The sequence below is a fragment of the Bradyrhizobium sp. SZCCHNRI20481 genome (genome assembly GCF_032485055.1).
In the GTDB taxonomy this organism is placed as follows: domain Bacteria; phylum Pseudomonadota; class Alphaproteobacteria; order Rhizobiales; family Xanthobacteraceae; genus Bradyrhizobium.
In genome coordinates this window covers 1-57,671 of the sequence record NZ_JAUEUE010000008.1, presented here as the reverse complement: position 1 = coordinate 57,671, position 57,671 = coordinate 1, and the positions used below count along the sequence as shown (strand labels likewise).

General features: G+C 65.6%; 45 protein-coding genes and 1 pseudogene (1 of these 46 running past the window's edge). 34 read left to right on the top strand and 12 right to left on the bottom strand.

Translation table 11 applies throughout. The features are described 5' to 3' along the window. On the top strand, positions 1 to 10 hold the final stretch of the coding sequence (locus tag QX132_RS14775) for a GNAT family N-acetyltransferase (protein WP_315739711.1). 548 nt of this gene lie to the left of the window's left edge; only the last 10 of its 558 coding nucleotides appear in the window; its start codon lies beyond the left edge, outside the window; it ends in the stop codon at positions 8 to 10. A gap of 224 nt (positions 11 to 234) precedes the next feature. Here QX132_RS14775 and QX132_RS14770 read toward each other — a convergent pair whose 3' ends face one another. After that, positions 235 to 798, bottom strand: a complete 564-nt coding sequence (locus QX132_RS14770; RefSeq protein WP_315739713.1) for a DinB family protein — start codon at positions 796 to 798, stop codon at positions 235 to 237. Positions 799 to 962: 164 nt separating this feature from the next. Between QX132_RS14770 and ybaL the strand changes: the two genes are divergently transcribed. Further along, positions 963 to 2,711 (top strand): YbaL family putative K(+) efflux transporter, encoded by a 1,749-nt coding sequence (gene ybaL, locus QX132_RS14765; protein WP_316161696.1) that lies wholly within the window; start codon positions 963 to 965, stop codon positions 2,709 to 2,711. Between the two features lie 656 nt (positions 2,712 to 3,367). Here the strand turns inward: ybaL and QX132_RS14760 are convergent. Beyond that, positions 3,368 to 3,793: a GFA family protein gene (locus tag QX132_RS14760; RefSeq protein ID WP_315739144.1), complete on the bottom strand. Its 426-nt coding sequence runs from the start codon at positions 3,791 to 3,793 to the stop codon at positions 3,368 to 3,370. Positions 3,794 to 4,051: 258 nt separating this feature from the next. Between QX132_RS14760 and QX132_RS14755 the strand changes: the two genes are divergently transcribed. The 4 genes from QX132_RS14755 (at position 4,052) to QX132_RS14740 (ending at position 8,183) form a co-directional block, all read left to right on the top strand. Beyond that, on the top strand, positions 4,052 to 5,257 hold the full coding sequence (locus QX132_RS14755; RefSeq protein ID WP_316161695.1) for a CoA transferase: 1,206 nt from the start codon (positions 4,052 to 4,054) through the stop codon (positions 5,255 to 5,257). Positions 5,258 to 5,261: 4 nt separating this feature from the next. Next, a complete protein-coding gene (locus QX132_RS14750; RefSeq protein ID WP_316161694.1) occupies positions 5,262 to 6,428 on the top strand; it encodes an acyl-CoA dehydrogenase family protein in 1,167 nt (388 codons plus the stop codon). Between the two features lie 265 nt (positions 6,429 to 6,693). Beyond that, positions 6,694 to 7,830 (top strand): thiolase family protein, encoded by a 1,137-nt coding sequence (locus tag QX132_RS14745; RefSeq protein ID WP_316161693.1) that lies wholly within the window; start codon positions 6,694 to 6,696, stop codon positions 7,828 to 7,830. After that, entirely contained in the window at positions 7,827 to 8,183 is a 357-nt protein-coding gene (locus QX132_RS14740; RefSeq protein ID WP_316161691.1) for a Zn-ribbon domain-containing OB-fold protein, read from the top strand. The genes QX132_RS14745 and QX132_RS14740 overlap by 4 nt, the downstream gene beginning before the upstream one ends. 674 nt (positions 8,184 to 8,857) lie before the next feature. Here the strand turns inward: QX132_RS14740 and glsA are convergent. After that, the gene (gene glsA / locus QX132_RS14735; protein WP_315776857.1) at positions 8,858 to 10,717 is read right to left on the bottom strand and encodes a glutaminase A; all 1,860 of its coding nucleotides are present in this window, start codon (positions 10,715 to 10,717) and stop codon (positions 8,858 to 8,860) included. A gap of 384 nt (positions 10,718 to 11,101) precedes the next feature. Here glsA and QX132_RS14730 point away from each other — a divergent pair, with 384 nt between their 5' ends. After that, positions 11,102 to 12,088, top strand: a complete 987-nt coding sequence (locus tag QX132_RS14730; protein WP_315739150.1) for an IclR family transcriptional regulator — start codon at positions 11,102 to 11,104, stop codon at positions 12,086 to 12,088. Then, positions 12,018 to 13,577, top strand: coding sequence for an acyl-CoA carboxylase subunit beta (locus tag QX132_RS14725; RefSeq protein WP_316161689.1), 1,560 nt, complete (start codon positions 12,018 to 12,020; stop codon positions 13,575 to 13,577). The genes QX132_RS14730 and QX132_RS14725 overlap by 71 nt, the downstream gene beginning before the upstream one ends. Positions 13,578 to 13,587: 10 nt before the next feature. Here the strand turns inward: QX132_RS14725 and QX132_RS14720 are convergent, their stop codons facing one another. The 3 genes from QX132_RS14720 to QX132_RS14710 form a co-directional block, all read right to left on the bottom strand. Next, positions 13,588 to 14,871 carry an MFS transporter gene (locus QX132_RS14720; RefSeq protein ID WP_315739152.1) on the bottom strand — a complete coding sequence of 428 codons (1,284 nt, stop codon included), beginning with the start codon at positions 14,869 to 14,871 and terminating at the stop codon, positions 13,588 to 13,590. 86 nt (positions 14,872 to 14,957) lie between these two features. Continuing rightward, positions 14,958 to 16,145, bottom strand: coding sequence for an acetyl-CoA C-acyltransferase (locus QX132_RS14715; protein ID WP_315812316.1), 1,188 nt, complete (start codon positions 16,143 to 16,145; stop codon positions 14,958 to 14,960). Positions 16,146 to 16,284: 139 nt separating this feature from the next. Then, entirely contained in the window at positions 16,285 to 17,055 is a 771-nt protein-coding gene (locus tag QX132_RS14710; RefSeq protein ID WP_315739154.1) for an enoyl-CoA hydratase, read from the bottom strand. Positions 17,056 to 17,210: 155 nt separating this feature from the next. Between QX132_RS14710 and QX132_RS14705 the strand changes: the two genes are divergently transcribed. The 9 genes and pseudogenes from QX132_RS14705 to QX132_RS14665 all read left to right on the top strand — a co-directional run bounded on the left by QX132_RS14705 (position 17,211) and on the right by QX132_RS14665 (position 27,505). Next, positions 17,211 to 17,867 (top strand): TetR/AcrR family transcriptional regulator, encoded by a 657-nt coding sequence (locus QX132_RS14705; RefSeq protein WP_315739155.1) that lies wholly within the window; start codon positions 17,211 to 17,213, stop codon positions 17,865 to 17,867. A gap of 184 nt (positions 17,868 to 18,051) precedes the next feature. After that, entirely contained in the window at positions 18,052 to 19,548 is a 1,497-nt protein-coding gene (locus QX132_RS14700; RefSeq protein ID WP_316161687.1) for a CoA-acylating methylmalonate-semialdehyde dehydrogenase, read from the top strand. A 170-nt stretch (positions 19,549 to 19,718) separates the two neighbouring features. Beyond that, the gene (locus QX132_RS14695) at positions 19,719 to 20,864 is read left to right on the top strand and encodes an isobutyryl-CoA dehydrogenase (protein ID WP_316161686.1); all 1,146 of its coding nucleotides are present in this window, start codon (positions 19,719 to 19,721) and stop codon (positions 20,862 to 20,864) included. After that, a complete protein-coding gene (locus QX132_RS14690; RefSeq protein WP_315776853.1) occupies positions 20,861 to 21,937 on the top strand; it encodes an enoyl-CoA hydratase/isomerase family protein in 1,077 nt (358 codons plus the stop codon). The genes QX132_RS14695 and QX132_RS14690 overlap by 4 nt, the downstream gene beginning before the upstream one ends. A 10-nt stretch (positions 21,938 to 21,947) precedes the next feature. Further along, positions 21,948 to 22,856: pseudogene (gene mmsB, locus QX132_RS14685) on the top strand (3-hydroxyisobutyrate dehydrogenase); the annotation flags it as partial. Then, positions 22,856 to 24,586: an AMP-binding protein gene (locus QX132_RS14680; protein WP_315797682.1), complete on the top strand. Its 1,731-nt coding sequence runs from the start codon at positions 22,856 to 22,858 to the stop codon at positions 24,584 to 24,586. The pseudogene mmsB and the gene QX132_RS14680, both read left to right, overlap by 1 nt. Before the next feature lie 6 nt (positions 24,587 to 24,592). Beyond that, positions 24,593 to 25,069, top strand: a complete 477-nt coding sequence (locus QX132_RS14675; protein WP_315739161.1) for a MaoC family dehydratase — start codon at positions 24,593 to 24,595, stop codon at positions 25,067 to 25,069. A gap of 136 nt (positions 25,070 to 25,205) precedes the next feature. Next, positions 25,206 to 26,123: an SDR family NAD(P)-dependent oxidoreductase gene (locus tag QX132_RS14670; protein ID WP_315797683.1), complete on the top strand. Its 918-nt coding sequence runs from the start codon at positions 25,206 to 25,208 to the stop codon at positions 26,121 to 26,123. 155 nt (positions 26,124 to 26,278) lie between these two features. Next, complete coding sequence (locus QX132_RS14665; protein WP_315797684.1) at positions 26,279 to 27,505, top strand: TIGR03862 family flavoprotein; 1,227 nt, start codon at positions 26,279 to 26,281, stop codon at positions 27,503 to 27,505. Between the two features lie 141 nt (positions 27,506 to 27,646). On the opposite strand, the gene QX132_RS14660 is transcribed toward QX132_RS14665, so the two are convergent. The 3 genes from QX132_RS14660 to QX132_RS14650 all read right to left on the bottom strand — a co-directional run bounded on the left by QX132_RS14660 (position 27,647) and on the right by QX132_RS14650 (position 31,189). Then, entirely contained in the window at positions 27,647 to 28,726 is a 1,080-nt protein-coding gene (locus tag QX132_RS14660) for a D-TA family PLP-dependent enzyme (protein ID WP_316161684.1), read from the bottom strand. A 152-nt stretch (positions 28,727 to 28,878) separates the two neighbouring features. Then, on the bottom strand, positions 28,879 to 30,690 hold the full coding sequence (locus QX132_RS14655) for an ABC-F family ATP-binding cassette domain-containing protein (protein WP_315739166.1): 1,812 nt from the start codon (positions 30,688 to 30,690) through the stop codon (positions 28,879 to 28,881). A 4-nt stretch (positions 30,691 to 30,694) separates the two neighbouring features. Beyond that, complete coding sequence (locus tag QX132_RS14650; RefSeq protein ID WP_316161682.1) at positions 30,695 to 31,189, bottom strand: YaiI/YqxD family protein; 495 nt, start codon at positions 31,187 to 31,189, stop codon at positions 30,695 to 30,697. 126 nt (positions 31,190 to 31,315) lie between these two features. On the opposite strand from QX132_RS14650, the gene QX132_RS14645 reads away from it, so the two are divergent. Further along, positions 31,316 to 32,116, top strand: coding sequence for a hypothetical protein (locus QX132_RS14645; protein WP_316161681.1), 801 nt, complete (start codon positions 31,316 to 31,318; stop codon positions 32,114 to 32,116). 455 nt (positions 32,117 to 32,571) lie between these two features. Here the strand turns inward: QX132_RS14645 and QX132_RS14640 are convergent, their stop codons facing one another. After that, positions 32,572 to 34,947 (bottom strand): xanthine dehydrogenase family protein molybdopterin-binding subunit, encoded by a 2,376-nt coding sequence (locus tag QX132_RS14640; protein ID WP_316161679.1) that lies wholly within the window; start codon positions 34,945 to 34,947, stop codon positions 32,572 to 32,574. A gap of 200 nt (positions 34,948 to 35,147) precedes the next feature. On the opposite strand from QX132_RS14640, the gene QX132_RS14635 reads away from it, so the two are divergent. From QX132_RS14635 to QX132_RS14600, 8 genes are all read left to right on the top strand, one after another. After that, positions 35,148 to 36,221, top strand: a complete 1,074-nt coding sequence (locus QX132_RS14635) for a Ppx/GppA phosphatase family protein (protein WP_316161677.1) — start codon at positions 35,148 to 35,150, stop codon at positions 36,219 to 36,221. A 236-nt stretch (positions 36,222 to 36,457) separates the two neighbouring features. Then, positions 36,458 to 37,153, top strand: coding sequence for an RlmE family RNA methyltransferase (locus QX132_RS14630; protein ID WP_315776842.1), 696 nt, complete (start codon positions 36,458 to 36,460; stop codon positions 37,151 to 37,153). Between the two features lie 100 nt (positions 37,154 to 37,253). Then, positions 37,254 to 37,532 (top strand): DUF3551 domain-containing protein, encoded by a 279-nt coding sequence (locus tag QX132_RS14625; RefSeq protein ID WP_315739173.1) that lies wholly within the window; start codon positions 37,254 to 37,256, stop codon positions 37,530 to 37,532. 81 nt (positions 37,533 to 37,613) lie between these two features. Beyond that, positions 37,614 to 37,973, top strand: coding sequence for a hypothetical protein (locus QX132_RS14620; protein ID WP_315757910.1), 360 nt, complete (start codon positions 37,614 to 37,616; stop codon positions 37,971 to 37,973). A 165-nt stretch (positions 37,974 to 38,138) separates the two neighbouring features. After that, a complete protein-coding gene (locus tag QX132_RS14615) occupies positions 38,139 to 39,107 on the top strand; it encodes a Bug family tripartite tricarboxylate transporter substrate binding protein (RefSeq protein ID WP_316161675.1) in 969 nt (322 codons plus the stop codon). Next, the gene (locus QX132_RS14610) at positions 39,104 to 39,598 is read left to right on the top strand and encodes a tripartite tricarboxylate transporter TctB family protein (protein WP_315739177.1); all 495 of its coding nucleotides are present in this window, start codon (positions 39,104 to 39,106) and stop codon (positions 39,596 to 39,598) included. The genes QX132_RS14615 and QX132_RS14610 overlap by 4 nt, the downstream gene beginning before the upstream one ends. Next, positions 39,598 to 41,097 (top strand): tripartite tricarboxylate transporter permease, encoded by a 1,500-nt coding sequence (locus tag QX132_RS14605; RefSeq protein WP_315739179.1) that lies wholly within the window; start codon positions 39,598 to 39,600, stop codon positions 41,095 to 41,097. The genes QX132_RS14610 and QX132_RS14605 overlap by 1 nt, the downstream gene beginning before the upstream one ends. A gap of 236 nt (positions 41,098 to 41,333) precedes the next feature. Beyond that, positions 41,334 to 42,392: an acyltransferase gene (locus QX132_RS14600; protein WP_315770926.1), complete on the top strand. Its 1,059-nt coding sequence runs from the start codon at positions 41,334 to 41,336 to the stop codon at positions 42,390 to 42,392. Here QX132_RS14600 and QX132_RS14595 read toward each other — a convergent pair. After that, a complete protein-coding gene (locus QX132_RS14595; RefSeq protein WP_316161673.1) occupies positions 42,377 to 43,801 on the bottom strand; it encodes an O-antigen ligase domain-containing protein in 1,425 nt (474 codons plus the stop codon). The genes QX132_RS14600 and QX132_RS14595 overlap by 16 nt on opposite strands. 348 nt (positions 43,802 to 44,149) lie before the next feature. On the opposite strand from QX132_RS14595, the gene QX132_RS14590 reads away from it, so the two are divergent. Further along, entirely contained in the window at positions 44,150 to 45,340 is a 1,191-nt protein-coding gene (locus QX132_RS14590; protein ID WP_316161671.1) for a sialate O-acetylesterase, read from the top strand. A gap of 14 nt (positions 45,341 to 45,354) precedes the next feature. On the opposite strand, the gene QX132_RS14585 is transcribed toward QX132_RS14590, so the two are convergent. Further along, positions 45,355 to 46,842 (bottom strand): MDR family MFS transporter, encoded by a 1,488-nt coding sequence (locus QX132_RS14585; RefSeq protein ID WP_316161669.1) that lies wholly within the window; start codon positions 46,840 to 46,842, stop codon positions 45,355 to 45,357. 137 nt (positions 46,843 to 46,979) lie between these two features. Between QX132_RS14585 and QX132_RS14580 the strand changes: the two genes are divergently transcribed. The 7 genes from QX132_RS14580 to QX132_RS14550 all read left to right on the top strand — a co-directional run bounded on the left by QX132_RS14580 (position 46,980) and on the right by QX132_RS14550 (position 56,337). Next, on the top strand, positions 46,980 to 47,228 hold the full coding sequence (locus QX132_RS14580; protein WP_315797695.1) for a hypothetical protein: 249 nt from the start codon (positions 46,980 to 46,982) through the stop codon (positions 47,226 to 47,228). A 277-nt stretch (positions 47,229 to 47,505) separates the two neighbouring features. Then, positions 47,506 to 48,993, top strand: coding sequence for an IMP dehydrogenase (gene guaB, locus QX132_RS14575; protein WP_316161668.1), 1,488 nt, complete (start codon positions 47,506 to 47,508; stop codon positions 48,991 to 48,993). Positions 48,994 to 49,202: 209 nt separating this feature from the next. Further along, positions 49,203 to 50,225, top strand: a complete 1,023-nt coding sequence (locus QX132_RS14570; protein ID WP_316161666.1) for an NADP-dependent oxidoreductase — start codon at positions 49,203 to 49,205, stop codon at positions 50,223 to 50,225. 139 nt (positions 50,226 to 50,364) lie between these two features. Further along, positions 50,365 to 50,706, top strand: coding sequence for an MAPEG family protein (locus tag QX132_RS14565; RefSeq protein WP_316161664.1), 342 nt, complete (start codon positions 50,365 to 50,367; stop codon positions 50,704 to 50,706). A gap of 13 nt (positions 50,707 to 50,719) precedes the next feature. Beyond that, positions 50,720 to 52,021, top strand: a complete 1,302-nt coding sequence (locus QX132_RS14560) for an RsmB/NOP family class I SAM-dependent RNA methyltransferase (protein WP_316161662.1) — start codon at positions 50,720 to 50,722, stop codon at positions 52,019 to 52,021. 472 nt (positions 52,022 to 52,493) lie between these two features. Beyond that, positions 52,494 to 54,098, top strand: coding sequence for a glutamine-hydrolyzing GMP synthase (guaA, locus tag QX132_RS14555; protein WP_316161660.1), 1,605 nt, complete (start codon positions 52,494 to 52,496; stop codon positions 54,096 to 54,098). A 103-nt stretch (positions 54,099 to 54,201) separates the two neighbouring features. After that, the gene (locus QX132_RS14550; protein ID WP_316161659.1) at positions 54,202 to 56,337 is read left to right on the top strand and encodes a hypothetical protein; all 2,136 of its coding nucleotides are present in this window, start codon (positions 54,202 to 54,204) and stop codon (positions 56,335 to 56,337) included. Positions 56,338 to 57,671: the final 1,334 nt, after the last annotated feature.

Sequence of the window (57,671 nt, the reverse complement as noted above, 5' to 3'; positions counted from 1 at the left end):
GATGCGGTAGGGTGGGCAAAGCGGCCGCCGAAGGCGGCAGCGTGCCCACCGTCGGGCGGCGTGCGCATCAGCAGGATGGTGGGCACGGCGCCATTGCGAGCGCATGCGTGGAGAGAGCGCGGCAGCGCCTTTGCCCACCCCAGGGTGCCATTCTGGTAGCCCGGATGAGCGCAGCGATATCCGGGTCCATCGCGACAGCTCGTGTGACCCCGGATGTCGCTGCGCTCATCCGGGCTACGGCTTCCAGACCTTTTCCTCGCTGAAGCCGAGCTCGGCAAAATCCTTCGTCCGGAACGAGGCGTCATCCGCCGGAAAGAACTCGTCCAGCTGCGGCGGCTTCACCGACGTGCTCGACAGCATGGCATGCGCCTGGCCGCGGTGGTGGATGTCGTGCTGGAACAGATGCAGCAGGAGGCGGTCGCAGCGCTCGTTCTGCACGCGGCTCTCGCGGTTGATGCGTACGTTCACGTCGAGCCGCGCCGGTGTCAGCGCCTCGCAGAACGCAATCAGCCGGCGGTCCATCGCGCTCTGCGCCTTCGCAAGATCGGCCAGGCGCGGGAACGGCACCTCGTTCTGCCACGCCATCGGGCCGAGCCAGCCGCCTTCCAGCGCATCGATGTAGAACAGATCGATGATGTAGATGTGGTTCAGCGTCCGCTGCAGGCTGGGGAAAAAGCCGGTGCGCTCGGCGGCGAAATCCTCGGCGCTGAGCTGGCCGCAGGCGGTCAGCAGCCGGTGATTGGCCCATGCATTGTTATAGGCGAAGGCGCGAAAGGTCTGGACGAGATCGGCGGGCATTGGGACAGGGCACCCCGTGATGGCTCGCTTCAGATCATACGGAACTGATCACGCCATTCACCACCGATTTCCGCAGCCATCCGTGCACCATCCCCATGCGCGTTGCGGAACTCTGCCACAATTGGTCGCGGTGCATCGCTGCGCCTCCTGTGCAACAAGTTGAGATGCCGCACGACACACCCCTCATCGCGACCATCGTCGCCGGCCTTGGACTGGCCTTCGTCTTCGGAGCGCTCGCGCAGCGGTTCCGGTTCCCGCCGCTGGTCGGCTACCTCCTCGCCGGCGTTGCCGTCGGTCCGTTCACGCCGGGCTTCGTCGCCGACCAGGCGCTGGCGACCGAACTGGCCGAGCTCGGCATCATTCTCCTGATGTTCGGCGTCGGCCTGCATTTCTCGCTCAAGGACCTGATGTCGGTGCGCGCCATCGCCGTGCCCGGCGCGATCGTGCAGATCACTGTGGCGACCCTGATGGGTATGGCCTTGAGCTGGGCGATGGGCTGGTCGATCGGCGGGGGGCTCGTGTTCGGTCTCGCGCTCTCGGTCGCCAGCACCGTGGTGCTGCTGCGCGCAATGCAGGAGCGGCGGCTGATGGACACCGAGCGTGGCCGCATCGCGGTCGGCTGGCTGATCGTCGAGGATCTCGCGATGGTGCTGGCGCTGGTGCTGATCCCGGCCTTTGCCAGCCTGCAGAACGGCAATGGCGACGTCGCCGCCGCCGATCCGCTCGCCGCCCGCTTCGGCCTCGGGCTAACCGGCGTGCTGCTGCTGACCTTCGTCAAGATCGGCGTGTTCATGGCGGTGATGCTGCTGGTCGGCCGCCGCTTGATCCCGTGGATCCTGCACTACATCGCCCACACCGGCTCGCGCGAGCTGTTCCGCCTCGCCGTGCTCGCGATCGCGCTCGGCGTCGCCTTCGGATCGACAAAACTGTTCGGCGTGTCGCTCGCGCTAGGCGCCTTCTTCGCCGGCATGATGCTCGGCGAGTCGCCGCTGAGCCAGCGCGCCGCGCAGGAGTCGCTGCCGCTGCGCGATGCCTTCGCGGTGCTGTTCTTCGTCTCCGCCGGCATGCTGTTCGATCCGGGAAGCGTCATCCGCGAGCCCTGGCCGCTGCTCGCCACCTTGTTCATCATCCTGTTCGGCAAGTCGGTTGCCGCGTTCCTGATCGTGATCGCATTCCGCCATCCCACGTCGACGGCGCTGACGATCTCCGCGAGCCTCGCCCAGATCGGCGAGTTCTCCTTCATCCTCGCCGAGATCGGCGGTGCCTCGAACCTGCTGCCGAAAGCGGGCCGCGACCTGATCCTGGCCGGTGCCATCATCTCGATCATGCTCAATCCGCTGATGTTCGCCGCGCTCGATTGGCTGCTGCCGCGGCTGGAGCGCCGCCGCGCCGATGCCTCAACGCCGGCCGCAACACCGCCGGCCGAGATCCCGGTGACGCAACTGACCGAGCACACGATCATCGTCGGCTATGGCCGCGTCGGACGCCTCGTCGGCGAGGCGCTGCAGCAGCGCGGGCATCCGTTCCTTGTGGTGGAGACGTCGGAGGACATCCCGAAGCAACTGAAAGGCGCCGGCGTTGAGACCATCACAGGCAACGCCGCCCGCAGCAACGTGCTGCGGGCGACAAACCCAACGGCTGCGCATGCGCTGGTCATTGCCATCCCCGAGGCGTTCGAGGCCGGACAGATCGTCGAGCAGGCGCGCGCCGCCAATCCGGCGCTGCACATCGTGGCGCGGGCGCATTCCGATGCCGAGGTCGATCATCTCAAGTCGCTGGGCGCCGACAAGGTCATCATGGGCGAGCGCGAGATCGCGCGCGGCATGATCGAGGAATTGGATACGAGGCCACCCGACGCCGCCCCCGAGCTGGCGCCGGAGCGGACGGCGGAGGGGGGGCAGGTCCAGGCGTAGAACGCGCAGCCCCGGGTGAGCGAAGCGACACCCGGGTTCATACGCACAGCTCGTGTGACCCCAGATATCGCTTCGCTCATCCGGGCTACGGGCCTGTGGCTGCGTCGAGCGGCGAATTTCGCTTGTGCCTTCAGGCTGATTTGCCCTGTCCAGTCCCCGCGCGAAAAATATTCGTGTTTCGTTTTTACAGAAAATATGTTTCACTCCCGCCATCCTGCTTCGCCACGAGGGGCGCTTCGCGATCGTCACGAACGTTGAGGCAGGGAGGCGGTGGCCGCGACGTGTCGCAGCGTAGCTTGTCTGCGCGGACGAACGGCATGGCGCGGACGTGAAGTCGCGTGGTCCCGGCATCCCGACGCTGATGCCAAGCCTAAGGGGCATGATGATCCCAACGGCGACGGTGGCCAAAAGCCGGTGCACCGAGGAGATCGCGAAGTAAGCGTGAAAACCATCGCGCAGGGAAGGCCGGGTCGGTCCGGCTGAACCTGTGGTTCTCTCCCAGTGCTTTCTTTCGCACGGGGGCCACGGGTGCCAGTCGGCACCCGGCCTTCCCTGCGCCCTCTGTTTCGAAGGGGGCGGCTTCGATCAGCACAGCTCGGACAGATCCTGTCGCGAGGCCCCTGATGCTCGCGTGGTTGCTGGAAGCAGACCTTGCCTTACTCCGGCATCATCTCGCCGGAGCCGCCGAACTCGGCCGGGAAATCCTTCAGCTTCGGCAGGCCGTCCCTGATGGGCAGCACCGTTTCCGCGTAGTTGACGTGCACGCCGGGCGTGAACTTCAGCGTCGGAATCGTCGCGGCATAGACGTCGATCATGCCGAGCGGCGGGTGGTCGGTCATCAGATGTCCGCCACACTTGGTGCAGTACTTGCGGTAGCTCATGTCGGTCTTGTGGTAGGTGCCGATCGCATCGGCGCCCTTTGTCACCCGCACGCTCTGTGGCTTCCACAGGGTGAAGGCGTTGACCGGGCCGGCCGACCAGGACCGGCACGACGAACAATGGCAATAGCCCATTGCCTCCGGCTCGCCGTCGGCCTCGATCTCGACCGTGCCGCAGAAGCATTTGCCCTGATAGAGCGTCATGAGAGCGTTCTCCCTCGTGTGTGTTCTGGATGTTGGACCGGCATGCTGACACACCTGAACGTTGAAATGGAATCCTAGAATGCAGCTCGCTGCAGGGAACATCTGGTGCAGCGCAGCGGTCCTCGTCCGTGATCCGCGACACGGAATGTTGCGGCGGGGGATCAGACGCATGGCCCCATACCCGCAGGCCCGCTTGCTAGGGAACATCAGGTGCCGTTAGCTCTGGCGACAACAAGGATCGAGGGAGCCGACGCCACGATGGGACCGCTTGCGGGCATCAAGGTCATCGACATGACCACCGTGCTGATGGGGCCGTATGCCGCCCAGACGCTCGGCGACTATGGCGCCGACGTCATCAAGGTGGAATCGCCGGAAGGAGACGTCACCCGCAAGATCGGCCCGTGGCATCATCCGGGCATGGGGCCGGTCTATCTCAATACCAACCGCAGCAAGCGCGTGATCTGCCTCGACCTCAAGAAGCCCAGGGGACGCGAGGCCGCGCTGCGGCTCATCAAGGACGCCGACGTCCTTCTCTACAACATCCGGCCGCAGGCGATGGCGCGGCTGAACCTCGGCTATGACGTGGTCTCCGCGCTCAATCCGCGGCTGGTCTATGCCGGTGTGTTCGGCTTCGGCCAGGATGGTCCCTATGCGGCCAAACCGGCCTATGACGACCTGATCCAGGGCGGGGCGGCGCTGTCGCATCTGATGGCGGTCGCCGGTGACGGCACGCCGCGCTATGTGCCCAATGCGCTGGTCGACCGCATCGTCGGCTTGACGGCGGTCGGCGCCATCTGCGCCAGCCTCGTGCATCGCGACCGCGCCGGGCGCGGCCAGCGCCTCGACGTGCCGATGTTCGAGACCATGTCGGCCTTCATCATGGGCGACCACATGGGCGGGCTCACCTACGAGCCGCCGCTCGACAAGGGCGGCTATGCGCGGCATTTGTCGCCCGACCGCCGGCCCTACAAGACCGCCGACGGCCATATCTGCGTGATCGTCTACAACGACAAGCAATGGGACGCATTCTTCACCGCGTCCGGCCGCACCGACCTGCGCGCGGATGACAGGTTCAACAGCTTTGCCAGACGTGCCGCCAACATCGATTTCGTCTATGCCGAGCTAGCGCGCATCTTCCAGACCCGCACCACGGCCGAATGGACCGATCTGCTGGACGACGCCGATATTCCGGTCATGCCGATGCACGATCTCGAAAGCCTGCTGAACGATCCGCACCTCGTGGCGACCGATTTCTTTCCCGTGGTCGAACATCCGACCGAAGGTCCGATCCGCAGCACCCGCGTCTCGGCGACCTGGTCAGAGACCAAGGCCGAGCCGCAGCGTCTGGCGGCACGGCCGAACGAGCATGGCGCTGATATCCTGCACGAGCTTGGATTTTCGGACGAGGAGATCGCCGCGATGATCCGCGACGGCGTGACCACGCCGGCGCCAGCCAGGGAGTGAGACGATGGATTTCGCGCTCTCCGCCAACCAGGAATCGATCCGTGATGCGGTGGCCAAAATCTGCGCTCGCTTCGACGACGCCTACTGGCTGAAGAAGGACAAGGACGGCGGCTTTCCTGCCGACTTCCACAGGGCCTTGGCCGAGGCTGGCTGGCTCGGCATCTGCATCCCCGAGGAGTTTGGCGGCTCCGGCCTCGGCATTCTCGATGCTGCGATCATGATGCGCACCATCGCCGAATCCGGCGCCGGCATGTCCGGTGCCTCGGCGATCCACATGAACGTGTTCGGGCTCAATCCGGTCGTCGTGTTCGGGACCAAAGAGCAGTGCGCGCGGATGCTGCCGGGCATCGTCGATGGCAGCGAGAAGGCCTGCTTCGCGGTGACCGAGCCCAACACCGGCCTCAACACCACCCAGCTCAAGACCCGCGCCGTGCGCAAGGGCGACCGCTACATCGTCAACGGCCAGAAGGTGTGGATATCGACCGCGCAGGTCGCCGAGAAGATCCTGCTGCTGGCGCGCACGACGCCGCTAGAGGAGGTGAAGCGGCCGACCCATGGGCTCAGCCTGTTCTACACGGATTTCGATCGCAATCGGATCAAGGTCCACGAGATCGAGAAGATGGGCCGCAAGCCGGTCGACTCCAATGAGCTGTTCTTCGAGGATTTCGAGATTCCGGCCGAGGATCGCCTGGGCGAGGAGGGGCGCGGCTTCGACTACATCCTGCACGGCATGAATCCGGAGCGCATCCTGATTGCCGCGGAGGCTGTCGGGCTCGGCCATCTCGCACTGTCGCGCGCGTCGGCCTATGCAAAGGTGCGCAACGTGTTCAATCGCCCGATCGGCCAGAACCAGGGCATCCAGCATCCCCTGGCAAAGAACTGGATGGAGTTGGAGGCCGCCTGGCTGATGGTGCTGCAGGCCGGCTGGCAATACGACCAGGGCATGGCGTGCGGCCCGGCCGCCAACGCCGCGAAATATCTCGCGGCAGAGGCCGGCTTCCACGCCTGCGAGCAGGCGGTGATGACCCATGGCGGCTTCGGTTACGCGCGCGAGTATCATGTCGAGCGTTACCTGCGCGAATCCCTGATCCCCCGCATCGCCCCGATCAGCCCGCAACTGATTTTGTCCTTCATCGCCGAGAAGGTCCTCGGCCTGCCCAAGTCGTATTGAGATGTCGTAGTGGGACGAGCCGGTATTGAGATGATGAACCATTCAGCTGTCAGGGACGAACGCTGCCTGCATTCCCTCCCCCCTTGTGGGGGAGGGGCAGGGAGGGGGGTACCCAGCAAAGATTCGTTGTGTGGCCGTCATTCCGGGGCGCGACGAAGTCGCGAACCCGGAATCTCGAGATTGTTTTGCGCATTCGTTTCTCAGCTAGAGATTCCGGGTTCATCGCTGCGCGATGCCCCGGAATGACGGCGGAGGGCGTGGCGCGATGACCTATATCACCGGCACTGGCCTGACATCCTTCGGCCGGCACGACGGCCGCTCCTCGCTCGATCTCATGAGCCTGGCCGCGCAGCTCGCGCTCGACGATGCCGGGCTGAGGCGGCGCGACATCGACGGCATCCTGTGTGGCTATTCCACGGTGTCGCCGCACATCATGCTCGCGACCGTGTTCGCCGAGCATTTCGGCCTCACGCCGTCCTATGCTCACGCCGTCCAGGTCGGCGGCGCCACCGGGCTCGCGATGGCAATGCTGGCGCATCATTTGGTCGAGGCCGGCGTGGTCAAGCACATGCTCGTGGTCGCCGGCGAGAACCGCCTGACCGGGCAGAGCCGCGACGCCTCGATCCAGGCGCTGGCGCAAGTCGGCCATCCCGACTACGAGTTGCCGCTGGGGCCGACCATCCCTGCCTATTACGGCCTCGTCGCCTCGCGCTACATGCACGAATACGGCGTCACCGAGCATGACCTCGCCGAGTTCGCCGTGCTGATGCGCACGCATGCGTTCGATCATCCCGGCGCGCAATTCCATGAGCCGATCACCATCGCGGACGTCATGGCATCGAAGCCGGTGGCGCGGCCGCTGAAGCTGCTCGACTGCTGTCCGGTCTCCGACGGCGGCGCCGCCATCATCATCAGCCGCGAGCCGACCGGAGCGACAGCGGTGCGCGTGCGCGGCTGCGCCCAGGCGCACACGCATCAGCACGTCACGGCGGCGCCGGCCCTGAGCGAGCTCGGCGCCGAAATCGCGATCAAAAAGGCCAAGGCGGCCGCAGGCATCGAGATCGCCGACGTCGACTACGCCGCGGTCTATGACAGCTTCACGATCACGCTGTGCATGCTGCTCGAAGACCTTGGGCTCGCCGGCCGCGGCGAGGCTGCGGCGCGGGTCAGGGCCGGGAATTTCAGCCGTGACGGCGCGGTGCCTCTCAACACCCATGGCGGACTCTTGAGCTATGGCCATTGCGGCGTCGGCGGCGCGATGGCGCATCTCAGCGAGGCACATCTGCAGATGACGGAGCGGGCGGGTCACCGTCAGGTGCGCGACGCCACGCTGACCTTGCTGCACGGCGATGGCGGCGTGCTGTCGTCGCATGTCAGCATGTTCTGGGAGCGGGTGCGATGAGCGAATCGGCCGACTGGACCAGGGGTGTTGCAGCGATTCGCTTTCAGCGCTGTGCGCGCTGCGCCCACCTGCAGTATTTCCGCCGCGACTTCTGCGCGGCTTGCGGCTCGCTTGCGCTCACCGATCACGCGGCGACCGGCGAAGGCACCATCTATGCGGCATCATTGGTCTGCCGGGCCGCGGCTCCAGAGACGCGCGCGCATGTGCCCTACAACATCGTGCTGGTGGATATGCGCGAGGGCTTTCGCATGATGGCCCATGGCGACCACGAACTTGCGATCGGCGATTCGGTCGAGGCGCGCTTCGTCGCCTTTGCAGGCGGCACGGTGCCTTACTTCGGGAAGGCGAAATGACGATGGAGCGCCGCGCTATGACTGGACACGCCAAGCGCAGGCGGCCGAGGCGGGACGATACGCATGACAAATTCGTCCCGACCCGGATCGCCGCGCGATTGACGCAAAACTGTTACGCTACGCTCACCAACTCAAACGCAACTCTACTCGGTCGTTCGCGTGAGCAATCAAGCTCACATTCCTACCTACGGGCGATGAAGAAACTGCGACGCAGAACCTCCAGACAGCCCTTCATCGCCCGTAGAACAGGACGCTGGCGATGACGATCATGGACGTCACCGCCAGCATATGCGCGAGTGCCTCCGACGTTGCCCTCTTAGTGGCTTCCTTCATGCCGTTCCTCCCTGGACACTGGACACGACTCTCCGTGGCGCAAATACACACGCTACGTCGGCTGGAATTTTACTCGGAACACCCCACTTCGACGTTCGCTTCGCGAGTCCCCACTCGGCGTTCATCGACGGTTCAGAACATCGTCGGGTAATGCGGCGTGAATTGGGCTCGCTTATGGTTGTCCTGCGACCGAGTCCCGGTAACGTTTAGGCGAGCCCGTACAAATACGAGTGATGCGAATTATCGACCGAAAGCCGTTAGTTACTGTGGATTGCAACCTTGAGTAATTGTTTGCTTCGACCGCGTGCGACACTTCGATGACGGACTTCGACGCACTGAGATCAGTCTGCCGCGAGCAAATTGAGCCGCGCATTGGCGACAGTCAGACGCTCGGCCAACAGCTGCGCCAGATTGCGCATGATCCGCTCGCCGGCTTTCGGATGTCGCACCCGGAAACGTTCGAAATCCACCAGCGAGATCTCGAAAGCGGTGGCCGAGAAATCCGCGACGACGTCGGCGGAGCGCACGGGCTCCAGCAGTGCCATCTCGCCGAAGCATTGCCCTGCCGTCAGCGTCGCGAGCCGGATGCCGTCGGGCAGGGTGACGTGGACGACGCCGGAGCGCAGGAAGAACAGCGAGGCCGCAGCATCGCCGGCCGCAAGGATGCGTTCGCCCTGCCGATAGTGCCGGATGATCGCCAGTGCCGCGAGCTCATGGCGCTCGTCCGCGGAGAGCCCCGCGAGCAGCGGCTGCTCGGCGAGCTCGGTGGTTTCGAGGAAATCGATGGCGCCGCCATAGCGATAGACGATCTGGTCCTCGGCCCATTCGATCGCGGTGTCGAGCAGGTAGAAGTCGCGCACGTTCTTGCTGTCGCCGGTACGGGCCGCGATCTCCTGCCATTCCGGCGAGCTGCGGCGGATGCCCGACAGCACGACGGTGACGTGGAAGTCGGCGAGCTCGTGAAACAGCTCGGAGAGCAGGCGCAGGCCTGCTTGTGTCATCGCGGTGACGCGGTGGAGGTCGACGATGACGAATTGCGGTCGCGTGCTCGCCGCAAGCTGGCGCGAGACGTAGTCGACGCTGGAAAGGGACAGCGTGCCGACCAGCTCGAGCACGCGCACCGCGTCGGGATGGGCGGTGAGGATGTTGCGCTCCTGAGCGCGGCGGCTGCGTCGCGACGGGTTGGCGCCGATGTCGTAGTCGGCGATGATCGTGGTGCGCGCATCGTCGGAACGGTTCAGCATGTGCAGGCCGTAATGCGCCGACAGCGCCTCGCAGACCTTGATGCCGCGCACGCTGTTGCCGTGACCGTCGAGCCTGGGCGAATAGCTGCCGAGCCCGAGCCGTGCCGGCAGGCTTGCCAGGATGCCGCCGCCGACGCCGCTCTTGGCGGGAATGCCGACGCGGTAGATCCACTCGCCGGCGAAGTCATACATGCCCGACGAGGTCATCACCGACAGCGTGCGCGACACCGCATAGGGCGTCACCACCTGCTCGCCGGTGACCGGATTGACGCCACGATTGGCGAGCGTGGCCGCCATGATCGCGCAGTCGCGCGCTGTGACGAGCACGGCGCATTGCCTGAAGTAGACCGCGAGCACGTCGTCGACAGGCTCCCTGATGACGTCGGACGTCCGCAGCAGATAGGCGATCGCGCGGTTGCGATCACCGGTGGCGGCTTCCGATGCGAACACCGCGTCGTCGACATCGAGCTTGCGGCCGGCGAAGCGGCCGAGCGCATCGCGGATGGTCTCGAAGGCGTCGTCGTGCCGTGCCCTGCGGATCAGGCCGCTGCAGGCGATCGCGCCGGCATTGACCATCGGATTGAACGGGTGGTTCTCCGCATTGAGCCGGATCGAATTGAAGGGGTCGCCCGACGGCTCGACGCCGATCACGCGTTCGACCTCGTCGGAGCCGAGCGTATCGAGCGCCAGCGCGAACACGAACGGTTTCGACATCGATTGAATCGTGAACGGCACGCGGCTGTCGCCGACCTCATAGACATGGCCGTCGAGCGTGGCGAGGCTGATGCCGAAATGCGCCGGGTCGGCTTTGCCGAGTTCGGGAATGTAGTTCGCGACCGCGCCGTCGTGGTCAGGCCAGAAGTCGGCATGGCAGGCCGACAGGAAGCGCTGCAGCGGCGGCATCGCGGCCGTCGCCCAATGCTGCGGATGTCGGATCGGCCGGGGGTGGGTGGTCATGGGAAGGCTCGGCGGGAACAAGGTCTCGCGCTGGTTATGTCGCAGCCGCGAGGGCGCAGCCAGCCCACACTTGTCGCAACGCTGGTCAAATGTTGCCGTTGCTCACCGATTGAGCGGGTTTGCGGGCGCGATGACCGCTCCGTGTCGCCATGCGCGGGGGCGATGCCGATCGAAAGCCAGCGCTGCGGTACCGCGCTTTGGAACCGGCGACGGTCGTCACGCCCGCATACCGCTGGCCGTTGTCTAAGGATGCCGAGTCTTGTGCCAACACGCTGAAGAACGGCGGCTTTTAGAGACGGTCTACTGTTGTGACGGCAAAACGGCTGGGTTAGCTTGTTCAATAAGCGGAATATCATTCCGCATGACGGAATTGGTGGGAAACGCATGGGACGACGGTCTGAGCGATTGAGCAGGAGCAGCATGCTGCCCGGAGATCTCGCCGGTGAGGGCGAGGTCATTCAAGTGGTGTCGCGGGCGTTCGACGTGCTTCGCTGTTTCGAGGGGCACGAGGCGCGGCTCGGCAATCTCGAAATCTCCAACCGCTGCGGCCTGCCGCGGTCGACGGTGTCGCGGCTGACGCACACGCTGACGCGCATGGGCCAGCTGGTCTACCTGCCGCGCGATCAGAAATACCGCATCGGCCCGAGCGCCGTGGCGATGAGCACGTCGATGACCAGAGGCTTGCAGTTGCGCAATCTGATCCGGCAGCGGCTGCAGGACGTCGCCGAGCAGTTGCCCGGCACCGTCGGCTTCGTCATTCCCGACCGCTTCCACCTCGTCTATCTGGAGTTCGGCCGCGCCGCTAATGCGCTCGGCCTGCATGAGACCACGGGCAGCCGCATCTCGATGGCCTCGACCGCGGCCGGTCATGCCTATGTCGCCGCGCTCGAGCCGGAGGTCGGCGACGCCTTGCTGGCCGAGATGGAGCGCGAGATGCCGGACGCGGCCAAGCTGCTGCGGCCACGCCTCGAGCACAACAGACAGTTTCTCAAGGAGCATGGCTACGTCGTAGCCTGCGGCCTGTGGAGTCCGCACATCAATGGCGTCGCGCTGCCGCTGTGGTCGCCGCAATACCAGACTTATGTCGTGCTCACGATCGGCCTGTTGTCGGCGATGTACGACGAGCAGCGGCTGCACGACGAGGTCGCCCAGCCGATGCGCGAGCTCGGCCGCAGCATCGCCGCGCTGCTGCAGGGCGCGGAAGCCGACGTCTTCAACAGCCGGATGGACAGAAAGCCGCTCCAGGTGAACGCGAAGACCAACCATAAGAACAAGACCATCACCGGGGCAGGGGGAACGAATGAGTTGGCAGCCGGAGCTCGAGGAACTGGCCCGGCGCGAGGCCTTCGCGCGGGAGATGGGCGGGCCTGACAAGGTCAAGCGTCAGCACGACCAGGGCCGCCTCACCGTTCGCGAGCGCATCGACGGCGTCGTCGATCCCGGCAGCTTCCACGAGATCGGCGCGGTCTCAGGGATCGGCGAGTATGACGAGCAGGGCGAGCTCACGCATGTGACGCCCGCCAATTGCGTGTTCGGGCGCGGCCGCATCGACGGCCGCACCGTCGTCGTGGTCGGGGATGACTTCACCGTGCGCGGCGGCTCGGCCGACGCATCGATCGCCGCCAAGCCGCTGATGGCGGAGGAGATGGCGCACGACTTCCGTCTGCCCATCATCCGCATCATCGAGGGCTCCGGCGGCGGCGGCTCGGTCAAGACGATCGAGACCAAGGGCGCGGCCAACCTGCCTGGCGGCATCGGCGGCAATCGCTGGTACCGCTACACGACCGAGAACATGTCGCTGGTGCCCGTGGTCGCGCTCGGCCTCGGCTCGGTCGCAGGGCTAGGCGCGGCGCGGCTCGCGGCGAGCCACTACTCGGTGATGACCAAGCAGTCGGCGATGTTCGTCGCCGGCCCGCCGGTCGTGAAGCGGCTGGGGCAGGACCTCGGCAAGATGGAGCTCGGTGGCGCCGACATCCAGACCCGCGCCGGCGGCGTCGATCATGCGGTGGACACCGAGGCGGAGGCGTTCGCCTGCGCGCGGCGCTTCCTGTCCTACCTGCCATCGTCGGTCTACGAGCTGCCGCCGACCTTGCCCTGCACCGATGACCCGCAGCGTGTCGACGAGCAGCTCATCAGCGCGGTGCCGCGGGATCGCCGGCGCGTCTACAAGATGCGGCCGATCATCGAGTCCGTCGTCGACAACGGCTCGTTCTTTGAGGTGACGCAGAACTATGGCCGTCCGATCATCATCGGCCTCGCGCGTCTCGAAGGCCGCGCGGTGATGGTGCTGGCGAGCGATCCCTATCATTATGGCGGCTCGTGGACCGCGGATGCCTGCCAGAAGGTGATCCGCTGGGTCGATTTCGCCGAGACCTTCCATCTGCCGATCGTCTACCTGATGGATTGCCCCGGCTTCATGGTCGGGCTCGAGGCGGAGAAGGCGGCGACCATCCGCCATGGCGTGCGCGCGATGGCCGCCGTCAATCAGACGACGGTGCCGTGGTGCACGGTGATCGTGCGCAACAATTTCGGCGTCGCCGGTGTCGTGCATCAGCCAGCCGACCGGTTCTCGATCCGCTACGCCTGGCCGTCGGCCTATTGGGGCTCGCTGCCGCTCGAAGGCGGCATCGAGGCGGCCTATCGCGCCGAGATCGACGCCGCGCCCGACCCGAAAGCCAAGCTCAAGGAGATCGAGGATCGGCTGAACAAGCTGCGCTCGCCGTTCCGCTCGGCCGAGAAGTTCTGGGTCGAGGAGATCATCGACCCGCGCAAGACGCGCGCGCTGCTGTGCGAGTTTGCGCGCCTTGCCGAGCCGCTGCGCACGCCCGGGCCGCCCACGGCGATGACGACGCGGCCGTGAGCCGCTGATGTTAAGCCGCGGCGGGCTTCGCCTGCCGCGCGATCGCCAGCGCCAGGAGCGCGGCGACGATGCACAGTGCGCCCGCCGTGAAGAACGCCGGCAGGTAGCTCTGCAACAGAGTGCGCGACAGGCCGGCGCCGAACGCGGCGGTGCCGGCGCCGAGCTGATGTCCGGCGAACACCCAGCCGAACACCAGATTGGCCCGCTCGGCCCCAAACCGCTGCGCGGTCAGCCGCACCGTCGGCGGCACGGTGGCGATCCAGTCGAGGCCGTAGAACATCGCGAACAGCGACAGGCCATAGAAAGAGAAGTCGGTGAATGGAAGGAACAGCAACGAGAGCCCGCGCAAGCCGTAGTACCAGAACAACAGCCAGCGATTGTCATACCGGTCCGACAGCCACCCCGAGACGATCGTGCCGACGAAGTCGAACATGCCCATCGCGGCGAGCAGGCTCGCCGCCTGCACCTGCGGAATGCCGAAGTCGAGGCACATCGGGATCAGATGGACCTGGACGAGGCCGTTGGTCGAGGCGCCACAGATGAAGAAGGTCGCGAACAGCATCCAGAACACCGGTGCGCGCGCCGCATCGCGGAGGGTGCCGAGCGCGGCGGCGAGGATCGGTGTGGTGACGGGCGCGGGGGCGGCGATCGGGTCGGTGCCCTTGTCGCCGAAGGGACGCAGGCCGAGATCGCTCGGGCGATCGCGCATCAGCAGCAGCACGGCGGTGGCGGAAACGCCGAGCATGACGCAGATGAGCCCGAGCGCGACGCGCCAGCCAAGCCGCTCGGTGAGGCTGGCGAGCAGCGGCAGGAACACCAGCTGTCCGGTGGCGACGCTGGCGGTGAGGATGCCGACGACGAGGCCGCGGCGCGCGACGAACCAGCGCGTCGCGATGGTGGCGCCCAGCACCAGCGCGGTCATGCCGGTGCCGATGCCGATCACGACGCCCCACAGCAGCACGAGGTGCCAGACATGGGTCATCGCCAACGACGAAAGCAGTGCGGTCACGACGATCAACTGGGCCAAAAGCGTGATGTTGCGCAGACCGTAGCGGTTGAGCAGGGCGGCGGCGAAGGGGGCCATCAGCCCGAACAGCACGAAGCGGATCGACAGTGCCGAGGAGATCTCCGCGGTGCTCCAGCCGAACTCCTGCTGGAGCGGCACGATGAACACGCCGGGTGCTCCCACCGTGCCGGCCGATACCAGGGCCGTGAAGAACGTTACGGCCACCATGATCCAGCCATAGTGGATATTGCGCCGTTCGAGTGCTGCCGCGAGCCGGTTCGAGATCATGTGCTTCTCAGTTCGATGGGGATTTCGCGCCATTCTGCCAGGACGCCTCAACGACATAAATGGCTAAGTTCCCTCGTTTCAGGACATCAAGGTCGCTCTACGGCGATCGCAGTCGCCTCGCCGCCGCCGATGCATAGCGACGCCACGCCGCGCTTTAGTCCGCGGGCCTGCATCGCATGCAGCAGCGTCACGATCAGCCGCGCGCCGGTGGCGCCGATGGGATGGCCCAGCGCGCAGGCGCCGCCGTTGACGTTCAGCTGGTCACGCGCAATGCCAAGGTCGCGCTGCGCGGCCATCGCGACGATCGCAAACGCCTCGTTGATCTCGAACAGGTCGACATCCTCCACCCGCCAGCCGACCTTGTCGAGCAGCTTCCTGATCGCCGGAATCGGCGCGGTCGTGAACCATTGCGGCTCCTGGCTGTGCGTGGCGTGGCCCTTGATCTCCGCGATGATGGGCAGCCCGTCACGGTCCGCACGCGAGCGCTTGGCGAGCACGAGCGCCGCGGCACCATCCGCGTTCGCAGAGGACGCCGCGGGCGTGATAGTGCCGTCCTTGCGGAACGCCGGCTTCAGCGCCGGGATCTTCGCCGGATCGACCTTGAGCGGATGCTCGTCATTGACGACCAGGCGTGCGCCGGATTTCTCGACGAGCGTGATCGGCGCGATCTCGGCCTTGAACGCGCCGCTCTCGACCGCCCTGCGCGCACGCGTCAGCGTCTCGACGGCGTAGGCATCCTGGTCGGCGCGGGTGAACTGATAGGCCTCGGCCGTCGCCTCGCCAAAATCGCCCATCGAGCGTCCGGTCTCATAGGCGTCCTCCAGGCCGTCCAGCATCATGTGATCGAGGATACGATCATGCCCGGCGCGATAGCCGCCGCGCGCCTTGGTCAGCAGATACGGCGCATTGCTCATGCTTTCCATGCCACCGGACACGACGAGGTCGGCAGAACCGGCCTGGATGATATCGTGCGCCAGCATCGTGGCCTTCATTCCAGAGCCGCAGACCTTGTTGATGGTGGTGGCGCCCGTGGCATCGGGCAGGCCGGCGCCCCGTGCCGCCTGCCGCGCCGGAGCCTGGCCCTGACCTGCAGGAAGCACGTTGCCCATGACAACCTCCGTGACCGCATCAGGCGAAACGGCGGCGCGTTCGAGCGCGGATTTGATCACGTGCGCACCGAGCTTGTGCGCACTCAGCGGCGACAACTCGCCCATGAAGCGGCCGAGTGGAGTGCGGGCAGCGGACAGGATCACGACGGGATCGGACGAGGCCATGACAGGCTCTCCCTTGATAAAGATGATGAGCATCATATAATGACATCGCGAAAAAGGAAACCCCGGCAATCGCGCTGAACTTGTCGTGAAGTTAGCGCGACACTGCCGGGATCCGCGAGACGAGACTTGGAGAAACTTGCTATCGCTTGCGGTCGATGAACTGCTGCATCAGCCGTTTCGGCTCGTCGGTCAGGAACGACCGTCCGAAGGCGCCGATCGATATCTCGACGGACTCCTTCAGCGGCAGCTCCTCCCATTGCCGCAGCAGAGCCTTCTGAGTCCGTAGCGCTTCGGGACCGCAGGCGAGCAGGGATGCCACGGCCTTCTCGACCGCGATGTCGAGCTCTCCCTCGGCGGCGACGGCATCGACAAGGCCCCAGGCGAGCGCCGTCGGCGCGTCGATCGTCTCGGCCGTCATCAGCAGCCAGCGCGTGCGGCCCCATCCGATGAGACGCGGCAGCAGCGCGGCATGAATGACCGAGGGGATGCCGACACGAACCTCGGGCATGCCGAACTTGGCATCATGTGCCGCGACACGGATATCGCAGGCCGTTGCGACCTCCAATCCGCCACCCAGACACCACCCTGGCATCCGCGCAATCACGGGTGCAGGAAAATTTCGCACCGCATCGCAGAGCCCGGCAAGTCGCGAGATGAACGTTTCCGCTGAAGCCTGATCGAGCGTCGCCATCTCCTTGATGTCGGCGCCGCCGATCATGCTCTTCCCGCTTTCGCCGGCCAAAACGAGAACGCGAATGCCGGCTTCGGCGGCGAGCGATTGCAGGCCGGCTTCTATGTCGAGAATCGCCGCCGAACCGAGAATATTGAGCGGACCGGCATTGCAGATCGTCAGCCGGACCACGCCGCGGCCGTCACGACTCACGCCGCAGTGGGAATTGAGCATGTCCATGGTTGTCCTCGTCGGGTTCCTGGGCAAGGGAGAGTGTGCCGGGAATAAATCAGGCCAGCGAAGTTGATTTAGATCAACTCGAATTCATCAAATAGCTGCAGTCAGCAGGACGCAGAACTGTTATTGTATGACCGCAGACATTCAATGGGACGGCAATGCGTTACTCTCCGGAACACAAGGCGGAAACCCACGCGCGGATCGTGCGCAAGGCATCGGTGCGGCTGCGCGAGCGTGGTGCTCACGGTGTCGGGGTTGCCGACCTGATGAAGGAGGCCGGGCTGACTCATGGCGGCTTCTATGCGCATTTCGATTCGCGCGAGGCGCTGGTCGTGGAGGCGTTCGGTTATGCGATCGACCGTTCGATTGAGCATTGGCGCAAGCTGCTGGACCAACTGCCGCCGCAGAAGCGACTCGCGGCCATCGTCGACGGCTATCTGTCCGCGGCTCATCGCGACGATGTCGGTCACGGCTGCGCGGTTCCTGCGCTCGGAGCGGAAATCGCCCGCGAGAGCGCAAAGACCCGCAAGGCCTTTGCTGCGAAGCTGGAAGAGCTGATCGCCCTGTTCGCCGAGTACATCAGCGACGTGCCGGCCAAGACTGCGCGAAGGCGGGCTTCGGCGATGCTCGCGACGCTGATGGGGACGCTCGTGATGGCGCGACTCATGGGCAGCGGCGAATTGTCAGACGAAATCCTGAGCTCCGGGCGCGAGGTGGCGCTGGCTGTCGCCAGCGGCGGCGGGCCGGCGGGGAGGGCCCCTGCGCGGGCGCCCGCGAAAAGGCCCGTGAAGAAGGCGGCAGCCGCGAAGCGCTGATCCGTCGCGCGGCTCGGATGGTGGACGCAGCGCGCCACGCTGCAGGGCCTGCCGTGATCGTGCCGGCCGAGCGAAGGGGCGGCATTTTCGCAGCGCCGGGCAGCGCTTAGACCCTTCCCAAACGCCGCAAAGACTGCAAGATGCCGGCCAAATCGGCACTGCTTACCCCTGCGGAGGATACCCCATGCGTTCGATCGGTCATTTCATTGGCGGCAAAGAGGTCAAGGGCACGTCTGGACGGACGGCCGACGTCTTCGAGCCCATGACCGGCGACGTTCAGGCCAAGGTCGCGCTGGCCTCTCGCGCCGAGCTCCGTGCCGCTGTCGAGAACGCAAAGGCGGCGCAACCGGCCTGGGCCGCGACCAATCCGCAGCGCCGCGCCCGCGTGATGATGAAGTTCGTCGAGCTCGTCCAGCGCGACTATGACCAACTCGCCGATCTGCTTGCGCGGGAGCATGGTAAGACCGTCCCCGACGCCAAGGGCGATATCCAGCGCGGCCTGGAGGTCGCGGAGTTCGCCTGCGGCATTCCGCATCTGATGAAGGGCGAGTACACCGAGGGCGCGGGCCCCGGCATCGACATCTATTCGATGCGCCAGGCGCTCGGTGTCGTTGCCGGCATCACGCCGTTCAATTTCCCGGCGATGATTCCGATGTGGAAATTCGCGCCCGCGATCGCCTGCGGCAACGCCTTCATCCTCAAGCCGTCGGAGCGCGATCCGGGCGTGCCGATGAAGCTCGCCGAGCTGATGATCGAGGCCGGGCTGCCGGCGGGCATTCTCAATGTCGTCAACGGCGACAAGGAGGCGGTCGACGCCATCCTCGAGGATCCGGACATCATGGCGATCGGCTTCGTCGGCTCGTCGCCGATCGCGCAGTACATCTATGAGCGCGCGGCTGCGCACGCCAAGCGCTGCCAGTGCTTCGGCGGCGCCAAGAACCACGCCATCATCATGCCGGACGCCGATCTCGACCAGGCGGTCGATGCGCTGATCGGCGCCGGCTACGGCTCGGCCGGCGAGCGCTGCATGGCGGTCTCGGTCGCCGTGCCCGTCGGCAAGACCACGGCCGACCGGCTGATGGAGAAGCTGGTCCCGCGCGTTGAAAGCCTGAAGATCGGCACCTCGGTCGATCCCTCGGCCGATTTCGGTCCGCTGGTGACCCGCGAGGCGGTCGAGCGCGTCAAGAATTATGTCGATATTGGCCTCAAGGAAGGCGCGACGCTCGCCGTCGACGGCCGCGGCTTCAAGATGCAGGGCTACGAGAACGGCTTCTACATGGGCGGGTGTCTGTTCGACAACGTCACCAAGGACATGCGGATCTACAAGGAGGAGATCTTCGGCCCGGTGCTGTCGGTCGTGCGCGCCAAGGACTACGCCGAGGCGCTGGCGCTGCCGTCGGAGCATGATTACGGCAACGGCGTCGCGATCTTCACCCGCGATGGCGACGCGGCGCGCGACTTCGCGGCCAAGGTCAATGTCGGCATGGTCGGCATCAACGTGCCGATCCCGGTGCCGATCGCCTACTACACCTTCGGCGGCTGGAAGAAGTCCGGCTTCGGCGACCTCAACCAGCACGGTCCGGATTCGATCCGCTTCTACACCAAGACCAAGACCGTCACCTCGCGCTGGCCGTCCGGTGTCAAGGAAGGCGCGGAGTTCTCGATCCCGCTGATGAAGTGAGGTCGGGTCCGTTCGGACTCTCTCCTTCGTCATTGCGAGCGAAGCGAAGCAATCCAGGATATTTCTGCAGAGGCAGTCTGGATTGCTTCGTCGCCTTCGGCTCCTCGCAATGACGGCGCATGAGGAAAGCGCAAAGACCAACAAACAAGACCAGGAAACGCGGAGAACGGATGCAGTTCGCTCTCGACGAGGATCAGATCGCGGTGCGCGACATGGCGCGCGCCTTCGCGGCCGAGAAGATTGCCCCGCATGCGCTGCGCTGGGACGAGGAGAAGCATTTTCCCGTTGATGTGATGCGGGAGGCGGCGGGCCTCGGCATGGGCGGCATCTACATCCGCGACGATGTCGGCGGCTCGGGCCTGAGCCGGCTCGACGCGGCACTGATCTTCGAGGCGCTGGCGACGGGCTGCCCTACGGTCTCGGCTTTCATCTCGATCCACAACATGGCCTCGTGGATGATCGACACCTTCGGCACCGAGGCGCAGAGGCAGGCTTACTTGCCGAAGCTCTGCGCCATGGATCTGATCGCGAGCTACTGCCTGACCGAGCCGGGCGCGGGCTCCGATGCGGCGGCGCTGCGCACCCGCGCGGTGCGCGACGGCGACGACTACGTGCTCAACGGGCAGAAGCAGTTCATCTCCGGTGCCGGCGCCACCGACATCCTCGTCGCGATGGTGCGAACCGGCGCCGATGGTCCCGGCGGCATCTCCACGCTGGTGATCGACGCCAATACTCCCGGCGTGTCGTTCGGCGCCAATGAGCGCAAGATGGGCTGGAACGCGCAGCCGACCCGCGCCGTGATCTTCGAGAATGCGCGGGTGCCGGTGGCCAACCGGCTGGGCGAGGAGGGCATCGGGTTCAAGATCGCGATGGCGGGGCTCGACGGCGGCCGCCTCAACATTGCCGCGTGCTCGCTCGGCGGCGCGCAGGCGGCGCTCGACAAGACGCTGGCTTATACGAAAGAGCGCAAGGCGTTCGGCAAGCGGCTCGACGAATTCCAGGCGCTGCAGTTCCGCATTGCCGACATGGCGATCGAGCTGGAGGCGGCGCGCACCTTCGTCTGGCGCGCGGCGGCTGCGCTCGACCGCAAGGATGCTGACGCGACCATGCTGTGCGCCATGGCCAAGCGCTTCGGGACCGATGTCGGCTTCGAGGTCGCCAACCAGGCGCTGCAGCTGCACGGCGGCTACGGCTATTTGAGCGAATACGGCATCGAGAAGATCGTCCGCGATCTGCGCGTGCACCAGATCCTCGAAGGCACCAACGAGATCATGCGCCTGATCGTGTCGCGCAAGCTGATCGAGGCGGCGCGATGAGCGAGGTCATCGAAGGCGACCTGATCATCCGCCGCGAAGGCTCGGCCGGCATCATCCGGCTGAATCGGCCGAAGGCGATCAACGCGATGACGCTGGAGATGTCGATGGGCATCGATGCCGCGCTGGATCAGTTCGAGGGCGATCCGGCCGTCGCAATTGTCGTGCTCGAAGGCGCGGGCGAGCGTGGACTTTGCGCGGGCGGCGACATCCGCGGGCTCTATGAGAGCTCGAAGACGAACGGCGATCTCGGCAAGGTGTTCTGGCGCCAGGAATACATCATGAACGCGCGCATCGGGGCGTTCCCAAAACCCTATGTCGCCTACATGGACGGGCTGGTGATGGGCGGCGGCGTCGGACTATCGGCGCATGGCCGTCACCGCATCGTGACCGAGAAGACCAAGCTCGCGATGCCGGAAGTCGGCCTCGGCTTCTTTCCCGACGTCGGCGGCACCTGGCTCTTGTCGCGCGCGCCTGGCGAACTCGGCGCCTATTTCGGCCTGACCGGGCAGACCATGAACGGGCCCGATGCGATCCATGCGCGCTTTGCCGATGCCGTGGTGCCGACCGAGAAATGGCCGGCGCTGCGCGAGGTCCTGACCAAAGTCAGGCCGGGCACGCTGTCGATCGAGATCGACCGGCTGATCGCCGGCTTCGCGACGTCGGAGACGGCCGGCCCGGTGGCGGCGCAGCAGGCGAAGATCGACGCGTGGTTCGCCCATGACAGCATGCACGACATCTTTACCGCGCTGAGAGCGGACGGCTCGGAGCTCGCGTTGGCGACGCTGAAGACGCTGAAGGAGAAGTCGCCGCGCGGCATGGTCGTGACGCTCAAGCTGCTGCGACTGGCACGCGGTGCGGCGTCCCTGGAGGAATGCCTGGTGCGCGAGTATCGTGCGGCGCTCGAAGTGTTCCGCAGCGACGATTTCCGCGAGGGCGTGCGTGCGGCGATCATCGACAAGGACCGCAATCCCAGATGGTCGCCGCCTGATGTTGATCAGGTGACACCGGAGATGCTGGCGCCATATCTCGCCGAGATCGGCGCCGACGAGCTGACCTTTCCGCAGAGCAAATAACAATCAGGTCGAGGGGAGAGAACGAACCATGGCAACGATCGCATTCATCGGCCTCGGCAACATGGGCGGACCAATGGCCGCCAACCTGGTCAAGGCCGGCCACAAGGTGGTCGCGTTCGATCTGGTCGAGGCCTCGCGCGTCCAGGCCAGGGCCGATGGCGCCGAAATCGCCGACAGCGCCGTCGCCGCGGCCAAAAGCGCCGATGCCGTCGTCACCATGCTGCCGGCCGGCAAGCATGTGCTGGCGGTCTGGACCGAGGTCGTGCCGGCAATGACGAAGGGCGCGCTGATCATCGATTCCTCGACCATCGACGTCGAGAGCGCGCGCGCCGCGCATGCGCTGGCCGCCAAGCACGGCATCGCCGCCGTGGACGCGCCGGTGTCCGGGGGCACCGGCGGCGCCAAGGCCGCAACGCTCACCTTCATGTGCGGCGGCGAGGAAAGCGCCTTCGCCACGGCCAAGCCGATCCTGGAGAAGATGGGCAAGAAGATCGTCCATTGCGGCGGCGCAGGCGCCGGGCAGGCGGCCAAGATCTGCAACAACATGATCCTTGGCATTTCGATGATCGCGGTGAGCGAGGCCTTTGCGCTCGGCGAAAAGCTCGGCCTGTCGCATCAGGCGCTGTTCGACGTCGCCTCGACCTCGTCAGGACAGTGCTGGTCACTGACATCCTATTGCCCGGTGCCGGGCCCGGTGCCGGCCTCGCCCGCCAACAACGACTACAAGCCCGGTTTTGCGACGGCGCTGATGCTGAAGGACCTCACGCTGTCGCAGGACGCCGCCAAGGCGGCCGGCGCGGCGACGCCGCTCGGGCAGCACGCGCAGGAGATCTACAAGGCATTTGAGGCCGCCGGCCATGGCGGCGTCGACTTTTCAGGGATCATTCAGCACGTCCGCAAGCTCGCCGGGACCATCTGATGACGACATTCAAGGACGCACGCGCGTTTCTGCTGGCGCATCGCACCGACTACGATGCGGCCGTGAAGGGTTTTCGCTGGCCCGATCCCGTCCCGTTCAACTGGGCGCTCGACTGGTTCGATGCCGAACTCGCATCTGATCCGCAGAGTCGCGAGCGGACGGCGCTATGGATCTTCGATGCCGCGCAGGACCGCCAGACCAAGCTGTCCTTTGCCGCGCTGTCGCGCCGCTCCAACCAGGTCGCGAACTTCCTGCGCGCGCAGGGGCTGAAGCGTGGGGACCATCTGCTGCTGCTGCTCGGCAACGTCGTTCCGCTGTGGGAGACGATGCTGGCGGCGATAAAGCTCGGCGTCGTCGTGATCCCCGCGACCACGCTGCTGACGACCGACGAGCTGCGCGATCGTCTGGAGCGCGGCCGCGCCAAGGCCGTGGTCGCCGCGCAGGACCAGGTGGCGAAGTTCGCCGATCTCGGCGCCGATGATCTCGTCCGCGTCGTCGTCGGCGCGCCGGCAGCGCCTGCCGGCTGGCTGCCGTTCGAGCAGGCGGCCGACGCGGCCGAGGCGTTCACGCCGGATGGGCCGACGCAGCCGGATGATCCGATGCTGCTGTATTTCACCTCGGGCACCACGGCCAAGCCGAAGCTGGTGCGGCACAGCCACCGCAGCTATCCGGTCGGCCATCTCTCGACGATGTACTGGCTCGGCCTGCAGCCGGGCGACGTGCATCTCAACATCTCCTCGCCGGGCTGGGCCAAGCATGCCTGGAGCTGCTTCTTCTCGCCCTGGAATGCCGGCGCCACGGTATTCGTGGTCAATCAGCCGCGCTTCGACGCCAAGGGGCTGCTCGCGATCATCAAACGCTGCGGCGTCACGACGCTGTGCGCGCCACCCACGGTGTGGCGGCTGTTCATCCAGGAGCACCTCGCCGACTTCAAGGTCTCGTTGCGCGAGGCCTGCGGCGCCGGCGAGCCGCTCAATCCGGAGGTGATCGATCAGGTGCGTGCCGCCTGGGGGCTGACGATTCGCGACGGCTATGGCCAGACCGAAACCGCGGCCATCGTCGGCAACTCGCCGGGCCAGAAACTGAAGATCGGCTCGATGGGCCGGCCGCTGCCGGGCTATCGCGTCGAGGTCGCCGACATCGACGGCAATCTCGCCAGTGAAGGCGAGATCACGCTGGCGCTCACCGGCGAGCGTCCGGCCGGCCTGATGCAGGGCTATCAGGGCGACGACGGTAAGCTGTCCGGCGCCGATGGCACGCGCTACCGCACGGGTGACGTCGTGTTCCAGGACGGCGACGGCTATCTCACCTTCGTCGGGCGCTCCGACGACGTGTTCAAATCGTCCGACTACCGCATCTCGCCGTTCGAGCTGGAAAGCGTGCTGCTGGAGCATGAGGCCGTCGCCGAGGCTGCCGTTGTGCCGTCTCCGGATCCCATCCGTCTCGCCATCCCGAAAGCCTATGTGTTGCTGACGGCCGGCGCGGAGCGCTCGCGCGCCACGGCGCTGTCGATCTTCGTGCATCTTCAGGCGCGGCTGGCGCCGTTCAAGCGCATCCGCCGGCTCGAGCTCGTGAGCGAGCTGCCGAAGACGATCTCCGGAAAGATCCGCCGCGTGCAGCTGCGCCGGCTGGAGCATGAGGACGACCGCACGGATCATCTGCGCGGCACGGAGTTCAAGGAAGAGGATTTCCCGGAGCTGAAGACCAGGCCGTCCGGGCACGAGGTGTAGGAACGCATGAACCAGATCTGGAAGAAGCCGCCGATTTCGCTCGCAGCCTATCAGGCCATGGTGGGCCAGGAGATCGGCGTGTCATCGTGGCACGTGCTCGATCAACAGCGCATAGACACCTATGCCGATGTGATCGAGGATCATCAGTTCATCCATGTCGATCCGGAGAAAGCCAAGGCGACGCCGTTCGGCACCACGATCGCGCACGGTTTTCTGACGATGTCGCTGCTGTCGGTGATGTCCTACGAGGTGATGCCGGCGATCGAGGGCACGGCGATGGGCGTCAATTACGGCTTCGACAAGCTGCGCTTCATCTCGCCGGTGAAATCGGGAAAACGCGTGCGCGGCCGCTTCGTGCTGGCGGAAGCCACGCTGCGCAAGCCCAAGGAATTGCAGTCGCGCACCAATGTCACGGTCGAGATCGAAGGCGAGGACAAACCCGCGCTGGTCGCCGACTGGATCGGACTGATCTATCTCAGCTAACTCTCTTCGTCCCAACCCACCCCTCGTCATCGCCGGGCTTGACCCGGCGATCCAACAAAACTGAGAGTTTTTCGAAGTGGATGGATGCCCGGGTCAAGCCCGGGCATGACGAGCCTAGAACCTAGGACACAGCAACATGGCAATCAGATTTGACGGACGCGTCGCCATCGTCACCGGCGCAGGCAATGGTCTCGGACGCGCGCATGCGCTGGGATTGGCGAACCGCGGCGCCAAGGTCGTGGTCAATGATTTCGGTGGCACGCGCGACGGCACCGGCGGCTCGATGACTGCGGCGGAGACGGTGGTCGAGGAGATCCGCAAAGCCGGCGGCACCGCGATCGCCGACGGCGCCGACGTCTCGAATTTCGAGCAGGTCACTGCGATGGTCGAGCGCGCCACGAAGGAGTGGGGCAGCGTCGACATCATGTGCGCCAATGCCGGCATCCTGCGCGACAAGTCGTTCGGCAAGATGGAGGTGGCGGATTTCGCCAAGGTGCTCGACGTGCATCTGGTCGGCAGCTTCTACTGCTGCAAGGCGGTGTGGAACGGCATGCGCGAGCGCAACTACGGCCGCATCGTGCTGACGACCTCGTCCTCGGGCCTGTTCGGCAATTTCGGGCAGGCCAACTACGGCGCGGCCAAGACCGGCATGGTCGGCCTCATGAACGTGCTGGCGGAGGAGGGCCGCAAGACCAACATCCGCGTCAACATCATCTCGCCGACGGCGGCGACGCGCATGACGGAGGAACTGCTGCCACCGCAGGCGCTGCAGCTGATGAAGCCGGAATCGATCACGCCCGCGGTGGAGTATCTGCTGAGCGAGGACGCGCCGACCCGGACCATCATGGGCGCGGGTGCCGGCTCCTTCGCGGTGATCAGGATCCTGGAGAGCGAGGGCATCAACCTGCCGCCGGAGGAATGGACGCCGGACGCGATCGCCGCGCATTTTGCCGAGATCAGCGACATGTCGAAGGCGAGGGCGCTGCAGGGCGCATTCGAGCAGACGCAGAAATATGTCGGTCAGGCCGCCGCGCGGCTGGGGATCAAGCTGTAAGACACGATGCCCGGGTCGAACTCCGCCGTCATGGCCGGGCTTAACCCGGCCATCCACGTCTTTGGCACTGAATGCGTGGAGAGGCGTGGATGCCCGGGTCAAGCCCGGGCATGACGACCTTTTGCTCGGCGACCTGCTCGGCCTAGATTGGCGCCATGTCCTCTTCAAACCAAGTCGCCGTCATCGGAGCCGGCCCGGCCGGGCTGATGGCGGCCGAGGTGTTGGCCGAGGGCGGTGCGGCCGTGACCGTCTACGACGCCATGCCGTCGGTCGCGCGTAAGTTTCTGATGGCCGGTCGCGGCGGCCTCAACCTCACCCATAGCGAAGAGCTGCCCGCCTTCCTGGCGCGCTACCGCGAGGCGGCGGCGTGGCTTGAGCCGGCGATCCGCGTGTTCCCGCCGCAGCGGCTGCGCGACTGGTGCGAGGCGCTGGGCGAGCCGACCTTCGTCGGCTCCTCCGGCCGCGTGTTTCCGAGGGCAATGAAGGCCTCGCCGCTGCTGCGCGCGTGGCTGCGCCGCCTCGATGCGCAGGGCGTGCGCGTCGAGTTGCGGCATCGCTGGACCGGCTGGGACGCGGACGGACATCTCACATTCGAAACGCCGGCGGGAGCGCGCGCGGTCGCCGCTGACGCTGTCGTGCTCGCGCTCGGCGGCGCCTCTTGGCCGCGGCTCGGGTCCGACGGCGGCTGGGTGCCGATCCTGGCGGCGAAGGGCGTCGCGATCGCGCCGCTGCGGCCGGCCAATTGCGGCTTCACCGTCGCCTGGTCAGACATCTTCCGCGATCGCTTCGAGGGCCAGCCGCTGAAGGGCATCGCGCTGTCGTTCGGTGATCGCGGCGTGCGCGGGGAGGCTGTCGTCACGCGCGATGGCATCGAGGGCGGCGCCGTTTATGCGCTGTCGGCCGAGCTGCGCGAGGCGATCGCGCTGACAGGGGGGGCGATCCTGCACGTCGCGCTGCGGCCCGACCTCGCGACAGCCGATCTCATCACGCGGCTCTCGGCACCGCGCGGCAAGCAGTCGTTCTCGAACGTGCTGCGCAAGGCGGTGCAGTTGTCGCCGGTGGCGATCGGGCTGCTGCAGGAGGCGGCCAAGGCGCACGGCCTGGCGTTGTCGTCGCTGCCGCCGGAGCGTCTCGCGACGCTGATCAATGCCGTGCCGCTGAAGCTGACGGGCACCGCCGGACTCGCCCGCGCCATCTCCAGCGCCGGCGGCATCGCGCATGGCGAGCTCGACGCCGATTACATGCTCAAACGCCTGCCCGGTGTGTTCGCCGCCGGCGAGATGCTCGATTGGGAAGCCCCGACCGGCGGCTATCTGCTGCAAGCCTCGTTCGCGACCGGGGCCGCCGCGGGCAGGGGCGTCTTGAAGCGGCTCGAATTGTAGGGTGGCCAAAGCGAAGCGTGCCCACCATTGGCATTCGTACAAGAACGCGGTGGGCACGACGCTTCGCGCCTTTGCCCACCCTACAGATTTCTCGTCATCGTCGCTTCGCTCCTCGCAGTGACGCTGCGAGAGAGCTTCGTCCTACCGCAGCTTGCCCCGCGCCGCGACCGGCAACGTGCCCAGGATCTCCTCGCCGCGGACCATCACGACCTCGTCCATCATGTTGACGACGACGCAGACGTGGTTGGGGATGATGCGCACGACGTCGCCGACATTGGGGCGGGTGTTGCTGCGGGAGAGATCGAGGAAGCCGTGCTCCTCGGCGAAGCGGGCGATCTTCGCTTCCGGGTGCTCCAGGATCAGGCCGTGGCCGTCGAGGCCGCCGGTGTCGGTGGTCAGCGTCTTCGAGCCGGCGTCGAGGATGCCGCGCTCGGGCGCGGCGCGGCTGACGACGGTGGAGTAGATGTGCAGCGCGCAATCGTCCCAGGTCGCGACGCCGGCGGCGACCTGCATGCGGTCGTTGTAGATGTAGGTGCCGGGCCGGTGTTCGGTGGCGCCCTTGAGCTTGCCGAGATTCTTCAGGTTGGGCGAGCCGCCGGTCGAGACGATGGCAGCCTCCAGCCCTTCGGCGCGAACGCCGGCCAGGGCCTCGTCATAGAAGCGCTGCGCCTCGTCCCAGCCGGTCTCGGTCGGGTACATCATGAAGCCGGCGAAGCGCAGGCCGTCTGACGCTGCGATCTGGCGCGCGAGCTGGATCGCCTCGGCCGGTGTCTCGACGCCGGCGCGCTTGCGGCCGGTGTCGCATTCGACCACGACCGACAGCGTGCGGCCGGATTGTTTTGCTGCCTGCGGCAGGCCGGCGATCACGGTCGCGTTGTCGGCGGCGACGGTCATATCGGCCTTGGTCTGCAGCGCGGCAAGACGCGCCATCTTTTCCTCGCCGATCAGGTTGTAGCTGATCAGGATGTTGCTGATGCCAGCGGCCGCCATGATCTCGGCCTCGCCGATCTTCTGGCAGGTGATGCCTTGCGCGCCGGCCTCGATCTGCAGCTTGGCCAGCACCGGGCTCTTGTGGGTCTTGATGTGCGGGCGGTTGGCGACGCCCGCGGCCTCGCACTGGGCCTGGATGCGCGCGATGTTGCGCTCAACTCTGTCCATGTCGATGACGGCGCAGGGCGTGCCGTAGTCCCTGGCGATCTTGGCGGCGAGCGGGGTGGTCATGTCATTTACTCCATATAACCGTCATTGCGAGGAGCGAAGCGACGAAGCAATCCAGAGTCACGACTGCAGCCCTGGATTGCTTCCGCCGTCGCCCTTCGGGCTATGGCGGACATGTCGCTTCGCTCGCAATGACGAAGTGATTTCGATGAACGTCACGCGCCCTCGATCTCCTCGCGCAGCACTTCGAGCTCCAACCAGCGGTCTTCGGCGGCGGTGAGCTCGGCTTGCGCAGTGGCGAGGGCGAGGGAGGCGGCGTCGAATTTCTTGCGGTCTTTCGCATATAGCGCGGGGTCGGCGAGCACGGCCTGCTGCTTGGCGATCTCGGCTTGCAGCTTGGCGATCGTCTTCGGCAAGGTCTCCAGTGCGTGCTTCTCGTTGAAGGAGAGCTTGCGCTTCGGCGCGCTCGCAGGCGCCGCGGCCGCGTGCTTGGTTTCCTTCTTCTCCTCAGCCGCCTTGGCATGCTGGCGCTTCAGGTCGGCACCGCGCTGAGCCAGCATGTCGCTGTAGCCACCGGCGTATTCCTGCCATTTGCCGTTGCCCTCGGGGACGATCACCGAGGTGACCACGCGATCGAGGAAGTCGCGGTCGTGGCTGATCAGGATCACCGTGCCCTCGTAGTCGCCGAGCATGTCCTCGAGCACGTCGAGTGTCTCCAAGTCGAGATCGTTGGTCGGCTCGTCCAGCACCAGCAGGTTCGATGGCTTGGCCAGTGCGCGCGCCAGCATCAGCCGGCCGCGCTCGCCCCCGGAGAGCACTTCGAGCGGCGTGCGCATCTGCTCGCGCGAGAACAGGAAGTCCTCCATGTAGCCGACGACGTGCTTCGGCTTGCCGGCCACCATGACGTGATCGCCGCGGCCGCCGGTCAGCGCTTCGGCGAGCGTCGTCCGGGGATCGAGGCTCTCGCGGTGCTGGTCGAGCGTCGCCGTCTCCAGATTGACGCCGAGCCGGATGCTGCCGCTGTCCGGCTCGCTGCCGCCGGTGAGCAGGTTGACCAGCGTGGTCTTGCCGGCGCCGTTGGGGCCGACGATGCCGATGCGGTCGCCGCGCTGGATGCGGATGGAGAAGTTGTCGACGATCTTGCGATCACCATAGCTCTTCGATGCGCCCTTCGCTTCGATCACCAGCTTGCCGGACTTGTCGGCCTCGGCCGCGGCGAGGTTGGCGGCGCCCGCCGTGCCGCGATAGTCGCGGCGCTGCTGGCGCAGCGCATGCAGATTGGCGAGCCGCTTGACGTTGCGCTTGCGGCGGCCGGAGACGCCGTAGCGCAGCCAGTGCTCTTCGTTGACGATCTTGCGGTCGAGCTTGTGCTGCTCGCGTTCTTCCTCCGCCAGCACCTCGTCGCGCCACGCCTCGAACGCCGCAAAGCCGCGGTCGATCTGCCTGATCTGGCCGCGGTCGAGCCACGCGGTCGCGCGGGACAGATTGGTAAGGAAACGACGATCGTGACTGATCAGCACCAGCGCCGAGCTTCGGCCGTCGAGCTCGTTCTCCAGCCACTCGATGGTCGTGAGGTCGAGGTGGTTGGTCGGCTCGTCCAGCAGCAGGATGTCGGGGTTGGGCGCAAGCACGCGCGCCAGCGCCGCGCGACGCGCCTCGCCGCCGGAGACATGCGCGGGATCCTCTTCTCCGGTCAGTCCGAGCTGCTCGACGAGATAGCGCGCCTGATAGTGATCGTCGCCCGGGCCGAGCCCGGCCTCGACATAGGACAGCGTGGTGGCATGGCCGGAGAAATCCGGCTCCTGCGGCAGATAGCGAACCGTGGCGCCCGGCTGCACGAAGCGGGTGCCGCTGTCGCATTCGACGAGGCCGGCGGCGATCTTGAGCAGCGTCGACTTGCCGGAGCCGTTGCGGCCGATCAGGCAGACGCGCTCGCCGGGCGAGACCGACAGTTCGACGCCCTGCAGCAGCGCGGTGCCGCCGAAGGTCAGGCGGATGTCTTTGAGTTGGATGAGAGGCGGCGCCATATCTCTAGCTCTGCTGCTGGACCCGCGCCGCGCGCTGGCGCTGCAGGCGGCGGATCGTGGTATCGAGGGTGGAGAGGAAGGTGGAGCGGTCGCGCGGCGTGAACGAGCGCGGGCCGCCGGTCACCTCGCCCGATGACCGCAGATCGGTCATGAGGTTGCGCACAGCGAGCGTCATGCCGATCGACTCCTCGGTGAACGGCTTGCCGTTCGGTGCGATCACGGCGCTGCCGGCCTTGACGCAGCGGCTCGCCAGCGGAATGTCCGCGGTGATGACGATGTCGTCGGCGCCGGTGCGTTCGGCGATCCAGTCATCCGCGGCATCCATGCCGCTGCCGGCCGCTACGCGCGTGATCAACGGATCCTCCGGCACGCGGATGAAGCCGCCGGCGACGACGATCACCGGCAGACCGTGCCGGATCGCGACGCGGTAGATCTCGTCCTTCACCGGGCAGGCGTCGGCGTCGACATAGATGTTGATCGGGGCGGTTTCGGTCGTCATCGGGCCATCGGTTGGAATGGTCCGGTTGGTACTCCATCGCAGCGGGAATTGCGAGCCAAACGCGCCGCTTGCCACGGCCTTTCCGGCCGCTACCATCAGCCAAAAATGGGGCAACGGGAGGCAAGGATGGCAGACGGAATCGCGGCGTATGCGGTCGAGGCGTTCAACACGGCCAAGCAGTCCGAGAACAAGATGCACGACGACCGCGTGGCCCGGCGGTTCGGCTTCGCCGGCGGCCTCGTGCCCGGCGTCGAGGTGCTGGCCTATATGCTGCATCAGCCGGTCGCGCGCTGGGGGCGGGCGTTCCTCGAGCGTGGGCTGATCGAGGCGCGGTTCACCAAGCCGGTCTATGACGGCGAGATCGCCGAGGTCAGGGCGGAGGAGGTCGGCGACGGGCTCCGCCTGGAGGTGACGAGTAAAGGCGAGATCTGCGCCACCGGTTCCGCGTCGCTGCCGGCGGCGGCGCCCGACGTGGTGCTGGCCGACTATCGCGATGTTCCGCCAGCAGCGGTGCGCTCGGCGATCGGCGCAGACTCGTTCGCCGTCGGCAGCTGGCTCGGTACTGCGCCACGCGCCTGGCCGGGGCAGGCGGCGACGGCCTATCTCGCCGAGATCCGCGAGCGCGATCCGATCTATGCCAGCGAGCGGCTCGGTCATCCCGGCATGCTGCAGCGGGTGATGAACCGCCTGCTGGTCGACAACATCGTGCTCGGTCCGTGGATTCACGTCGGCAGCCGCATGCAGCTGCTGTCGGCGATTGTCGAAACCGACGAGATCACGGCGCGTGGCCGGGTGGTCGCGAACTACGAGAAGAAGGGCCACCGCTTCGTCGAGATCGATGCGCTGGTGGTGGCGAACGGCAAGCGGCCGCTGGCGCACTGTCACCATGTGGCGATCTACCAGCCGCGCGCGCAGGCGGCGGCGTAGTGGTAAAAGACAGGCGGCATCCATAAAGCAGCTGTCATGCTCCGCGCAGGCGGAGCATCCAGTACGCCGCGACGTCTCGGCTGAATCGTAACCGCCTCGGGGTATTGGATCGTCCGCAAGCGCGGACGATGACAGTTGAGATTGGAGCATGCTGGTCGACCCCACACTCCCGTCATTGCGAGCGCAGCGAAGCAATCCAGAGTGTTGCCGCGGAGGCAGTCTGGACTGCTTCGCTACGCGCTACGCTCGCAATGACGTGGAGAGGACCCGCAGCCCGATCGACAGTCCGTAGTCCGGATGCGCGCGCGCCGGCGCCCAGCGGGTGCAGGCGGGAGCGACATCCGGGCTCACCGATACGGCCCGTGAGACCCCGCATATCGCTGCGCTCATGCGGGTTACGGGCTTTTCGTTTGGCAATGAGATGTTTTCGCCTTATCGCGAGCGCAGCGAAGCAGCTACGCCGCGGTCTTCGCCTTGCCGTCCTGGATCGCGCGCCAGAGCTTCTCGGTGGTCAGCGGCATGTCGAGATGCTTCACGCCGTAATCCGACAGTGCGTCGATCACCGCGTTGATCACACTCGCCATCGAGCCGGCGCAGCCGGCTTCGCCGCAGCCCTTGGTGCCCAAGGGATTGCTCTTGGCCGGCACCGGATGGTTGTCCACCGTCATCATCGGCACGTCGGAGGCGCGCGGCAGCGCGTAGTCCATCAGCGAGCCGGTGATCGGCTGGCCGCTCTCGTCGTAGCGCAGATGTTCCATCAGCGCCTGGCCGATGCCCTGGGCGACGCCACCATGCAGCTGGCCGGCGACGATCATCGGATTGATCACCGTGCCGAAGTCGTTGATTGCGGTATACGCGACGATCTGGGCGACGCCGGTGTCCGGCTCGATCTCGACCTCGCAGACGTGGCAGCCATTGGGGAAGGTCGACTCGGTGGCGGTCGAGTTGTGGTCGACGTCGAGCGAGGCCGGCACGCCCTCGGGCATCTTACCCTCGCGTAGGCGGCGCGCCAGCTCCATGATGTCGATGCTGCGGTCGGTGCCGGCGATGGTGAATTGGCCGCCATTGAACTCGATGTCGGCCTCCGAGGCTTCGAGCAGATGCGCGGCGGCCTGCTTGCCCTTGGCGATCACGAGCTGCGAGGATTCGACAATGGCCTGGCCGGTCGCCGTGATCGAGCGTGAGCCGCCGGTGCCGTTGCCGAACCGCACGAGATCAGAGTCGCTTTGCTCCAGCCGGATCTTGTCGAAGGGCACGCCGAGTTGCGCCGACAGCACCTGCGCGAACGGCGTGGCGTGGCCCTGGCCGTAATCGAGCGTGCCGGTCGTCAGGGTGACGCCGCCATCGGCATCGAAGGTGATCTTGCCGAGCTCGCCCGACGGCGGCGCGGTCACCTCGAGATACGAGCCGACCGCGATGCCGCGCAGCTTGCCGTTCTTGCGGCTCTCGCGCTTGCGCTTGGCGAAGCCGACGTAGTCGGAGACCTGCAGCGCCTTCTCGAACACCGCGGCGAAGTCGCCGGAGTCGTAGGTCACGCCCGACGCGGCCGGGAACGGCATCTGGCTCGGCTTGATGAAGTTGCGCTTGCGGATGGTGAGACGGTCGATACCCATCTCGCGTGCGGCGGTGTCGATCAAGCGCTCCATGAAGTAGTTCGCCTCGGGGCGGCCGGCGCCGCGATAGGCGCCCATCAGGGTGACGTTGGTCAGCACGGTCTTGATGTCGACGCCCAGCAGCGGCGTCTTGTAGACGCTGGCGAGGTTCTTGCCGGTGTTGAGCGACAGCGGCAGCGGCGCCACGCCCATGATGTAGGCGCCGAGATTGCCATAGCCTGACAGCCTGACAGCGAGGAACTTGCCGTCGGCATCCAGCGCCAGCTCGCCATGGATGATCTGGTCGCGGCCCTGGCTGTCGGACAGGAAGGCGGTGGTACGCTCGTCGCGCCACTTCACCGGACGTCCCAGCTGCTTGGCGGCGTGCAGGATGCAGACGTATTCGGGATAGGAGACGTTCTTCATCCCGAAGGAGCCGCCGACATTGGTGGTGAGGATGCGGACCTTGTCCGGTGCGACGTTGAGGATCTTGGCCAGCGTCGCCTTGTTGCCGGACACGCCCTGGGTCGGCACCTGCAAGGTGAAGCGCTCGGTCTTGCCGTCGAACGCGGCGAGCGCCACGCGCGGCTCCATCGACACCACGGCGACGCGGGTGTTGACGATGTCGAGCTTGGTGACGTGCGCGGCCTTGGCGAAGGCCTCTTCGATCTTGGCCGTGTCGCCGTAATGATAGTCGAGCGCGACGTTGTTCGGGATGTGGTCGTAGAGCTGCGGAGCGCCCGGCTTTGCCGCCTCCTCCGCATTGGTGACCGCGGGCAGGGGCTCGATATCGAGCTCGACCGCCTCGGCCGCGTCGCGGGCCTGGGCCGCGGTCTCCGCCACCACGAACGCGATGGGGTCGCCGACGAAGCGCACCTTGTCGGTGACGAGCGCCGGCCGGTTGGTCTGCAGCAGCGGCGAGCCGTCCCGGCCCTTCAGCGGCAGGCCGCAGGTGAACGGGCCATAGTTGGCTCCGGCGAGGTCGGCTCCAGTCCACACCCCGAGCACGCCGGGCATGGCCTTGGCGGCCGCGGTGTCGATCCTCTTGATGATGCCATGGGCGTGGCTGGAGCGGACGATCCAGGCATGGGCCTGGCCGGGCAGGTTGAAATCGTCGGTATATTTGCCGTGACCGCGCACCAGCGTGTCGTCCTCCTTGCGCCGGACCGGCTGCCCGACGCCGAATTTCTGCAGCGCGATCGCGTTTTCGAGGGAGGCCGGGACGGTGTGATCTTGCATGAATGAGGACCCAAGGGGCTGGATTGGTCGCAAATGCGGGCTGTTCCCAGATAGTGCAGTGCCCGCGGCCGGACAACGGTTGATTAGGAATGGTGCATCACGCCTGACGGAGGGGCTGTTGCGCCGGCGCTATCCACTGATAATGTCTCATGAAAGAGAACTTCCATCTGGGCCGGTTCGGCCAGCGGAAAGACATTTGAATGATCAATGACACGCGGCTGCGGGAGAGTCCCACGCCGCGCGGGAACCTGGAGCCCGGCTTGCGTCCGGGTCTGGACGTCGCGACGCCTTCCTGCGCCAGCAACGGCAGCAGCGTCTACGCGGCCCTGGACCTCGGAACCAACAATTGCCGGCTCCTGATCGCCTGTCCTTCGGGCGACAGTTTCCGCGTGGTCGACTCCTTCTCGCGCATTGTCCGGCTGGGCGAGGGCATCTCGACCACCGGCTGCATCAGCGATGCGGCGATGGATCGGGCCATCGCCGCGCTCAGCATCTGCCGGGACAAGATCCAATCCAAGAAGGCCAGCCGCCTGCGTCTGATCGCGACCGAGGCCTGCCGGGCCGCCTCCAATGCGGAGGGGTTCCGCAGCCGGGTGGCAGCGGAGACCGGCATCGAGCTCGAGGTGATCGACCGCGAGACCGAGGCGGCGCTGGCCGTCAAGGGCTGCGCGCCGCTACTGGATCCAGGCGGGCGCGGGGCCATCCTGTTCGACATTGGCGGCGGCTCCAGCGAGCTGGTGCGGATCGAGCGCGATCCGGCCGACCGCAGCGCCGAGCCGCGGATCAAGGCCTGGATGTCGATCCCGCTCGGCGTCGTGACGCTGGCCGAACGCTTCGGCGGCCGAGACGTGACGCCGGAGATCTATGCCGCCATGGTCGAGGCCGTGGCCGAGCATGTCGGGCCGTTCGCGGCCGAGAACGGCGGCGACCTCTCCGACATGCATCTGCTCGGCACCTCCGGCACCGTGACGACGCTCGGCGGCATTCATCTCAACCTCGCGCGTTACGATCGGCGCCGGGTCGATGGCATCTGGATCAACGATGCCGACATCACGACGACGATCGCCAAGCTGCTGGCGATGAGCTACCAGGAGCGCGCCGAGAACAACTGCATCAGCATCGACCGTGCCGACCTCGTGCTCGCGGGCTGCGCCATTCTCGACGCGATTCGCCTGGCGTTTCCGTTGCCGCGGCTGCGCGTCGCCGATCGCGGCCTGCGCGAGGGCATGCTGGTCGAGATGATGCGCGAAGACGGTGCGCTGCGCACGGCGTAGCGACTTTACCCTCCCCTGGAGGGGGAGGGTCGTCTCACATGGAGCGCAGCGCAATGTGAGACGGGGTGGGGTGAGTTCCACGAGCAGTCTTCGTGTGGCTCACCCCACCCCGATCGCTCGCTTCGCTCCCGATCGACCCTCCCCCTCCAGGGGAGGGTGACCTTTGTAGTTCCGCCAGACCTCGAGCATGGACGGATTTTCGCCTCCCGCGTCTGGTCACGACGACCGAGAAACACATGGCAAAAGACACGACCGGCCGCATGCATGTGCAGGTCAAGACCGGAGGCAAGCGCAAGCTCTCCTCGAAACTCTGGCTGGAGCGCCAGCTCAACGATCCCTATGTCGTCCAGGCTAAGCGCGACGGCTATCGCTCGCGCGCGGCCTACAAGCTGCTCGAGATCGATGACAAATACCGGCTGCTCAAGCCCGGCATGACGGTGGTCGATCTCGGCGCCGCACCCGGCGGCTGGAGCCAGATCGCGGCGCGTCGGGTCGGGGCCGAAGCCGGGAAGGGCAAGGTGATCGCGATCGATCTGCTGGAGATGGGCGAGATCCCCGGCGTCACCTTCGCCCAGCTCGACTTCCATGCCCAGGATGCGCCCGAAAAGCTCCGCGCGATGCTCGGCGGGCGTGCCGACGTGGTGATGTCGGACATGGCGGCCAACACCACCGGCCACCGCAAGACCGACCAGCTGCGCATCGTCGGTCTCGTCGAACTCGCCGCGCATTTCGCCAGCGAGGTGCTCAAGCCGGGTGGCAGCTTTCTCGCCAAGACGTTCCAGAGCGGCGCCGATGCCGACTTGATGGCGCAGCTCAAGCGCGATTACGCCAGCGTCCGCCACGTCAAGCCGGCGGCGAGCCGGCAGGATTCGTCGGAGCGCTACGTGCTGGCGATGGGTTTCCGCGGCGGAGAGCAGACCGACCTGTTGTAATGTCGTCATTGCGACCGGCCAGCGCCGGCGATACAGAGCAGATGCAACGAGGTCTCGGGAATCGGCTTGGGCCGACGAGACCCGTTCCGGAGGTCCCGAAATGCGTGTCCTGACCTGCAGCGCTGTCGCGGTCGCTTTGATGGTGGGCTCGGCCATATCGGGGCCGGCTCACGCCCAGGCCTACGATCCGCGCTATCCCGTGTGCATGAAGGTCTATGAAGGCGGCCGGTTTGGCGGTGGCGAGTGGATCGACTGCAGCTACACGTCGCTGCCGCAATGTCGCGCGACGGCGTCGGGCCGTGCGGCGATGTGCGACCTCAATCCCTTCTACGCCCCGCCGTCGCCTCCGCCGCGCCGCGCGCATCGGCGGCATCGCTGAAACATTTCATGACGGAACGGCCGTTGCCGTGCCGCAATCGAACTGAAGATTCGAGACCCTCGTATCCATCGGGCTGCCGTGATGCCACATCGTTTCATCGTCTCGATCGTGACGCTTCTGCTGCTGGTCCCCGCGATCGCGACCGCGGCGCCGTCGCACAAGCGCAAGGCCCACCGCTGGCAGGGCTATGGCTTCCTGCCCGGCTACAAGCAGCCGCCCAACAACAGCTTGCCGCTCTATGCCGACAAGGAGGCCATGCGCAACGGGCCGCGCGGCAGCCGCCGCCATTGGTATATCGACGGCACGCCGAAATACATGCTCTACAACGGCGAGTGGCATTATTTCGGCCAGCCAGGCTTCTATCGTGGCCATTATAATGGCGGCAGCTTCGGCCCGTGCTGGACGCGGACGCCAGTGGGGATGGTCTGGACTTGCGGTTAGGCCGCTCCTCCCACAACCGTCTCGTCCTCCCAGGGCTGCTGCTGCAACGCGGGCGACGGCGCGAGCAATCCCGTCTGGACAGGGGCCGCATTTCCCGCTGAAATGCCGCTCCTCAGAGGCAAAAGAAACGCGAGCCGTTCGTTCGGCCGACCGTGGAGGACCGCTTTGAATTCGTTCTGTACGCGCCTGTTCGGCGCCGTCGTCGCTTTGAGCTTCCTTGCCGGTGCTCCGGCCTTCGCCCAGCAGCTCGAGCTGAAGGTGATGGCGCCGGCCGCGCCCGGCGGCGGCTGGGACCAGACCGCGCGGGCCATGCAGCAGGCCTTCGTGGCGTCGGGCGTGGCGCGCAGCGTCCAGGTCACCAACGTGGCGGGGGCGGGCGGCACCGTCGGCATCGCGCAGTTCGTCAACGGCGCCAAGGGCGACGGCAACCAACTGATGGTCAACGGCTTCGTCATGGTCGGCGCGCTCGCCATGAACAAGTCGCCGGTGACCTTGGAGCAGGTGACCCCGATCGCGCGCCTGACCGAGGAGATCCAGGTCATCGTCGTGCCCGCGAACTCGCCGATCAAGACGGCGCAGGATCTCGCCGCGGCGCTGAAGGCCGACATCGCCAAGGTCACCTTCGCCGGCGGCTCGGCCGGCGGCGTCGATCACGTGATGGCGGCGCTGTTCGCCGGCACCGTCGGCGCCGACGCCAAGAAGGTCAACTACATCCCGTTCTCGGGCGGCGGCGAGTCGCTGGCGGCGATCCTCGGCGGCAAGGTCACGGCGGGCATTTCCGGCCTGTCGGAATACGACGGGCAGATCAAGAGCGGCAAGCTGCGCGCCATCGGTGTGTCCTCGGAGAAACGCATTCCAGGGGTCGACATCCCGACCTTCAAGGAGCAGGGCATCGACCTCGTGCTCGCCAATTGGCGCTCGGTGGTCGCGGCGCCCGGCATCACGCCGGAGCAGAAGAAGGTGCTCAGCGAGGCCGTCGAGAAGATGGTGAAGTCGGATGCGTGGAAGGAGATCTTGAAGCAGAAAGGCTGGGATGACGCCTATCTTCCGGGTGATGCGTTCGCCGACTTCCTGAAAAAGGAGAACGTCCGCGTCACCGACGTGTTGAAGTCGGTCGGCCTCGTCAAGTCATGACGACGGAGAGTGCCGGCACCGAGACACCCGCCTCGGGTGGCGTCGACAAGGCCGGCATCGTCATTGCGGCGCTGCTGGCGGCTGTCGCGCTCGTGCTTGTCTATGACGCCAATCAGATCCCGGCGACCACGATGTACGGCATGGGCCCGCAGGTCATGCCGGTCGTGATCGCGATCGGGCTCGGCATTCTTGCACTGGCCAATCTGATCGATGCCCTCAGAGGCAACCTGCCGCCGCGCGAGAGCTCCGATCCGATGGCGGTGCTGTTGATCCTCGCAGGCCTTGCGCTCTTGATCGCGATCATCGGGTTCGGTGGCGGCTTCATCCTGGCGACCACCGCGCTGTTCGTGACGACGTCGGCCGCGTTCGGCCGGCGCGCCTTCGTCACCGATCTCGTCATCGGCGCGGTGCTGACGACGCTGATCTATCTCGCATTCGACCGCCTCCTCACCCTGAGCCTTCCCGCCGGTCCGCTCGAAAGACTGCTCTGATGGACACCTTTGCCGCGCTCGCGCATGGGATGGCGATCGCCGTCCAGCCCATGAACCTGCTCTATGCGCTGGTCGGCGTGTTCCTCGGCACCGCCGTCGGCGTGCTGCCGGGCATCGGGCCGGCGCTCACCGTCGCGCTGCTGCTGCCGGTGACCTACAAGCTCGATCCCGGCGGTTCGCTGATCATGTTCGCCGGCATCTATTATGGCGGCATGTATGGCGGATCGACCACCGCGATCCTGATCAACACCCCCGGCGAGAGCGCCTCGATGGCGACCGCGCTCGAGGGCAACAAGATGGCCAAGGCCGGCCGCGGCGGCCCGGCGCTGGCGACGGCGGCAATCGGCTCGTTCGTCGCGGGCACCATCGCCACCATCGGTCTCGCCTTCCTGTCGCCGTATCTCGTCGACATCGCCGTGCGCTTCGGGCCGGAGGACTACTTCGCGCTGATGTGCGTCGCCTTCGTCACGGTGTCCGCGACGTTCGGCGATTCACCGATCCGCGGCCTCACCAGCCTGTTCATCGGCCTGACGCTCGGCCTGATCGGCATCGACAAACTGACGGGACAGGCGCGGCTCGCCTTCGGCGTGCCGGAGCTGCTCGATGGCGTCGAGGTGACGACCTTGGCGGTCGGCCTGTTCGCGGTCGGCGAAGCGCTCTACGTCGCCTCGCGCCGGCACCATAGCGAGGAGAAGATCGAGGCCATCAAGGGCTCGCTGTGGATGACGCGCGAGGATTGGAAGCGGTCGTGGAAGCCGTGGCTGCGCGGCACGATGTTCGGCTTTCCGATCGGCGCGCTGCCGGCCGGTGGGGCGGAGATCCCCACCTTCCTGTCCTATTCGACCGAGCGACGGCTGACCAAATATCCCGATCAGTTCGGCAAGGGCGCGATCGAGGGCGTCGCCGGTCCTGAGGCCGCCAACAACGCCTCCGCCGCGGGCACGCTGGTGCCGCTGCTGACCCTCGGGCTGCCCACCTCGGCGACCGCCGCGATGATGCTCGCCGGCTTCCAGCAATATGGCCTCAATCCGGGCCCGCTGCTGTTCGCCGAGCGGCCCGACCTGGTCTGGGGCCTGATCGCCAGCCTGTTCATCGCCAACACAATGCTGCTGGTGCTCAACCTGCCGCTGGTCGGACTGTGGGTGAAGCTGCTCGCGATCCCGACACCCTGGCTCTACGCCGGCATCCTCGTGTTCGCCACGATGGGGACGATCGCCGCAAAGCCGTCCGTGGTCGAATTGTCGATGCTGGCCGGCTTCGGCGTGCTCGGCTTCCTGATGCGCCGCTTCGATTTCCCGATCGCGCCGGTCGTGGTCGGGCTGATCCTCGGGCCGATCGCCGAGAGCCAGTTGCGGCGGGCGCTCGCGATCAGCCTCGGCGATCCCATGACCCTGCTGCAGTCGCCGATCTCTGCCACTCTGCTGGCGGTCGCGCTGATTGCGCTCGTCGCGCCGTTCGTCCTCAAGGGACTCGGGCGCTTCAAGGCGAATGAGGATTGAGTGTGGCGCGCAAGCCGAACCGCGCCACCTCTGGTCGCGATCCCCGGCGTAGCCGGCAGCCATCCAGCACAGGCTTATCGGTTGGTTAAGACTAACGCGAGAATACCCCCGATGTCCTGGCAGGCGCCAACGGCGCTGCAAAGCCGGCTGCGCTAAGACTTGGATGAATGCGGCGCGGACCTCGCAGGATCGCAAACTGGACACGGGCTGCGCGACACGGGCAGGACAAGTCGGGCATGGATGCTGGAACGCAGAGGGCAACGGCTGACACCGCGCGCACGGCGTGGATCGATTTCGCGCGCGGCCTCGGCGTCATCCTGGTCGTGTACGGTCACGTGCTTGGCGGTCTGGTGCGCCCGGGCATCTTCCCGGATGGAGCCGTCGCGCGCTGGATGGACTACACGCTCTACACCTTCCACATGCCGCTGTTCTTCTTCCTGGCCGGCTTGAATGTGCAGCACAGCTTGCGGCGCGGCGCGCGTCCCTTCCTCACGTCCAAGCTCTGGACCATCGCCTATCCCTACGTGCTGTGGTCGTTGATCCAGGGCGGGATCACGATGCTGCTGGCACGGGATGCCAACATCCCGATCCATCCCGGCGATCTCGCCGCGATCTGGTATCGTCCGATCGCGCAGTTCTGGTTCCTCTACGCGTTGATGATCTGCCACGTGATCGCGGTGCTGGTCCCGTCGCGGACGGTCTTGATTACGCTCGCGCTGGCCGGGCTCTGCGTGTTCCTCGCGCTGCCGATCCGGCCGGACCTCGCACTCACCCTGCATCATCTGCCGTTCTACGTCGCGGGCGTCTACGGTGTCAGCGTGGTGGCGGAATGGCGGCCGTTCGGCTGGTCCGCGTTGGCCGTGATCGGGATCGCGTTTGCGGCCGCGGTGGCGCTGGGCGGCCAGCTGTCCGGCATGGACGCCAATGGGCTCGCCTCCCTGCCGGCCTGTGTGCTCGGGATCGCCGGCACGGTCGGGCTCTGCAAGCTGCTTGCCCCGGCGCGTCATCGCTGGCTTGCGGCCGCAGGCGTCGCGTCGATGACGATCTATGTGCTGCACATCCTCAGCGGGTCGGGCATGCGCATCATCATGCTCAAGCTTCACATCCCACCATCGCCATGGGTCTATCTGTTGGCCGGGACGGCGGCCGGTGTCGTGCTTCCTCTGATGGCGCATGCCATCCTGCAGCGGCTGCATCTGCTGCCGGTCTTCGGGCTTGCTCCGCCGGCCTCCCGCAAGCCGCAGGCCGCAGCGATCGCGCCGCGCGTTGCAACGTCCGATCAGGCGCCGGCCTGATGCTGCTGAGCGGCGACGGTGCGCCGTGCGCCGCCGGCCATCTGGTCGAGCGGACAGGCCATGGCGACGAGCATCCAGAACAGCGCCGAGACCTCGCCGGAGGAGATGCTGGTCAGCGGCAGCTGGATCAGCAGCGCACTGATGGCGAGCGCGCCGAGCACGGCGCCCTCGCGCGTCGGCATCCGCCAGGCGGCGCCGGTGGCGGCGAGCCCGACCCAGACATAGGCTGCGAGGCAGATCAGTCCGACCGGAATGCCCATCGTCACCCAGCTTGCGATGATCTGCCCGTCGATCGGCATCGCGCCGGCGACGCCGACGTCGGTGATGGTGAAGCCCGATCCCAGGACCATGCTGTTCGGCGCATTCCACAGCGTGACGAACTCATCCAGCCGCTCGCTGCCGCTACTGTCCTGCGACACGCTGCCGAGCGATTCCAGACGAGAGGTGATGACCTCCGCGAACGGAGTGAACATGACGATGACGATCACCGCGCCGACCAGTCCGACCGTGATCGATACGGCACGACGCCGCGTCGCGGGGAACTGCATGCAGAACAGCACGCCCACCGCGAGCGTGATCCAGCTGGTGCGGTAGAGCGACAGCAACAGGCCGAGCGCCGCCGGCGCCATCGCCGCCAGTGCCAGCCATCCCGGGCGCAGGAAGCCCACCAGCAGCAGGCCCGTGGCCGTGAAGGTCGCGTAGCTGGCCGGGCCGTTCATCGTGCTGAACACGCGCACCATGTAGGGCAGCGGATAGCCGGCCGAGGTGATGCTGGCGTTCACCATCCAGAACCGATCCCAGCCTTGCGGATCGACATATTGCCAGATGCCGTAGAAGCCGGTGAGCGGCAGCACCAGCAGGAACACGCGCGTGATGGCATCGAGCAGGACGCCGTCGGATTGCGCCCGCTGCTGCAGGGCGATCGCATAGAGTACGGGCGCGGCCCATTTCATTCCGCCATTGGCGGCGTTGAACCAGTCGTTCTGGAAGATCGAAAGCGCGCCGCCATAGACGATGCAGGCGAGGATGATGAGCGGCGCCACGAGCCAGGGATTGCCCGGCCTGTCCTTGGCCGAGGGCGAGAGTGCCAGACTCGGAACTGGCGCGATGATGAACAGCAGGGGGCCGCTCAACATGATGCCGGACGAATCGAATCCTGCGGAGATGTCGACCAGGCGGCGCACGAAAGGAGCGAAGGCGAACATCAGGATCGCCGACTGAACGTGGGCTTCGGGGCTGCGACGCCACGCGAACCAGCCGGTGACCGCGCAGCCGAGCACGAAGGCCGGCCTGACAAGGCCGCCGAGTGCGGGCACGGCGAGCACCGTCGCCGCGAGCAGAAGCGCGGTTGGCCAACAGTCCGTCGCCAGGGTGGCGAGCGGCCGTGCATCGATTCGGCTCTCCTTCATGGAGGCGGACTATAATGGAAAAGGCGGCTCGCGCCGTATCCACGAAACAGGGCGGTGCCGGCCTGCATAACGAGATTGGCGCTCCTCGGTTCTTCCGCACGAACGCGGGGCTGCTCTCACATGGATGACACCAACGGGAGTGCGCCCTGTGGCCGTCCTTCGAGACGCGCGCCAAGGGGCGCGCTCCTCAGGACGAGGTCTGTGTTCGGAGCGCGATCCAAGCCCCTCATGGTGAGGAGCGCCGCTTGCGGCGCGTCTCGAACCATGAGGCCCGGAACGGCTGGAAGTCATATGCAAGCTCTGGAACAGAGGTGATATCCAAGGTTGGCGACGAAGAGTGACTGGAACATGAACCTGCGTGTATCAATCGTCGTACTTGTCGCAGCGTGGTTCGCCTCGTTCGCTGCCACGGCCGGCGCCGCGGAGGTGCTGCCGGCCCGCGACGTCTGCCAGCCGACCACCGCGGCCAGGACACGCGACGGCAATTGCGTTCCCTGCGCCGTCGGACCGATCTCGACCCGCCCAGGCTTCCTGGCGCTGCTGGAGCAGGTACGCACGCGGCGCGCCGCCTTTGCCGACATCGACCGTCGCATCGACGGCGCGAGCGGAGACCCGGAGGTGCAGAGCCTGCTGCAGGGACGCAACCTGGCCCATGCACTGTACGGTTCTGACGCGGATTTCATCGCGGGCGGCAACGCCTCGCGCTGTCTCACGGGGGACAACGAGGCTGCGCGTGCCAGGGCGACGCCAATTGCCTGCGACGCCATTCCGCGCGAGGGGCTGGTGGTGCTTCTGACCGCGGGCCAGTCGAACATTTCCAACACCGGCGCGCCCGATCAGAGTGGCCGGTTCTATCAGCCTCACAACCGGTTCTACAATTTCGACCGCTTCGACGGCCGCTGCTACGTGGCGCGCAATCCGTTGCTGGGAACGACGGGCGACGGCGAGAACGTCGCCACCCGGCTGGGCGACGAATTGATCGATCGCGGGCTGGCGAAGACGGTGCTGATCGCGCCGGCCGCGATCGGCGGCACCTATCTGGAGGAGTGGCGCGCCCGCGGCGGCAAGTATTTCGAGGTGCTGCTCGCAACCATCGCCGGCCTGCGCGACGCCGGTCTCGAGCCGAGCGCGGTGCTCTGGCATCAGGGCGAGTCCAACGCCTTCGCCTTCTCGACGAACGGGGCGGAGGACGGCACGCATCTGCAAGTCACCCCGAAGATGAAGGAAGCGGGCCGGCTGTCGTACTTGCGGAACTATCTGGAGATCGTCGCCGGCCTGCGGGCGGCCGACGTAACGGCGCCGATCTTCGTGGCCACGGCGACGCTTTGCGGCAGCATTCCCGACGAGATCATACGCTCGGCGCAGGCTGTCGTGCCGAACCCGGCGCTCGGCGTCCATCCTGGCCCGGATACCGACCAGATCGGGCTTACGCTGCGCCACGACGGCTGCCACATGAGCCGTGCCGGCACGGAGCTGCACGCGCGGATGTGGGCGGATCGCCTCGCCGAGTTCTGGAAGTCCGACGCGAGAAGACCTTGACCGGAAACGGACGGCTACCCCAGCCGCTGATCCCGCACGTCCTGAGTGGTCTCGCTCGCCGATTTCCTGGCGGCCTTCTCCGCGCCCTTCTCAGCGCCCTTGCGGCTCGCGATCGCCGCGACCTTGCGGCCTGAGATCTCGCTGCCGGCGTCATCCGGCATCTGCCAGAACAGGATCGACGACAGCGCCGAGGTGATGGCGACGACGATGAAGGCGGGCGCGAAGGACGAGGCGGTGAGCTGGCTCGCCCCGTGCATCCACATCGTGGTCTCCACCGAGAACGCGCCGACCGCGACGCCGGCGGAGATCGCGAGCTGCTGGTTGACACTGGTGAGCGTGGTGGCGCGGCTCATCTGCGCAGTCTCGACCTCGGCATAGGCCACGGTGTTGATCGCTGTGAACTGCAACGAGCGGAAGAAGCCGCCGACCACGAGAATGATCAGGATCAGCAGCAGCGGCGTCGCCGGCGTGAACAGCGCGCAGGCGGCGAGGAAGACCGAACTGACGACGGCATTGATGGTCATCAGATGGCGGAAGCCGAAGGCGCGGATGAGGCGCGCGGCCAGCGCCTTCATGCCCATCGCGCCGGCCGAGGAGCCGAAGGTGACGAGGCCGGACTGGAATGGCGACAGCCCGAAGCCGAGCTGCATCAGCAGCGGCAGCAGGAAGGGCAGGGCGCCGATGCCCAGGCGAAACATGAAGCCGCCGACGATCGAGGCGCGCAGGGTCGGCAGTCGCAGCAGCGAGAAGTCGAGCACCGGCGAGTTGGTCCGCCAGGAGTGGCGGACATAGAGCGTCATCGAGATTGCGCCGATCGCGACGAGACTGCCGACCACCGACCATGGCAGCAAATTGAGGCCGGCGACGGAGAGGCCGAAGGCGAGACCGGCGAGGCCGATGCCCGCGAGCACCATGCCGGTGAGATCGAACGGCTCGGGGTTCTCGCTCTTGATCGGATCGATGAAGCGCAGCGCCATGATGATGCCGACGATGCCGATCGGGATGTTGATCAGAAAGATCCAGTGCCAGGAGAAATAGGTGGTGATGAAGCCGCCGACCGGCGGCCCGATCACCGGGCCGATCAGCGCGGGAATCGTGACCCAGGCCATCGCGCCGACCAGCGCGCTCTTGTCGACGGAACGCAAGAGAACGAGACGCCCGACCGGCGTCATCATCGCCCCGCCCATGCCCTGCAGGATGCGCGCGAACACGAAGTTCTCGACCGAGTTGGCAAAGGCGCAGCCGATCGAGCCGATCATGAACACGGCGACTGCGCTGGAGAACACGCGTCGCGCGCCGAAGCGGTCGGCGGTCCAGCCGCTGGCCGGGATGAACACCGCGAGCGACAGCAGATACGAGGTGATGGCGAGCTTCAAGGTCAGCGGGCTGGTGCCGATGTCCCTGGCGATCGCCGGCAGCGAGGTCGCGATCACCGTGGAGTCCATGTTCTCCATGAACAGGGCGGTGGCGACGATCAGCGGAATGACGCGTTGCTTGTTCATCGGATGTCGGCGGCGGGGGAGGGCAGGCGGGCGGTGCGGCTTTAACACCCTGCGACGAACGAGGCCATTGCGCTGCTGGCATGGCCCCCTAAATGCAGCGCGACGCTGTCGCGTCCCCGCTTCCTGGAGATGTGCCGATGATCTACCTGCTCGCCGCCCTGGTGCCGCCGCTGGGCCTGCTGCTCAACGGGCAGCCGTTTGCGGCGGTGTTCAACTTGCTGCTCTGCGTGGTGTGCCTGGTCCTCGGCCTGTTCTTTCACGTGCTGCTGCTGGTGCCCTCGGCTCACGCGCTGATCGCCGTGCACATGCGGCGGGAGGACCGGCGGCACCGCGAGGTGGTCGACGCGATCCGGCGCTACGGCCCGCCGCCGGGCGCCTGGCGCTGAGGCGCGGGTCCGGAGGCAAGCGGAATTTCTGCTCCGGATTCAGGGTATTCACGATCTTTTATTGCGCGCGGCGCGCGAATGAGGGCCGGTCTGGGCCGTTCTTCGCAATCGCGGGAGGACAGCGGATCGGCCCTTTGATTCGTCACAGGCCCATGCTATCGACCCGCGTCAACCCCACCGATGGGCACCGATTCGACGGCGAGGCATGGTCTCGACGGCGGCGTCGCTCATCCGTACCCGCATCGCGGCCGTTTTGGCCGCAGACAAGGAGTTGACGATGGCGACCGTCCAGACACTTCGCGAAGCCTTCACCTTCGACGACGTGCTCTTGAAGCCGGGCCTCTCCGATGTGCTTCCCTCCGAGGTCGACATCCGCTCGCGCGTGACGCGCGAGATCCCGCTCAACATTCCGATCATGGCGTCCGCCATGGATACCGTCACCGAGGCGCGCATGGCGATCGCCATGGCGCAGGCCGGCGGTGTCGGGGTCATCCACCGCAATTTCGATCCCGAGGGCCAGGCCGCCCAGGTGCGCCAGGTCAAGAAGTTCGAATCCGGCATGGTGGTCAACCCGCTGACCATCTCGCCCGACGCGACGCTCGCCGACGCGCTGGCGCTGATGAAGGACTACGGCTTCTCCGGCATCCCGGTGGTCACCGGCGGCGGCAAGGGCATCCCCGGCAAGCTGGTCGGCATTCTCACCAATCGCGACGTGCGCTTCGCCACCGATCCGCGCCAGAAGATTTCCGAGCTGATGACGCATGAGAACCTCGTCACCGTGCGCGAGGGCGTCGGCCAGGACGAGGCCAAGAAGATCCTGCACAAGCACCGCATCGAGAAGCTGCTGGTCGTCGACGATCAGTACCGCTGCGTCGGCCTGATCACCGTCAAGGACATGGAGAAGGCGGTCGCGCATCCGCTTGCCTGCAAGGACGGCCAGGGCCGCCTGCGTGTCGCGGCTGCGACCACCGTCGGCGAGGGCGGCTTCGAGCGCACCGAGCGGCTGATCGAGGCCGGTGTCGACCTCATCGTGGTCGACACCGCGCATGGCCATTCCTCGCGCGTGCTCGAGGCGGTCAACCGCATCAAGCGGATCTCCAACGCCGTGCAGGTGATCGCCGGCAATATCGCCACCCGCGACGGCGCGCAGGCGCTGATCGATGCCGGCGCTGACGCCGTCAAGGTCGGCATCGGCCCGGGCTCGATCTGCACCACCCGCATCGTCGCCGGCGTCGGCGTGCCGCAGCTCACCGCGATCATGGATGCGGTCGAGGCGGCCAAGAAGGCCGATGTGCCGGTCATCGCCGACGGCGGCATCAAGTTCTCCGGCGATCTCGCCAAGGCGCTCGCCGCCGGCGCCGACGTCGCCATGGTCGGCTCGCTGCTCGCCGGCACCGACGAGACGCCCGGCGAGGTGTTCCTGTGGCAGGGCCGGTCCTACAAGGCTTATCGCGGCATGGGTTCGGTCGGCGCGATGGCGCGCGGCTCGGCCGACCGCTACTTCCAGCAGGACATCAAGGACACGCTCAAGCTCGTGCCGGAGGGCATCGAGGGCCAGGTGCCGTACAAGGGCCCGGTCGGCAACGTCATGCACCAGCTCGCCGGCGGCCTCCGTGCCGCCATGGGCTATGTCGGCGCCAAGGACCTCGCCGAATTCCACGACAAGGCCGAGTTCGTCCGTATCACCGGCGCGGGCCTGCGCGAGAGCCACGTCCATGACGTGACCATCACCCGCGAAAGCCCGAACTATCCGGGCGGGGCGTGAGCGAGAAGGCCGCCACGCGTCCGTCATTCCGGGGCAGCATGACGCGCGCTTTTGCGCGGCGTGCTGAACCCGGAATCTCGATATTGTCTTGCGCAATCACCTTTGCGCATCACCTCTGGATTCCGGGTTCGCGCTGACGCGCGCCCCGGAATGACGGAGGAGAGATCATCATTCCCTCGGCAACGATAAGAACATCAGGAGGAAACACCATGTCCCAAGCCAAGCGCATCGTTCTCGCCGCCCGTCCCGTCGGCGAGCCCAAGCCGTCCGACTTCCGCCTCGAGGAGCACGCCGTTCCGACGCCCGGTGCTGGCGAAGTGCTGCTGCGCACGATCTGGCTGTCGCTCGATCCGTACATGCGCGGGCGCATGAGCGATGGGCCATCCTATGCCCAGCCGGTGCCGGTCGGCGGCGTGATGGAGGCGGGCACCGTGTGCGAGGTGGTGGCCTCCAACAATCCCGGCTTCAAAGCCGGCGACATCGTGCTGGCGCGCGCCGGCTGGCAGACGCATGCGATCTCCGACGGCAAGGGCCTCGCCAAGGTCGACCCGGCGCTGGCGCCGATCTCGACCGCCGTCGGCGTGCTCGGCATGCCCGGCATGACCGCCTATACCGGCCTGCTCGACATCGGCCAGCCCAAGCCGGGCGAGACGGTGGTGGTCGCCGCGGCGTCCGGCGCGGTCGGCTCGGCCGTGGGCCAGATCGCCCGGATCAAGGGCGCCCGCGCCATCGGCATCGCCGGCGGCAAGGACAAATGCGACTACGTTCGATCCGAGTTCGGCTTCGACGACTGCCTCGACCATCGCGATCCCGATCTCGCCGCCAAGCTCAAGGAAGCCTGCCCGAAAGGCATCGACGTCTATTTCGAGAATGTCGGCGGCCCGGTGTTCGAGGCGGTATTCCCGCTGTTCAACGCCTTCGCCCGCATGCCCGTCTGCGGCCTGATCGCCCATTACAACGACACCCAGTCGGTGGCGCCGAAATGGGCCGGCGCGCTGATGCGCAACGTGCTGACCAAGCGGCTCACCATCCGCGGCTTCATCGTCTCCGACTTTGGGTCCCGCCATGGCGACTTCCTCAAGGACATGTCGGCCTGGGTCCGCGACGGCAAGGTCAAGTACAAGGAGTTCGTCACCGAGGGCCTGGAGAACGCGCCGTCCGCGTTCATGGGCCTGCTGAAAGGTGCCAATTTCGGCAAGCAGCTGGTGCGGGTCGGGCCGGACAAGGCCTGAGCCACTCCTGATGTGATTCTTAAGCCTGTCCGGAAAAAAGCGGGAACCACGGGCGCATATCGGGAGTCCTGAGGGAACCGGTTCATCCACGAGGGCCCGGCATCATGCCGGGCCTTCGACATTCCCAGGGGGATTTTCGATGTCGCTGACCATGGTGCTGCTGCCCGTCTTCGTCGAGGTCGGGCTCACCTTCGCGCTGCTGTTCTGGAACAGGACGCGGGCGCAAGCCACTGACGCCGCCGACGAATTCGGCCTGCCAACCCTGTTCTACGCCCTGATCGCGATTGCGCTGCCGCTGCGGCACGCCGATCTGGTGATCGTGCTGCTGTCCTGGGTGTTCGTGGTGACCCGCTTCGTCAATGCCGGCCTTGTCGGCGGCGCCAAGGACAGCCGCCAGCGCGGCCTCGCCTGGACCGCCTCGGCGCTGGTGCTGCTGGCGATGTGGCTGTATTTCGCCCTCAAGATCCTTCTCCTGATCTAGAACTGGACCCTGAATGACCCCCGCCGCCCGGCTGTCCGCCGCCATCGACATCATCGAAACCATCGAGGCCGACAGGGCGCCGGCGGCCAAGGCGCTGAAGGACTGGGGCACCAGCCACCGCTTCGCCGGCTCCGGCGACCGCGCCGCCATCGCGGGCCTCGTCTGGGACGTGCTGCGCCGCCGCGCCTCCAGCGCCTACCTGATGGAGGACGACACGGCGCGTGCGCGCGTGCTCGGCATGCTCAAGCTCGAGCGCGGCCTCGATGTCGCGACCATCGGTGCGATGTGCGACGGCAGCCGCTTCGCCCCGCCGCCGCTCAACGCGCAAGAGGAGAAGGCGCTGGCCACGCGCACCACCGAGGGCGCGCCGCCGCCGGTCGCCGGCGACTATCCCGACTGGCTTGATCCGTATCTCGCCGCCGTGTTCGGCGACGACCGCGTTGCGGAAGCCATGGCGATGGCCAGCCGCGCGCCGCTCGATTTGCGCGTCAACACGCTCAAAGCCAAGCGCGACAAGGTGCAGGCCTCGCTGAAGCATCTCGGCGCTGTGCCGACGCCATGGTCGCCGATCGGCCTGCGCATCACGCTCGGCGCCGACGCCCGCAATCCCGGAATCCATGCCGAGGAGGATTTCATCAAGGGCGCCATCGAGGTCCAGGACGAGGGCTCGCAGCTCGCGGCGCTGTTCACCGCCGCCAAGCCCGGCGAGCAGGTGATCGACCTCTGCGCCGGCGCCGGCGGCAAGACGCTGGCGCTGGCCGCGATGATGGGCGGCAAGGGCCGCCTGATCGCCACCGATCACGACAAGCGCCAGCTCGCGCCGATCCACGAGCGGCTGTCGCGCGCCGGCGTCCACAACGCCGATGTGCGCAGCCCGAAGGGCGACGCCGACCCGCTCGCCGATATCAAGGCCTCGGCCGATCTCGTCGTCATCGACGCCCCCTGCACGGGCACGGGGACCTGGCGCCGCAACCCCGACGCCAAATGGCGCATGCGCCCCGGCGCGCTCGAGATCCGTCTCAAGGACCAGGCCGAAGTGCTTGATCGCGCTAGCACCCTGGTCAAGCCCGGCGGCCGCATCGCCTACATCACCTGCTCGGTGCTGCAGCCCGAAAACGGCGACCAGGTCCGTGCCTTCGTGGAGCGCCACCCCGAGTTCTCCATCCAGCCCCCCGACCAGACCGCCACCGTCCTCTGGGACAAGTCCGAGGCCTTCGCCGAGGCCGCGCTAAAGACGCCGGAGGGCTGGCTGATGACCCCGCGCCGGACGGGTACGGACGGGTTCTTCGTGTCGGTGCTGAAGAAGCAGGCGTAGCCGCACCCACACCGCCGTAGGGTGGGCAAAGGCGCTGCCGCGCCATGTCCGCGCACGACAATGGCAATGGCGTCGTGCCCACCGTGTCGCCGCGGTGAACGCCGCCCGACGGTGGGCACGGCGCGCACCGGCGTGGACCAAACGGAAGGCCTGCCACGCGCCTTTGCCCACCCTACGGCCCCCCGCCGCGAACATTCCCCGCTGTCGTCCCGGGCAAGCCCCGCGCGCGTAGCGCGTGGGGCACCGACCCGGGACCCATACTCCGCGGCCGTCGTCTGGCGCGAGCTGTGGCCACAGCGTGCCCGAGCCCCGCGTCCTGTGGCTATGGATCCCGGCTCGGCGCGAACTGGCGCAATGCTGCGCATTGCCCCAGTCCGCTTGGCCGGGACGACAGCGGTGGGTGGGGTACGCACCGGTGAATCGCTTGCTGGCAAGGGTTGCGAGTCCTCCCGCCGCGGCGTAATTCCTTGCCATGACAGCCCAGCCCAACACCCCCGCCAGCGCCGCCGCCGACACCTCTGTGGCCGCGCTCCACGACAAGATCCTGATCGTCGATTTCGGCAGCCAGGTCACGCAGCTGATCGCGCGCCGGGTGCGCGAGGACGGCGTGTATTGCGAGATCGTGCCGTTCCAGAAGGCGGAGGCCGCCTTCCGCGAGATGAGGCCTAAGGCCGTGATCCTCTCCGGCGGCCCGGAATCGGTCCATGAGGAAGGCTCACCGCGCGCCCCGCAATTGATCTTCGACTCCGGCGTCCCCGTGATGGGCATCTGCTACGGCCAGATGACGATGGCCGCCCAGCTCGGCGGCACCGTCGAGGGCGGCCACCACCGCGAGTTCGGCCGCGCTGACGTCGAGGTGAAGACGGAAAGCCGCCTGTTCGAGGGCGTCTGGCAGACCGGCGAGCAGCACCAGGTGTGGATGAGCCATGGCGACCGCATCACCCAGATGCCGCCGGGCTTCTCGGTCGCCGGCGTCTCGCCGAACGCGCCGTTCGCCGTGATCCAGGACGAGGCGCGCAAGTACTACGGCCTGATGTTCCACCCCGAGGTGGTGCACACGCCTGACGGTGCCAAACTGATCCGCAACTTCGTCCGCAACATCGCCGGCCTCGGCGGCGACTGGACCATGCACGCCTTCCGCGCCGAGGAGATCAAGAAGATCCGCGCGCAGGTCGGCAAAGGCAAGGTGATCTGCGGCCTGTCAGGGGGCGTCGATTCCGCCGTCGCCGCGGTGCTGATCCACGAGGCGATCGGCGACCAGCTCACCTGTGTGTTCGTCGATCACGGCCTGCTCCGGCTCAACGAGGCCGAGACCGTCGTCGATCTCTTCCGGCACCACTACAACATCCCGCTGGTGCATGTGGACGCGTCAAAGCTCTTCCTCGGCGAGCTCGCAGGCGTCACCGACCCCGAAGCGAAGCGCAAGACCATCGGACGCCTCTTCATCGACGTGTTCGAAGCGGAAGCGAAGAAGATCGGCGGCGCCGATTTCCTGGCGCAGGGCACGCTCTATCCCGACGTGATCGAGAGCGTCTCCTTCACCGGCGGCCCCTCGGTGACGATCAAGTCGCACCACAATGTCGGCGGCCTCCCGGCCCGCATGAACATGAAGCTGGTCGAGCCGTTGCGCGAGCTGTTCAAGGACGAGGTCCGCGTGCTCGGCCGCGAGCTCGGCCTTCCCGACGTGTTCGTCGGCCGCCACCCGTTCCCGGGCCCGGGTCTCGCCATCCGCTGCCCCGGCGAGATCACGGTCGAGAAGCTCGACATCCTGCGCAAGGCCGACGCCATCTACATCGACGAGATCCGCAAGGCCGGCCTCTACGACACCATCTGGCAGGCCTTCGCCGTGCTGCTCCCCGTCAAGACCGTCGGCGTCATGGGCGACGGCCGCACCTACGACTACGTCGTCGGCCTGCGCGCCGTCACTTCCACCGACGGCATGACCGCCGATTTCTATCCGTTCGACATGAAGTTCCTGGGCAATACGGCGACGCGCATCATCAACGAGGTGAAGGGCGTGAATAGGGTGGTGTATGATGTGACCAGCAAGCCGCCGGGGACGATTGAGTGGGAGTGAGGGGCGTAGGAATCATTGAATGGTGATCATTGCTATGCGATGCTAAGGGCTCCCTTGCCCCAACGCTTTCTTTGGCACTCTCGGACGCATAGCGAGTGAGAAAATGACTTTGGACATTCGGGGGAGCCTTAAGAATTCCAAGATAAGCTCAAATCAGTACATCGTGTTTGAAGAGTTGATTTCCAATGCAATTGACTCATTTCTAATTCGCAAGCACGTTGATGGCTCAGTTGCTGATTTGAAGGTGGAGGTCGCCGTCGAGTTTGTGCGCGCTGATTTGCTAGAGGATCTGGAATCGATTGTTATCTCTTGCAAGGACAATGGATGCGGATTGGGAGATGATCAGGTCCAGGCGTTTGTGACCAAGGATACATCCTACAAAGATGATCTTCCGATCGATGGAATCGGAAAGTGCAAAGGTGCAGGCCGGATCCAATTTTTTCATCATTTTTCGGCTTTGTTCGTCGAGAGCTACTTCAAGAGAGGTAAGGAAATCGTTCGGCGCGTGATGCGTTTTGCCGAACCAAAAAAGCAAATCAACGCGGACGATTTCCAATCTAACGTGGTGGATGATGGTCAACTAGGAACCTTCATCAAGCTTGAGAATTTTAAAGAATCTGCCAGAGCTCGTATGTCTCACGGCGAGCAGTTGAGTAGCCTGTTCTCAGCGCGCGCTCTCAAGAAGCAAATGCTCGTGGCCTTTCTCCAAAGGCTCGTTAGCCTTGAAGGTCGCCTTGGAAATTTTGAAATCAAATTCACTGCTAGGCACTGGAAGAGAGATGTGGAAGTCGAGGTGTTGGCCCGACCCGACTTGCCAAAAATTACATCTGACAAAGTCGTAATGGTAGAGGAGCAGGACCCCAAGACAGGGCAGGGCTTGGGATCTTATCAATCCTTCAAAATCTCCCACTATCAACTGGATCGCTCGATATTCGATCTTGCTAAGAATGCGATTGCCTTCTGCGCCAAGTCGTCGCCCGTCAAAGATATAACTTCTCGGTATCTTCGTACTCGCACTGAGCAGAATAGGCCAGTGGGTGGGTTTAGTCATATTGTGTTGATCGAGAGTGACTATCTCGATAGGCACGTCAATGAGCAGCGGGACGACTTCGAGGGCATTCCACAGGTGGTCCCCAACGAAGATTTTTTCTCGTCAGAGCGCTTATCTTATGGAGGGATCTACCAAGCTATAGACCCAGTTGTCGAAAGCATGGTTGTTCCGGCAGATTGGCGTAAGGATGCCGTGGTAAAGGAGGTGGCTGATCGTTTCGGCGTCAACGAAGCCATGCTGCATGATACATCTACGCGTATTGTCTATGGCGAGACGGCCCAAGCGGTAGCAGAGCGTGTACTCAAAAAGTATCAAGAGCGAGTCATAGATGAGACCGCGGAAATTTTCAGTCTGAAAGAAGAAATCATAAAATCTGAGCCGGATTCTGATGAATTCAGATCCAAAATTAACGAGCTCTCCTGGAAGTATACATCTTCGCTAAAGAACTTCGATATGGCCAATCTTTCGCAGTTGGTTGTGCGTCGCGCAGCCATAGTCGAAATACTTGAGTTGGCTTGCAGCAGGAGCTTGACAATACAGAAAGCTCCACGTGGAGGTAAGCGGAAAGATGAGGCGATAATTCACAGTATCTTTTTTCCGATGAAGGCCGATACTCAAACAGTGTCGGATCACGACATTTGGCTTCTGAGCGAGGATTATCAGTACTACGACTATATTGCCTCAGATGTTCCCCTTGCGAGTATCGCCTGGAATGAACGTGAGACAATTTTCAGTAGCGATATCGACGAGGCGTTTCGGGCATTACTCAATAAACGTGTGGTCGACAATCGGGGTAAGCGCCCGGACATAGCGATCTTTAGCAAAGAAGGCTCGGTAATCATTGTGGAATTCAAGGCGCCGGGCGTCTCGGTTGATGAGCATATTGGAGATCTTTCGGAATACGCCCATTTGCTTGCGGCAAAATCGGGTGGGAAGTTGAAGAAGATATACGGGTATCTCATAGGTGATACAGTAAATTCGTTGCGGCTCAGTGGGAGCTGGACGCCGTTTCCTACTGGGAACGGCTGGTTTCAATCTGGTCCCCTGATTGATCCGTATACGCGGCAACCTCTAGGCGAAACGTACTTTGAAATACTTCACTTTGGTGATGTGATAGAGCGCGCCAGGAGGAGAATTAGAGTCTATCAGAGCCGTTTGAAGCTCGACCTTCAGAGGGCTGGCCGCTAGCGTTGTGCCTTGCCTCCGGGAAGTTTTTTCATGACGAAGTGTCACTTGCATTCGCGTTCGCGAGGGTAAGTCCGCAAACTAGTTCGACTAATACAGAAGCTCCGTCTGGGCCGCCAGGGATTAAGAGAGCGGTAGCCATTGGAAAGGGCGCTTCGCTTCTGATCTCGTTGACGGTGCGGACGAAACGCTTGTCCGCTGATATAACGTAATCGCAGTCCGGAAGATAAGATGATAGTTGTTCGTCTACCGGAGTGCCGTCGGTCCATTTCGTAAATGTTTGATGGTAAGAGAAGGCCCATCGGAGCCATTGACGTGGGACCGCGTTCTCGGCGCACGACTGGATCCAAAAATCTGTCCAGAGAGAAGGAGCCATGTCCTGCGGATCGATCTTGAACCACGGGACAAGCCAGTCTCGGTAGGGGTTACCATCTTCCTGAATGTGAGAGGCAAAAGCTGCCAACGCGGGCCAACGCCAAGCTGAGACTTCGCTGCCCGGAGGTTGGTTTGCAAATCGTCCCATTAAGTCTTTGAGAGCGAGAGGTCCAATTCGCTTTCGTTTGCTGTCCGCTTGAACTGATTTAGAGTCAAGGCGTGCTCGCTCAAGTCTGTCGGTGAGGGTTGCGTTCGCCATCCAATCAGGATGCTCACGAACACGATTCCAGAATCCAAGCCCCGACAGCTGTTTGCCGACTCTCATTCTCCGGGTCCAATCTCGAACATTTCTCCGATAGTCTGACAGATCAGGATTTGGTGAGAGCCAATTTGGGCGAACACGACCTATCTCCGCTCGGATTTCCTCGCATTCCAAAAATGCCTCAGGCATGAGCCTAGTCCATCTCGGGGCGGTCTGTATCCTGAGAATAAGATTGCGGAGCGCGATGTTTTCAAACCGCAGGGTCTCATAAACGACGGCGGGAGCAATCGCAATTTGCGATCCGCTGCGGGACAAAGCGGACACCAGTTGTCCTTCCGCGTTAGTGTCGGCGATGGCCCGCCATACATTGGTGTCAAGGAGTATCGTAGCGGCCTTCATACTAATCGGCCTCGGCCAAGAGTTGACTGATGTCGCGGTCTTGAGTCAAATATACGGGGTCCTGCGACAAGCCCGAGCAGGATGGCGTAGCTGATATACCACTTTTCCGATCGTGACAGCGCTGAATCTATTGCCCGGATGCCTGCCCGACGGGCAATCCTTGCATGCTGCCCATACGCCAACTGCCCGTCGTGCCAGTTTGTCTCGCACTTCTCCCTTGCCACGTCGGGCAAATCACCTCCACATTCTCGCGCATCCCGGCTCGCTGAAGAGGGACGTTTCGCGATCGTCACGAGCGTCG

Coding starts and splice junctions, on each gene's coding strand:
- QX132_RS14770 (WP_315739713.1), bottom strand. CDS start 798: ATGCCCGCCGATCTCGTCCAGACCTTTCGCGCCTTCGCCTATAACAAT.
- ybaL (WP_316161696.1), top strand. CDS start 963: ATGCCGCACGACACACCCCTCATCGCGACCATCGTCGCCGGCCTTGGA.
- QX132_RS14760 (WP_315739144.1), bottom strand. CDS start 3,793: ATGACGCTCTATCAGGGCAAATGCTTCTGCGGCACGGTCGAGATCGAG.
- QX132_RS14755 (WP_316161695.1), top strand. CDS start 4,052: ATGGGACCGCTTGCGGGCATCAAGGTCATCGACATGACCACCGTGCTG.
- QX132_RS14750 (WP_316161694.1), top strand. CDS start 5,262: ATGGATTTCGCGCTCTCCGCCAACCAGGAATCGATCCGTGATGCGGTG.
- QX132_RS14745 (WP_316161693.1), top strand. CDS start 6,694: ATGACCTATATCACCGGCACTGGCCTGACATCCTTCGGCCGGCACGAC.
- QX132_RS14740 (WP_316161691.1), top strand. CDS start 7,827: ATGAGCGAATCGGCCGACTGGACCAGGGGTGTTGCAGCGATTCGCTTT.
- glsA (WP_315776857.1), bottom strand. CDS start 10,717: ATGACCACCCACCCCCGGCCGATCCGACATCCGCAGCATTGGGCGACG.
- QX132_RS14730 (WP_315739150.1), top strand. CDS start 11,102: ATGGGACGACGGTCTGAGCGATTGAGCAGGAGCAGCATGCTGCCCGGA.
- QX132_RS14725 (WP_316161689.1), top strand. CDS start 12,018: ATGAGTTGGCAGCCGGAGCTCGAGGAACTGGCCCGGCGCGAGGCCTTC.
- QX132_RS14720 (WP_315739152.1), bottom strand. CDS start 14,871: ATGATCTCGAACCGGCTCGCGGCAGCACTCGAACGGCGCAATATCCAC.
- QX132_RS14715 (WP_315812316.1), bottom strand. CDS start 16,145: ATGGCCTCGTCCGATCCCGTCGTGATCCTGTCCGCTGCCCGCACTCCA.
- QX132_RS14710 (WP_315739154.1), bottom strand. CDS start 17,055: ATGGACATGCTCAATTCCCACTGCGGCGTGAGTCGTGACGGCCGCGGC.
- QX132_RS14705 (WP_315739155.1), top strand. CDS start 17,211: ATGCGTTACTCTCCGGAACACAAGGCGGAAACCCACGCGCGGATCGTG.
- QX132_RS14700 (WP_316161687.1), top strand. CDS start 18,052: ATGCGTTCGATCGGTCATTTCATTGGCGGCAAAGAGGTCAAGGGCACG.
- QX132_RS14695 (WP_316161686.1), top strand. CDS start 19,719: ATGCAGTTCGCTCTCGACGAGGATCAGATCGCGGTGCGCGACATGGCG.
- QX132_RS14690 (WP_315776853.1), top strand. CDS start 20,861: ATGAGCGAGGTCATCGAAGGCGACCTGATCATCCGCCGCGAAGGCTCG.
- QX132_RS14680 (WP_315797682.1), top strand. CDS start 22,856: ATGACGACATTCAAGGACGCACGCGCGTTTCTGCTGGCGCATCGCACC.
- QX132_RS14675 (WP_315739161.1), top strand. CDS start 24,593: ATGAACCAGATCTGGAAGAAGCCGCCGATTTCGCTCGCAGCCTATCAG.
- QX132_RS14670 (WP_315797683.1), top strand. CDS start 25,206: ATGGCAATCAGATTTGACGGACGCGTCGCCATCGTCACCGGCGCAGGC.
- QX132_RS14665 (WP_315797684.1), top strand. CDS start 26,279: ATGTCCTCTTCAAACCAAGTCGCCGTCATCGGAGCCGGCCCGGCCGGG.
- QX132_RS14660 (WP_316161684.1), bottom strand. CDS start 28,726: ATGACCACCCCGCTCGCCGCCAAGATCGCCAGGGACTACGGCACGCCC.
- QX132_RS14655 (WP_315739166.1), bottom strand. CDS start 30,690: ATGGCGCCGCCTCTCATCCAACTCAAAGACATCCGCCTGACCTTCGGC.
- QX132_RS14650 (WP_316161682.1), bottom strand. CDS start 31,189: ATGACGACCGAAACCGCCCCGATCAACATCTATGTCGACGCCGACGCC.
- QX132_RS14645 (WP_316161681.1), top strand. CDS start 31,316: ATGGCAGACGGAATCGCGGCGTATGCGGTCGAGGCGTTCAACACGGCC.
- QX132_RS14640 (WP_316161679.1), bottom strand. CDS start 34,947: ATGCAAGATCACACCGTCCCGGCCTCCCTCGAAAACGCGATCGCGCTG.
- QX132_RS14635 (WP_316161677.1), top strand. CDS start 35,148: ATGATCAATGACACGCGGCTGCGGGAGAGTCCCACGCCGCGCGGGAAC.
- QX132_RS14630 (WP_315776842.1), top strand. CDS start 36,458: ATGGCAAAAGACACGACCGGCCGCATGCATGTGCAGGTCAAGACCGGA.
- QX132_RS14625 (WP_315739173.1), top strand. CDS start 37,254: ATGCGTGTCCTGACCTGCAGCGCTGTCGCGGTCGCTTTGATGGTGGGC.
- QX132_RS14620 (WP_315757910.1), top strand. CDS start 37,614: ATGCCACATCGTTTCATCGTCTCGATCGTGACGCTTCTGCTGCTGGTC.
- QX132_RS14610 (WP_315739177.1), top strand. CDS start 39,104: ATGACGACGGAGAGTGCCGGCACCGAGACACCCGCCTCGGGTGGCGTC.
- QX132_RS14605 (WP_315739179.1), top strand. CDS start 39,598: ATGGACACCTTTGCCGCGCTCGCGCATGGGATGGCGATCGCCGTCCAG.
- QX132_RS14600 (WP_315770926.1), top strand. CDS start 41,334: ATGGATGCTGGAACGCAGAGGGCAACGGCTGACACCGCGCGCACGGCG.
- QX132_RS14595 (WP_316161673.1), bottom strand. CDS start 43,801: ATGAAGGAGAGCCGAATCGATGCACGGCCGCTCGCCACCCTGGCGACG.
- QX132_RS14590 (WP_316161671.1), top strand. CDS start 44,150: ATGAACCTGCGTGTATCAATCGTCGTACTTGTCGCAGCGTGGTTCGCC.
- QX132_RS14585 (WP_316161669.1), bottom strand. CDS start 46,842: ATGAACAAGCAACGCGTCATTCCGCTGATCGTCGCCACCGCCCTGTTC.
- QX132_RS14580 (WP_315797695.1), top strand. CDS start 46,980: ATGATCTACCTGCTCGCCGCCCTGGTGCCGCCGCTGGGCCTGCTGCTC.
- guaB (WP_316161668.1), top strand. CDS start 47,506: ATGGCGACCGTCCAGACACTTCGCGAAGCCTTCACCTTCGACGACGTG.
- QX132_RS14570 (WP_316161666.1), top strand. CDS start 49,203: ATGTCCCAAGCCAAGCGCATCGTTCTCGCCGCCCGTCCCGTCGGCGAG.
- QX132_RS14565 (WP_316161664.1), top strand. CDS start 50,365: ATGTCGCTGACCATGGTGCTGCTGCCCGTCTTCGTCGAGGTCGGGCTC.
- QX132_RS14560 (WP_316161662.1), top strand. CDS start 50,720: ATGACCCCCGCCGCCCGGCTGTCCGCCGCCATCGACATCATCGAAACC.
- guaA (WP_316161660.1), top strand. CDS start 52,494: ATGACAGCCCAGCCCAACACCCCCGCCAGCGCCGCCGCCGACACCTCT.
- QX132_RS14550 (WP_316161659.1), top strand. CDS start 54,202: ATGACTTTGGACATTCGGGGGAGCCTTAAGAATTCCAAGATAAGCTCA.